56 protein-coding genes (2 of these 56 only partly in view) are annotated in these 56,545 nt (G+C 71.1%); 24 read left to right on the forward strand and 32 right to left on the reverse strand.

The genetic code is table 11. The features are described 5' to 3' along the window. A protein-coding gene (locus ABZS69_RS17340; protein WP_355372813.1) for a DegV family protein crosses the window boundary here: on the forward strand, positions 1–11 show its 3' portion. Its footprint begins 802 nt before the window's first position; 11 of the gene's 813 nt are visible here — the last part of the coding sequence; its start codon lies off the left edge, out of view; its stop codon occupies positions 9–11. Between the two features lie 86 nt (positions 12–97). Here ABZS69_RS17340 and ABZS69_RS17345 read toward each other — a convergent pair whose 3' ends face one another. Further along, on the reverse strand, positions 98–3,085 hold the full coding sequence (locus ABZS69_RS17345; protein ID WP_355372816.1) for a ComEC/Rec2 family competence protein: 2,988 nt from the start codon (positions 3,083–3,085) through the stop codon (positions 98–100). Position 3,086: 1 nt separating this feature from the next. Further along, positions 3,087–3,629, reverse strand: a complete 543-nt coding sequence (locus ABZS69_RS17350) for a ComEA family DNA-binding protein (RefSeq protein WP_355372818.1) — start codon at positions 3,627–3,629, stop codon at positions 3,087–3,089. A gap of 1,680 nt (positions 3,630–5,309) precedes the next feature. Here ABZS69_RS17350 and holA point away from each other — a divergent pair. Beyond that, entirely contained in the window at positions 5,310–6,281 is a 972-nt protein-coding gene (gene holA, locus ABZS69_RS17355; RefSeq protein ID WP_355372821.1) for a DNA polymerase III subunit delta, read from the forward strand. Between the two features lie 348 nt (positions 6,282–6,629). Here the strand turns inward: holA and ABZS69_RS17360 are convergent, their stop codons facing one another. From ABZS69_RS17360 to ABZS69_RS17390, 7 genes are all read right to left on the reverse strand, one after another. Continuing rightward, positions 6,630–7,763: an epoxide hydrolase family protein gene (locus ABZS69_RS17360; RefSeq protein ID WP_355372823.1), complete on the reverse strand. Its 1,134-nt coding sequence runs from the start codon at positions 7,761–7,763 to the stop codon at positions 6,630–6,632. Positions 7,764–7,786: 23 nt separating this feature from the next. Next, complete coding sequence (locus ABZS69_RS17365; protein WP_355372826.1) at positions 7,787–8,479, reverse strand: ABC transporter ATP-binding protein; 693 nt, start codon at positions 8,477–8,479, stop codon at positions 7,787–7,789. Then, positions 8,472–9,389 (reverse strand): ABC transporter ATP-binding protein, encoded by a 918-nt coding sequence (locus ABZS69_RS17370; RefSeq protein ID WP_355372829.1) that lies wholly within the window; start codon positions 9,387–9,389, stop codon positions 8,472–8,474. Before ABZS69_RS17370 ends, ABZS69_RS17365 begins: the two co-directional genes overlap by 8 nt. Continuing rightward, positions 9,386–11,950, reverse strand: coding sequence for an FtsX-like permease family protein (locus ABZS69_RS17375; RefSeq protein ID WP_355372832.1), 2,565 nt, complete (start codon positions 11,948–11,950; stop codon positions 9,386–9,388). Before ABZS69_RS17375 ends, ABZS69_RS17370 begins: the two co-directional genes overlap by 4 nt. Next, a complete protein-coding gene (locus tag ABZS69_RS17380) occupies positions 11,947–15,000 on the reverse strand; it encodes an ABC transporter permease (RefSeq protein WP_355372834.1) in 3,054 nt (1,017 codons plus the stop codon). Before ABZS69_RS17380 ends, ABZS69_RS17375 begins: the two co-directional genes overlap by 4 nt. A 180-nt stretch (positions 15,001–15,180) precedes the next feature. Continuing rightward, entirely contained in the window at positions 15,181–15,450 is a 270-nt protein-coding gene (rpsT, locus tag ABZS69_RS17385; RefSeq protein WP_355372837.1) for a 30S ribosomal protein S20, read from the reverse strand. Between the two features lie 163 nt (positions 15,451–15,613). After that, the gene (locus ABZS69_RS17390) at positions 15,614–16,606 is read right to left on the reverse strand and encodes a glycosyl hydrolase family 18 protein (protein ID WP_355372839.1); all 993 of its coding nucleotides are present in this window, start codon (positions 16,604–16,606) and stop codon (positions 15,614–15,616) included. A gap of 56 nt (positions 16,607–16,662) precedes the next feature. Between ABZS69_RS17390 and lepA the strand changes: the two genes are divergently transcribed. Together lepA and ABZS69_RS17400 are read left to right on the forward strand one after the other, a co-directional pair. Next, positions 16,663–18,489, forward strand: a complete 1,827-nt coding sequence (lepA, locus tag ABZS69_RS17395; protein ID WP_355372842.1) for a translation elongation factor 4 — start codon at positions 16,663–16,665, stop codon at positions 18,487–18,489. 30 nt (positions 18,490–18,519) lie between these two features. Then, positions 18,520–19,011, forward strand: a complete 492-nt coding sequence (locus ABZS69_RS17400; RefSeq protein ID WP_355372845.1) for a GNAT family N-acetyltransferase — start codon at positions 18,520–18,522, stop codon at positions 19,009–19,011. A gap of 4 nt (positions 19,012–19,015) precedes the next feature. Here the strand turns inward: ABZS69_RS17400 and ABZS69_RS17405 are convergent, their stop codons facing one another. Both ABZS69_RS17405 and ccmA read right to left on the reverse strand, forming a co-directional pair. Then, positions 19,016–20,494, reverse strand: coding sequence for a DUF6297 family protein (locus ABZS69_RS17405; RefSeq protein ID WP_355372847.1), 1,479 nt, complete (start codon positions 20,492–20,494; stop codon positions 19,016–19,018). Positions 20,495–20,621: 127 nt separating this feature from the next. Then, positions 20,622–21,245: a heme ABC exporter ATP-binding protein CcmA gene (gene ccmA / locus ABZS69_RS17410; protein WP_355372850.1), complete on the reverse strand. Its 624-nt coding sequence runs from the start codon at positions 21,243–21,245 to the stop codon at positions 20,622–20,624. A 150-nt stretch (positions 21,246–21,395) separates the two neighbouring features. Between ccmA and ABZS69_RS17415 the strand changes: the two genes are divergently transcribed. Next, positions 21,396–21,638, forward strand: coding sequence for a hypothetical protein (locus tag ABZS69_RS17415; protein WP_355372852.1), 243 nt, complete (start codon positions 21,396–21,398; stop codon positions 21,636–21,638). Positions 21,639–21,646: 8 nt separating this feature from the next. Here the strand turns inward: ABZS69_RS17415 and ABZS69_RS17420 are convergent, their stop codons facing one another. Beyond that, complete coding sequence (locus tag ABZS69_RS17420; protein WP_355372855.1) at positions 21,647–22,351, reverse strand: response regulator transcription factor; 705 nt, start codon at positions 22,349–22,351, stop codon at positions 21,647–21,649. Then, the gene (locus ABZS69_RS17425) at positions 22,348–23,241 is read right to left on the reverse strand and encodes a histidine kinase (RefSeq protein WP_355372857.1); all 894 of its coding nucleotides are present in this window, start codon (positions 23,239–23,241) and stop codon (positions 22,348–22,350) included. Before ABZS69_RS17425 ends, ABZS69_RS17420 begins: the two co-directional genes overlap by 4 nt. A gap of 366 nt (positions 23,242–23,607) precedes the next feature. Between ABZS69_RS17425 and ABZS69_RS17430 the strand changes: the two genes are divergently transcribed. Continuing rightward, positions 23,608–23,751 carry a hypothetical protein gene (locus tag ABZS69_RS17430; protein ID WP_355372860.1) on the forward strand — a complete coding sequence of 48 codons (144 nt, stop codon included), beginning with the start codon at positions 23,608–23,610 and terminating at the stop codon, positions 23,749–23,751. A gap of 170 nt (positions 23,752–23,921) precedes the next feature. On the opposite strand, the gene ABZS69_RS17435 is transcribed toward ABZS69_RS17430, so the two are convergent. The 3 genes from ABZS69_RS17435 to ABZS69_RS17445 form a co-directional block, all read right to left on the reverse strand. Then, on the reverse strand, positions 23,922–24,410 hold the full coding sequence (locus tag ABZS69_RS17435; protein ID WP_355372863.1) for a hypothetical protein: 489 nt from the start codon (positions 24,408–24,410) through the stop codon (positions 23,922–23,924). Between the two features lie 429 nt (positions 24,411–24,839). Further along, positions 24,840–26,087: a glycoside hydrolase family 18 protein gene (locus ABZS69_RS17440; RefSeq protein WP_355372866.1), complete on the reverse strand. Its 1,248-nt coding sequence runs from the start codon at positions 26,085–26,087 to the stop codon at positions 24,840–24,842. 48 nt (positions 26,088–26,135) lie between these two features. After that, on the reverse strand, positions 26,136–27,347 hold the full coding sequence (locus ABZS69_RS17445; RefSeq protein ID WP_355372868.1) for a styrene monooxygenase/indole monooxygenase family protein: 1,212 nt from the start codon (positions 27,345–27,347) through the stop codon (positions 26,136–26,138). Positions 27,348–27,435: 88 nt separating this feature from the next. Between ABZS69_RS17445 and hemW the strand changes: the two genes are divergently transcribed. Continuing rightward, positions 27,436–28,656 (forward strand): radical SAM family heme chaperone HemW, encoded by a 1,221-nt coding sequence (gene hemW, locus ABZS69_RS17450; protein ID WP_355372871.1) that lies wholly within the window; start codon positions 27,436–27,438, stop codon positions 28,654–28,656. On the opposite strand, the gene ABZS69_RS17455 is transcribed toward hemW, so the two are convergent. Genes ABZS69_RS17455 through ABZS69_RS17465 form a run of 3 tightly spaced genes read right to left on the reverse strand, consistent with a single transcriptional unit; the run spans position 28,653 to position 30,642 of the window. Then, a complete protein-coding gene (locus ABZS69_RS17455; protein ID WP_355372874.1) occupies positions 28,653–29,330 on the reverse strand; it encodes a DUF4870 domain-containing protein in 678 nt (225 codons plus the stop codon). The two genes, hemW and ABZS69_RS17455, sit on opposite strands and share 4 nt — an antisense overlap. Next, positions 29,327–30,133, reverse strand: coding sequence for a DUF3097 domain-containing protein (locus tag ABZS69_RS17460; protein ID WP_355372876.1), 807 nt, complete (start codon positions 30,131–30,133; stop codon positions 29,327–29,329). The genes ABZS69_RS17455 and ABZS69_RS17460 overlap by 4 nt, the downstream gene beginning before the upstream one ends. Positions 30,134–30,150: 17 nt before the next feature. After that, positions 30,151–30,642 (reverse strand): hypothetical protein, encoded by a 492-nt coding sequence (locus ABZS69_RS17465; RefSeq protein ID WP_355372878.1) that lies wholly within the window; start codon positions 30,640–30,642, stop codon positions 30,151–30,153. Between the two features lie 524 nt (positions 30,643–31,166). On the opposite strand from ABZS69_RS17465, the gene hrcA reads away from it, so the two are divergent. From hrcA to ABZS69_RS17480, 3 genes are read left to right on the forward strand one after another with little or no spacing between them, the layout of a single operon-like run. Next, on the forward strand, positions 31,167–32,180 hold the full coding sequence (gene hrcA / locus ABZS69_RS17470) for a heat-inducible transcriptional repressor HrcA (protein WP_355373404.1): 1,014 nt from the start codon (positions 31,167–31,169) through the stop codon (positions 32,178–32,180). A gap of 11 nt (positions 32,181–32,191) precedes the next feature. Further along, positions 32,192–33,331 carry a molecular chaperone DnaJ gene (gene dnaJ / locus ABZS69_RS17475; protein ID WP_355372881.1) on the forward strand — a complete coding sequence of 380 codons (1,140 nt, stop codon included), beginning with the start codon at positions 32,192–32,194 and terminating at the stop codon, positions 33,329–33,331. 1 nt (position 33,332) lies between these two features. Further along, positions 33,333–34,058 carry a 16S rRNA (uracil(1498)-N(3))-methyltransferase gene (locus ABZS69_RS17480; RefSeq protein ID WP_355372883.1) on the forward strand — a complete coding sequence of 242 codons (726 nt, stop codon included), beginning with the start codon at positions 33,333–33,335 and terminating at the stop codon, positions 34,056–34,058. 7 nt (positions 34,059–34,065) lie between these two features. On the opposite strand, the gene ABZS69_RS17485 is transcribed toward ABZS69_RS17480, so the two are convergent. After that, positions 34,066–34,716, reverse strand: a complete 651-nt coding sequence (locus ABZS69_RS17485; protein WP_355372886.1) for a hypothetical protein — start codon at positions 34,714–34,716, stop codon at positions 34,066–34,068. Continuing rightward, positions 34,713–35,225 (reverse strand): SigE family RNA polymerase sigma factor, encoded by a 513-nt coding sequence (locus tag ABZS69_RS17490; RefSeq protein ID WP_138671480.1) that lies wholly within the window; start codon positions 35,223–35,225, stop codon positions 34,713–34,715. Before ABZS69_RS17490 ends, ABZS69_RS17485 begins: the two co-directional genes overlap by 4 nt. Positions 35,226–35,505: 280 nt before the next feature. Here ABZS69_RS17490 and ABZS69_RS17495 point away from each other — a divergent pair, with 280 nt between their 5' ends. From ABZS69_RS17495 to era, 8 genes are all read left to right on the forward strand, one after another. Further along, the gene (locus ABZS69_RS17495) at positions 35,506–35,850 is read left to right on the forward strand and encodes a histidine triad nucleotide-binding protein (RefSeq protein ID WP_355372889.1); all 345 of its coding nucleotides are present in this window, start codon (positions 35,506–35,508) and stop codon (positions 35,848–35,850) included. A 105-nt stretch (positions 35,851–35,955) separates the two neighbouring features. Continuing rightward, positions 35,956–36,996, forward strand: a complete 1,041-nt coding sequence (locus ABZS69_RS17500) for a PhoH family protein (RefSeq protein WP_355372892.1) — start codon at positions 35,956–35,958, stop codon at positions 36,994–36,996. Further along, a complete protein-coding gene (ybeY, locus tag ABZS69_RS17505) occupies positions 36,993–37,469 on the forward strand; it encodes an rRNA maturation RNase YbeY (RefSeq protein WP_355372894.1) in 477 nt (158 codons plus the stop codon). Before ABZS69_RS17500 ends, ybeY begins: the two co-directional genes overlap by 4 nt. Continuing rightward, positions 37,466–38,761 (forward strand): hemolysin family protein, encoded by a 1,296-nt coding sequence (locus ABZS69_RS17510; protein WP_355372896.1) that lies wholly within the window; start codon positions 37,466–37,468, stop codon positions 38,759–38,761. The genes ybeY and ABZS69_RS17510 overlap by 4 nt, the downstream gene beginning before the upstream one ends. 320 nt (positions 38,762–39,081) lie before the next feature. Further along, positions 39,082–39,708: a hypothetical protein gene (locus tag ABZS69_RS17515; RefSeq protein ID WP_355372899.1), complete on the forward strand. Its 627-nt coding sequence runs from the start codon at positions 39,082–39,084 to the stop codon at positions 39,706–39,708. 10 nt (positions 39,709–39,718) lie between these two features. Then, complete coding sequence (locus tag ABZS69_RS17520; RefSeq protein WP_355372901.1) at positions 39,719–40,036, forward strand: cytidine deaminase; 318 nt, start codon at positions 39,719–39,721, stop codon at positions 40,034–40,036. 28 nt (positions 40,037–40,064) lie between these two features. After that, on the forward strand, positions 40,065–40,520 hold the full coding sequence (locus tag ABZS69_RS17525; protein ID WP_355372903.1) for an NUDIX domain-containing protein: 456 nt from the start codon (positions 40,065–40,067) through the stop codon (positions 40,518–40,520). Positions 40,521–40,529: 9 nt separating this feature from the next. Continuing rightward, complete coding sequence (gene era / locus ABZS69_RS17530; RefSeq protein WP_355372906.1) at positions 40,530–41,447, forward strand: GTPase Era; 918 nt, start codon at positions 40,530–40,532, stop codon at positions 41,445–41,447. A gap of 53 nt (positions 41,448–41,500) precedes the next feature. On the opposite strand, the gene ABZS69_RS17535 is transcribed toward era, so the two are convergent. From ABZS69_RS17535 to ABZS69_RS17565, 7 genes are all read right to left on the reverse strand, one after another. After that, complete coding sequence (locus tag ABZS69_RS17535) at positions 41,501–41,971, reverse strand: hypothetical protein (protein ID WP_355372909.1); 471 nt, start codon at positions 41,969–41,971, stop codon at positions 41,501–41,503. 72 nt (positions 41,972–42,043) lie between these two features. Continuing rightward, entirely contained in the window at positions 42,044–42,757 is a 714-nt protein-coding gene (locus tag ABZS69_RS17540; RefSeq protein ID WP_355372911.1) for an urease accessory protein UreD, read from the reverse strand. Between the two features lie 176 nt (positions 42,758–42,933). Beyond that, the gene (gene ureG / locus ABZS69_RS17545) at positions 42,934–43,608 is read right to left on the reverse strand and encodes an urease accessory protein UreG (RefSeq protein WP_355372913.1); all 675 of its coding nucleotides are present in this window, start codon (positions 43,606–43,608) and stop codon (positions 42,934–42,936) included. 15 nt (positions 43,609–43,623) lie between these two features. Then, a complete protein-coding gene (locus ABZS69_RS17550) occupies positions 43,624–44,586 on the reverse strand; it encodes an urease accessory UreF family protein (protein WP_355372916.1) in 963 nt (320 codons plus the stop codon). 5 nt (positions 44,587–44,591) lie between these two features. After that, on the reverse strand, positions 44,592–46,298 hold the full coding sequence (locus ABZS69_RS17555) for an urease subunit alpha (protein ID WP_355372919.1): 1,707 nt from the start codon (positions 46,296–46,298) through the stop codon (positions 44,592–44,594). Continuing rightward, a complete protein-coding gene (locus ABZS69_RS17560; protein ID WP_355372922.1) occupies positions 46,291–46,602 on the reverse strand; it encodes an urease subunit beta in 312 nt (103 codons plus the stop codon). The genes ABZS69_RS17555 and ABZS69_RS17560 overlap by 8 nt, the downstream gene beginning before the upstream one ends. Beyond that, positions 46,599–46,901, reverse strand: a complete 303-nt coding sequence (locus ABZS69_RS17565) for an urease subunit gamma (protein ID WP_355372925.1) — start codon at positions 46,899–46,901, stop codon at positions 46,599–46,601. Before ABZS69_RS17565 ends, ABZS69_RS17560 begins: the two co-directional genes overlap by 4 nt. A gap of 199 nt (positions 46,902–47,100) precedes the next feature. Between ABZS69_RS17565 and urtA the strand changes: the two genes are divergently transcribed. Genes urtA through urtE form a run of 5 tightly spaced genes read left to right on the forward strand, consistent with a single transcriptional unit; the run spans position 47,101 to position 51,573 of the window. Further along, complete coding sequence (gene urtA, locus ABZS69_RS17570) at positions 47,101–48,309, forward strand: urea ABC transporter substrate-binding protein (protein WP_355372928.1); 1,209 nt, start codon at positions 47,101–47,103, stop codon at positions 48,307–48,309. Next, positions 48,309–49,157 (forward strand): urea ABC transporter permease subunit UrtB, encoded by an 849-nt coding sequence (gene urtB, locus ABZS69_RS17575; RefSeq protein ID WP_355372931.1) that lies wholly within the window; start codon positions 48,309–48,311, stop codon positions 49,155–49,157. Before urtA ends, urtB begins: the two co-directional genes overlap by 1 nt. Continuing rightward, the gene (urtC, locus tag ABZS69_RS17580) at positions 49,154–50,173 is read left to right on the forward strand and encodes an urea ABC transporter permease subunit UrtC (RefSeq protein WP_355372933.1); all 1,020 of its coding nucleotides are present in this window, start codon (positions 49,154–49,156) and stop codon (positions 50,171–50,173) included. Before urtB ends, urtC begins: the two co-directional genes overlap by 4 nt. Continuing rightward, entirely contained in the window at positions 50,157–50,906 is a 750-nt protein-coding gene (urtD, locus tag ABZS69_RS17585; protein WP_355372936.1) for an urea ABC transporter ATP-binding protein UrtD, read from the forward strand. Before urtC ends, urtD begins: the two co-directional genes overlap by 17 nt. Further along, complete coding sequence (gene urtE / locus ABZS69_RS17590) at positions 50,884–51,573, forward strand: urea ABC transporter ATP-binding subunit UrtE (RefSeq protein ID WP_355372938.1); 690 nt, start codon at positions 50,884–50,886, stop codon at positions 51,571–51,573. Before urtD ends, urtE begins: the two co-directional genes overlap by 23 nt. Here urtE and ABZS69_RS17595 read toward each other — a convergent pair. Genes ABZS69_RS17595 through ABZS69_RS17605 form a run of 3 tightly spaced genes read right to left on the reverse strand, consistent with a single transcriptional unit; the run spans position 51,570 to position 55,347 of the window. Next, the gene (locus ABZS69_RS17595) at positions 51,570–54,140 is read right to left on the reverse strand and encodes a BTAD domain-containing putative transcriptional regulator (protein WP_355372940.1); all 2,571 of its coding nucleotides are present in this window, start codon (positions 54,138–54,140) and stop codon (positions 51,570–51,572) included. The two genes, urtE and ABZS69_RS17595, sit on opposite strands and share 4 nt — an antisense overlap. 42 nt (positions 54,141–54,182) lie before the next feature. Further along, the gene (locus tag ABZS69_RS17600; protein WP_355372942.1) at positions 54,183–54,569 is read right to left on the reverse strand and encodes a lytic transglycosylase domain-containing protein; all 387 of its coding nucleotides are present in this window, start codon (positions 54,567–54,569) and stop codon (positions 54,183–54,185) included. A gap of 52 nt (positions 54,570–54,621) precedes the next feature. Beyond that, positions 54,622–55,347, reverse strand: coding sequence for a Mut7-C RNAse domain-containing protein (locus ABZS69_RS17605; protein ID WP_355372944.1), 726 nt, complete (start codon positions 55,345–55,347; stop codon positions 54,622–54,624). A gap of 34 nt (positions 55,348–55,381) precedes the next feature. Between ABZS69_RS17605 and ABZS69_RS17610 the strand changes: the two genes are divergently transcribed. Continuing rightward, positions 55,382–56,287 (forward strand): TAXI family TRAP transporter solute-binding subunit, encoded by a 906-nt coding sequence (locus ABZS69_RS17610; protein WP_355372947.1) that lies wholly within the window; start codon positions 55,382–55,384, stop codon positions 56,285–56,287. Here ABZS69_RS17610 and ABZS69_RS17615 read toward each other — a convergent pair. Beyond that, on the reverse strand, positions 56,278–56,545 hold the final stretch of the coding sequence (locus tag ABZS69_RS17615; protein WP_355372949.1) for a HAMP domain-containing sensor histidine kinase. It continues 1,061 nt past the right edge of the window; only the last 268 of its 1,329 coding nucleotides appear in the window; the start codon falls outside the window, past its right edge — the gene reads right to left on this strand; the stop codon is at positions 56,278–56,280. The two genes, ABZS69_RS17610 and ABZS69_RS17615, sit on opposite strands and share 10 nt — an antisense overlap.

The following is a 56,545-nucleotide window of genomic DNA, read 5'->3' on the forward strand; positions in this document are numbered from 1 at the left end:
ACAAGCCCTGACCAAGCTGACCTCCCCGCCGCCGGCGAGGGCCTGCGGGCTAACGCGGAACCCGGACGCTCCGGGCTTGATGTCGCGCGATGAGGGGCTACGGGCCGCGCGGGACCACTGCCATCCGTCCTTCCCTCTCCACGACGGCCAGGTCGCCGGACTGGTCGGTCCGGTAGACGCCGGCACCCAGCCGACGCAGGGCGGCAAGCGTGGACGTGGCGGGATGGCCGTAGTCGTTGTCGGCGCCCACGCTGATCAAGGCCGCCCGTGCCCCGACCGCCGACAAGAAGGCCGGGGACTGCCGGTTGGATCCGTGGTGCGGAGTCTTGAGGATGTCGGCTCGCACCACCGTCCGGCGCAGCAGCTCTTCCTGCGCCTCCGTCTCCAGATCGCCGCTGAGCAGGATGGATCCGGAGCGCCAGCGTACGTGGACGACCACGCTGGAGTTGTTGATCGCGCTACCCTCCCCCTGCCCGTTCATCGCGCCCAGGGTGGGGTCGGGACCGAGCACCGTCAGCTCCGACGGGCCGAAGCGCCACCGAGTTCCGGGTGCGGCAGTCCATTCCGGTATGCCGTGGCGGGCCAGCGTGGCCGAGATGTGGGAGACGGCTCGCGCGCTCGTCCGCTGCGGGCTGACGACCACGGCACCAACGCGCCGGTTCCGGAGGACGCCGGGGAGGCCGTCCACGTGGTCGGCGTGAGGGTGGGTGAGGATCAGGAGAGGTACGTCGTCGACGCCGATCCTGCGCAGGCACCGATCCATGACGACCGGATCGGGCCCGGTGTCGACCACGATCCCTCTCCGCGGTCCCGCCGCCACGACGAGCCCGTCCCCCTGCCCAACGTCGCACATCACCATCAACCACCCCTTGGGCGGCCAGGAGCCGACGATGGGCCGGATCGCCAGTACGGCGACCAGGGCCGCACCGACCACGGTCACCGCCATCGCCCGCCACATCCTGCGCCGCAGGATCGGCACGGCGATCACCACCGCGAGCAGCAGCAACCCCAATCCAGGAAGCCCGCCGGGCCACGGCACGGTGGCGAACGGCAGGTTCACCGCCCAGCGGGCCACGATGATGATCCACCCGACCGCGTAACCGGCCGGGACGACCAGAAGCTCCGCACCTCCGGGCCATATGGGCGCCACCAGAGCGGCACCGAAGCCGAGCAACGTCGCAGGGGCTACCGCCGGGGCCACGAGCAGGTTGGCGATCACGGCGACGGGAGTCAGCTGTCCTGACATCAACACCAGGATGGGCGTCACCGCCACCTGCGCGGCCACCGGCACAGCAACGCTCTCAGCCATCCAACGCGGCAACCGAAACGACCCTCCGGAGCGTCCGCCAAGGGTCGAGTGGGGGCTACGGTCGCCTTGTTGGATGTCTTGTCCCTGTGGGCCTGCTTCCTCGTGTGGGCCTGTCTCCCCGTGTGGGCCTGTCTCCCCGTGCGGGTCTGCCTCCCCGTGCGGACCTGCCTCCCCCTGTGGGCCAGGGTCGCCATGTTTGCCGTGTCTCGGGTTGTTCTGATCGTCGATGTCGCTCTCGGCGTTTGGGGATGACAGGCGGTCACGCCAGCGTGGGGCGAGGATGAGGATGCCGGCGGTGGCTGCGACCGAGAGGGCGAAGCCGTACGAACGGGCCAGGTCTGGGGCGAACAGCACCAAGAGGAGGACCGTTGCCGACAGGGCTGCGAGGCCGTCCTTCGCTCGGCCTGTGCCCAGCGCTATGGCGGCGGCAAGACCCATGAGGAGTGCGCGTAGAACGCTTGGGGAGGGGCGGGCGACCACGGCGAACGCGAGCATCGCGATGGCGGCGAAGACGGCTCTCACTGGGAGGGAGAGCCCGATGAGACGGGAGAGTGCGAGGGCAGCGCCTGCCACGATTGCGAGGTTTGCTCCGCTTACGGCGTTCAGGTGGCTCAGGCCGGCCTCCTTGAGGTCGGACGACACCTGGGGGTCCATGCGTGAGACGTCGCCGACGACCAGGCCCGGCAGGAGGCCTTGCTGGTCGGCGGGGAGAGTGGCCGCGGCGGCCCGTAGGCCCGATCTGAGGCTGCCCGCTGCTGTTTGGAGCAAGGACGGGGGTGTCAGGACTCGTGGTGGACCTTGCACCAGGAGGATGGCTGCGACGAGGTCCCCCGGGGCCGGCGTGGCCAGGCGGCCGGTCACTTCGAGGTGCTGGCTGGGGAGCAGGGTGCTCCAGTCGTGCCCGTTGGCGAAGACGGTGATGGGGACGTTGACGGTCTGCCGGTTGCCGGCTGTTTGGATGACTTCCAGGGTGGCTGGGGTTACGTAGCTTTCTTGGTTGAAGTGGCCGCTTCTGTTTTGTCTGCGTCTGGGGTCGTCCGTTAGGGCGATCTGGGCCTTGATAGAGGTGTTCTTCTTGGCCAGGTCCGCTGCTGGGCCGGTGGTCAGGGCGTGAACCCGCAGGGCGATCGACGCCGAGGCCGCGGCTGCGCAGATGAGGGTGGCAATGATGATGTTGCGCCATGGGGTAGAGAGGGGCGGTCGCCGAACGCCCGGGTCCTCATGTTGAGTGGCCCAACCCTCGTGGTGGGCGCCCGGGTCCCCATGTTGGGTCGCCCGACCCTCGCGCGGGGAGCCCGGGTCCCCATGTTGGGTCGCCCAACCCCCGTGCTGGGCACCCAGGTGCCCACGTTGGGTCGCCCAACCTTCGCGCGGGGCGCCGCCTGGGTCCCCGGGTTGGGTTGGCCGACCCTCGTGCTGAGGGTCTGGGTCCCCGGGTTGGGTGGGGCAGGCGTCGGAGGGTGATTGCTGGGTTATGAAGCGGGTGCGCCACGCTGCGGGGCAGGCTGCGGCTGAGGCGGCCAGGGTTGTGGCGATGGCGACGATCAGGCCTGTGCGGGCGGAGCAGCCCAGCAGGACCAAGGCACATGCCCAGGTGGCCAACGCGGGGAGGATGAGGGGCCAGGCGTGTTCGCGGTGGACACTGTCCTGGTCGGGGTGGGGGACTTCCGTGTTCGCGTCGGCCCCGTCGTCGGGTCGGCCGCTGTCGGGCGGGGGGCTGGCGTTGGCCTGGCTTGGACGGGTTGGGCCGAGGTGTTCGGTGCGCGGGGTGGGCATGTCAGACACGGACCTTTGCCTTGAGCTCGTCGTACTTTCGTGGGCCTATGCCGGTCACCTCGCGTAGTTGTTCGACGGTGGTGAAGCCGCCGTGGGTGTCTCGGAATTCGGCGATTCGAGCTGCCAGGACCTCGCCCACGCCTGGGAGTTGTTCGAGTTGGTCGGTTGTGGCGGAGTTGAGGTCGAGCACGGCGGTGGCCGGGTCCGCGATGGGCGAGCCTTGGGGTGCCTGGGCGGTGGTGGCGCCCACGACTATCTGCTCGCCGTCGATCAGGCGTCTGGCGAGGTTGAGTGCGCCTGTGGAAGCGCCGCGGGTTACCCCTCCTGCCGCTGCCACCGCGTCCGTGACTCGGGAGCCCGCGGGGAGCAGGTAGACGCCTGGTTTGCGGATCTTGCCGGTGACGTGGACGGTCACCTTGGCGACGGCGGTCGGAGAAGGTGTCCTTGGCGGCTGTGAGACCGGGGTGGGAGGGGGCAGCGGCTCCGGTGAGGGCTGGGAACGCCAGACGAAGAACGCGGCTACGGCGGCGGCGAGAGCGCCCAAGGCCAGCAGGATTCGGAGGCCGGGCTTGCCTGGGTCGAGGGTTGAGGCTTGGGAGGCGACGGCTGCGCGGAACGCTTGGAAGGTGGGTGGCACGGGGGCAGGTCCGCGCTTTTGGTCAGGTGATGGTGATGACGATGCGGTTGAACGTTGGTTGCGGCTTTTGTGAAGAGCGTGGGAGGGGGCGGCATCTTGGTCATTTCGCCCAGGAGATGTTCTTGAGAGGGTGTCGTGCTGGTGGCGCTCCTCTCGTGGCGTGGTGAGGTCGGTGTCGTCGTCCCAGCGGGTCTTCTGTTGTGGTGGGGTGGAGTCGGTGTCGTGCCGGCGGGTTTCTCCGCGCGGTGTGGCGAAGTGGGTGTCGTGCCGGAGGTCTCTCTCCCCTGGCATGGCAGGGGCTGTGGTGTCCCAGCGGTCTCTCTCCCTTGATGCAGCAGGGTCCGTGGCGTCCCAGGAGCTTGTCTCGCCTGGTGCTGCGCGCGTGATGTCCTCCCAGCGGCTTCCCTGGCGCAAGGGGGTGAGGGCGGCGTCGTCCCGGCTTTCTCCCTCACGAGGGTCGGTTGAAGGCTGTCGGGCCTGGTGTGCTCTGTCCCGGGGGCTGGGTGGGGAGGCTTGCCTCTGTGGCTGGGACCCGACCGGCTCGGTCACGGCGACGGTAAGCCAGCCGAGAGAGCGGCGGGAGCGGCGGGAGGGCGCGGTGATCGACCGTAGCCGGGACTCGGCTATGGTCCGCTCTGCCGTGGGGTCGGGGGTTCGCACGGCTGAGAACGTAGATCGTCAGCAGTCGTCGTCGAGGTCCCGAACCCCGTTCTGGGGATGAGGAGGGAGACGAGCGAAGGGCTGTGGACAACGAGGCCGATTATGACCAAGGTCAGCGTGCACGCTGGTTGAGGATCGTGCGTGGGGGCGCGGGCAGGGCTACGCGGAGGGAGGGCTGAAGGTCCGCATAGGGAGAGGCTGAGGGCCGCGTGGGAGACCCGGAGGGCGGAGAGCGGGAGGGTTTAGCGGGCGTCGCAGGATTGGTGCTGGGCATTGCGGGGTTGGTGCTGGGCATCACGGGGGCTGGTGCGGGCGTCACGAGACCGGTGTTGGGCATCGCGCGGGCTGGTACGGGCGTCGCGGAGTTGGTGCTGGACGTGGCGGGACTGGTGCCAGGCGCCACGGGGCTGAGGGCGGGCGTTGCGGGGAACTGGGGGCGGGTGCTGCAGGGCTGGGGCGGGCGCTGCGGACCTGGGGCCTTGCGGTGGCACCTGGCTCCTTGGCGGCATGCCGTCAGTGCGTGGTTCGGTGCCTGGGCGCCTGCCTCGTCTGGTCGCTATCGGGAGGCGTGCCGTCGATCGCGTGGCTTGGTGTCTGAGGGCTGGCGTCGTTTGGTGGTTGGCGGGTGGGGTGTCAGTTGCGAGGTTCGGTGTCTGGGTGCCTGCCTCGTCTGGTGGTCAGCGGGTTGGGTGTCGTCAGTTGCGTGGCTTGGTATTTGGGGTGCCTGCCTCGTCCAGCGGTTATCGAGTGGCACGCCCTTAGCCGTGCGGCTCGGTGTCTGGGCCTCGGCTGGGGATTGGCGATGTGCGGGGAACAAGGCTGGCGAGAGTGGTTAGCCAGCTGGGTGGAGTTGGTGACCTGGGCCCGGTGGGTACGGGGTGCGTTCCGAGTACCGGGTTGTCGGCGGCGCATGGCATGCTGCCTGACATGGCGGGAACCGATCCAGCACCTGTGTCCCTGGTCCTCGGCGATGAGGAGCTGCTGGCCGAGCGGGCGGTGAGTAGTGTCGTCGCCGCCGCGCGGGCCGCGGACTCGGGTGCCGAGGTGCATGACCTCTTGGGTGGGAAGGTCGCGGTGGGCGAGCTGACGCAGCTGACCTCGCCGTCGCTCTTCGGCGATCGTTCCGTGGTGGTGATCCGGTCGGCCCAGGATCTCTCCAAGGACGTCATCACCGAGATCCTCACCTATGCCAAGCAGCCCTCCGACGACACCGTGCTCGTGCTGTCGCATCCGGGTGGGGTGAAGGGGAAGGCGCTGGTCGACGGGGTGAAGAAGGCCGGGGCCAAGGTGGTCACGGTCAACAAGGTCACCAAGGCGGGGGAGCGGCTGGACTTCATCAAGGAGGAGTTCAAGCGGGCTGGGCGGGGCGTCTCCGGGGACGCGGCCCAGGCGTTGCTCGATGCCGTGGGCAATGACCTGCGGGAGCTTGCGGCAGCGTGCAGCCAGCTGGCGTTCGACACGGAGGACAAGACGATCAGCGTGGCCGCGGTGGCTCGCTATCACAAGGGGCGGGCCGAGGTCACCGGGTTCAACGTGGCCGATTCCGCTGTCGAGGGGCGGTTGGCCGACGCGCTGGAGCAACTGCGGTGGGCTCTGGGCACCGGGGTCGCTCCCGTGCTGCTGGTAAGTGCGCTGGCCGGTGGACTGCGGTCGCTGGCCAAGGTCGGCAGCGCGCCGCGCAACCTTCGGGGCGGGCAACTGGCCAGCCATGTCGGCATGCCGCCGTGGAAGGTCGACCGGGTCAAGCGGCAGCTCAACGGGTGGGGGCCCGAGGGGCTGTCCAGGGCGATCCAGGCTGTGGCGAGTGCGGATGAGCAGGTCAAGGGTGGGGGAGCGGACCCGGCCTATGCGCTGGAACACACGGTGCAGGTGATCGTGGCCAGCCGCACCGGGCGATAGTCGGCGGTCGATTTCCTATGCCGGCTGAATAACCGGTCGGCCACAGGACCGTCCACACCTTTCGGCCGGCCCTTCGTACGCCATGGGCGTCAGTCAGCCAACGGGAGTTGTAGGGCACGGCTGGGGCCATTGGGGTGGCTGGGAGCAGGGTTTGGCTCTAGCGGTCGGGCGGTGGGTTGGTAGGGCGTTGGCTCGGAGGCTGGTTGGCTGCAGTCACAGGGGATGGGGTAGTTGGGGCGCTGGCAGCCGGGTGGGGTGGGTTGGTTGTGGCGGCCCGGAGGCGGGTTGGGTGCGGTGGTCCTGAGGCGGTGGTGCGGAGGCGGTGGCCAGAGTGGTTTGGAGGTGGGGTTAGCTGGGGGGTTGGCGGAGGGGGCGGAAGAAGGTGGTCAGCTCCTGGTGCATCAGCGCAGGCTCCTCCAGGGCCAGGAAATGGCCGCCGCGGCCGGGTTCGTTCCAGTGGCGGAGGTCGGTGCAGGCGCGTTCGGCGATCGAGCGGGGGATGCCGGACAAGGAGGGTTCGTGGCTGAGTGTGACGGCCGTCGGCACCGTGATGCGCGGGCGAGGGGTGTTGTGCTCCCAGTCGTAGTACTGCCTGAACGACGTGCCGATCGAGCCGGTCGCCCAGTACAGCGTCAGGATCGTGAGCAGGGTGTCGCGGTCGAAGCGGGACTCCAGGTCGCCGTGGCAGTCGCTCCAATCCCGATATTTGTCGACTATCCAGGCGGCGAGTCCGGCCGGTGAGTCGATCAGGGCGGCGGCGATGGTGTCGGGCCGCGTCCCCATGATGGCGCTGTAGCCGCCGTCCAGCTCGTCGTACGCCTCCTCGGCCACCACGAACGCCTGCTCGTCCGCCGACATCGGCGGGTCGTCGAACGACGCGGGGAACGGGGGATGGATCAGGTGGATGCCGGCCACCTCCTCCGGGTGAAGCGCGGCCAGCCATTGGACGGCCGCGCCGCCGATGTCGCCGCCGAAGGCCGCGTACCGGTCGTACCCCAGGGTGTCGGTCATCAGCGTGTGCAGCATGCGCGCCATCGCGGCCCGCGTGAGCGGCTCCGGCGGCAGGTCGGAGTAGAGGAACCCCGGCATGGACGGGATGACGACGTCGAACGCGTCGGCCGGGTCGCCGCCGTGGCGGGCGGGGTCGGCGAGGCGGGACGCCAGGGGGAGCATCTCCAGGAAGCTGCTCGGCCATCCGTGGCAGAGGAGAACGGGCATGGGCGCGGGACCGACTCCGGCGATCCGGACGAAATGCAGGCCCCGCTCGCGGTAGTGCGGCAGCGCGTTGAGCTCGGCCTCCCGGGCGCGGTAATCGAACCCATCCGCCCAGTACGTCACCAGCTCCCGCAGGTACGTGGGGTCGGCCCCGGCCTGCCACGCCTTCGCCCCGGTCCGCCCGGTGAACCTGGTCGCGCGCAGCCGGGCTCGAAGGTCGTCCAGCACGTCGCCGGGCACCTCGATACGGAAGGTGGAAGGGGTCACGTATTGCCTCCGACAGGCCGATTTCAGGCGAGGGCGGGTTCGTGGACGATGCCGTCGCCGATCTCCAGGACCCGGTCGGCCAGCGTGATCAGGCTGGGGTCGTGGGTGGCGACGAGCGCCGTGACCCCCTCGCTCCGTACGAGTGCCCGCAGCAGCTCCATGATCTGCCGCCCGGTCTGCGAGTCCAGCTGCCCCGTGGGTTCGTCGGTCACCAGCAGCCGGGGCCGGTTCGCCAGCGACCTGGCGATGGCCACCCGCTGCCGCTGCCCCCCGGACAGCTCGTACGGCCGCTGGTTCGCGTGCTGCTCCAACCCCACCAGGGCCAGCAGCAGGCGTACGCGAGCCTCCCGCTCCTCCACCGGCGTCCGCAGCAGCCGCATCGGGACCCCCACGTTCTCCGCCGCGGACAGCACCGGGATCAGCCCGAACGACTGGAACACGAACCCCACCACGTCGCGGCGCAGCGCCAGCAAGTCGTCCTCGGACATGGCGGTGACCTCGTGCCCGGCGACGACCACCCGTCCGGCGTCCGGTTTGTCCAGGCCGCCGATCTGGTTGAGCAGGGTCGTCTTCCCGGACCCGGACCGCCCGCGGACCGCGACGAGCTCTCCCGGGAACACCGAGAACGACACGTCCCGCAGCGCCACGACCTCCTTGGGCCCGGTCCGGTAGACCTTGCGCAGCCCTTCCACCACGACCAGGGGCGAATCAGTCATCAGAGGGCTCCTCCCGGGCGGGCCACACGCCGATGTGGTCGGATTCGAGCTCGAGGCGCACCCGCCGCTCCATCTCGAGCGCGTTCATGAAGTCGCGCGGGAGCTGCAGCCGCCCGACCCGGTCCAGCACGGCGTACTCCTCGGCGACGATCTGCCCCTCGGCGCCCTCGCGCCGCAGCGTCTCGCTGCTGGTACGCCCGTCGCGAATGCCCACCGTACGGTCCACCTGCTCCGACACCAGCGGGTCGTGCGTCACGACGACCACCGTCACCCCCAGCTCCCTGTTGACCTTCCGCAGCGCGTCGAACACCTGCTCCGACGTCTCACTGTCCAGCTCGCCGGTGGGTTCGTCGGCGAGGATGAGCTGCGGGGAGTTGGCGAGCGCGACGGCGATGGCCACCCGTTGCTGCTCGCCGCCCGACATTTCGGGAATCTTGCGATCTGCGCGGTCGCCGACCCCCAGCAGTTCCAGCAGCTCCAGCGCGTGACCCCCGCGGCGACCGGCCAGCTTCATCGGCAGCTCGACGTTCTCCCGGGCGGAGAGGTACGGCAGCAGGTTCCGCGCCGTCTGCTGCCAGATGAAGCCCACCACGGACCGCCGGTACCGCAGCCGGTCGCGGGCGTTCATCGACAGCAGATCCATCCCCGCCACCCTGGCCACCCCGGCCGTCGGCACGTCCAGCCCGGACAGCACGTTGAGCAGCGTCGACTTCCCCGACCCCGAGGCGCCCACGATGGCCACCAGCTCGCCCTTGTCGATCACCAGGTCGAGGCCCTGCAGCGCGACGACCTCGACGCCCTCGGTCTTGTAGATGCGTACGAGGTTGTCGCACACGATGTGCGCGTCGCCGCCGAACGCGGCCTTCTCCCGCGTGGCCCTGGCTTCCAGCTCGGACAGGGTCGGGTTCATGCGAGATCCCCTACTCGAAGGACGGCGCCGAGGTTGCGGCGGCGGCTGATGGCGGTGTGCGCGTACGCCCCGAGCACGGCCACGGCGGTGAGGCCGCCCGCCAGCAGGACGGGCACGAACAGGTCGAGCGAGTAGTCGCCGACCGGCAGGTCGCCGGCGTACGACGACAGGTCCACGCCGGCCCCGAGCGCGAACGGCAGGCCGAGGCCCAGGCCGAGCCCGACCAGGGCGGTGACGAGGATCATGGGCAGGATCTCCAGGACGGTCAGCCGTTCCGCCTGCCGGTCCGACAGCCCGAGCGTGCGCAGGAACGACACCGCGCTGGCACGTTCGGCGGCGCCGATCACCAGCGCCAGCACGACGGCGACCAGGGCGTACGCCCCGAGCGCCACCGTCACCACGACCAGCGTCGAGCGCACGGTGCTGGTGAGCGGGTCGTCCTGGATGGCGCTCAGCGCGCCCTCCTGCGACTCCACGGTCGCGGACGGGACCAGCCGCGCCAGCACGTCAGGGGACACGTCGCCCTTGATCAGCAGGGTGTTCGGGGCGGGCCGGGTCAGGATGCCCAGCGGCACGATCATGAATTTCCCCTGGGTGTAGAAGCCGGGCATCGAGTCGACCACGCCCCGCGTGGCGAGCTTCGACCGCGCCTGCCACCCGATCTCCAACGTCCCCCGCCCCCGCAACTCCGTGGAGACCAGCGCGCCGTCGGACAGCGCGGGCACGCTGATCGGGGCGCCGTCCAGGATCCGGTTCCACTGCGTCAGGTCCACCGCGAGCGCCTCGGCCCGCTCCGCGCCGTACCCGACCTGCACCCGCCCGGCCTGCGCGATCACCACCTGCTCGACCCCGGCCGTCGCCCGCACCCGGTCGATCGCGTCGGCGGGGATCTCGATGTTCGACGTGATCTTGATCGGCGCGCCCACCTGCTGCCAGGACGCCAGCCGCTGCGTGTCCGCGATCCCGCCCGAGATCACCGCGGCGAACACCGACACGCCCAGCGCGGGCAGCAGGATCAGCACGGGCAGCACACTGGCGGAGCGCGCCCGGGCCGCCCTGGTCAGCCCCAGGAACGGCACGGCCGCCCGCCCGCGCGCGGCCAGCCGTACGAACAGCCGCAAGGGGTACGGGTAGCAGCGCAAGGTGATCAACGCCGCCGCCACCGTCAGCGCGACGGGCACCACGAGCAGGAACGGATCCTGCGAGGCGCCACGGGCCCGCAGCAGGTACGCCCCGACCAGCGCGAGCACCACCACCGTCACCTCCAGCGTGATCCGCCGGGCCGAAGGCCGGGTGGCGGCCACGTCGCCGCGGCGCTCGTGCAGCGGCGTCCGGTGGACCAGGGCCAGCCGCCCCCCGGCGAACCCGACGGCCGCCACGACCACGACCAGGGGCCCAAGGTGCACGATCGGCAGCACGGGACCCGGCACCAGGAACGACAGTCCGTACCCGGCCAGCGCGGCGGGCGCCACCGCGACGCCGGTCAGCAGCGCCCCGGCCCCGGCCACCTGCCGCAGGGACCCGCCCCGCGCCCGCGCCAGGGACAGCGGGTGATCGAGGCGGTCGCTCAGCAGCAGCACGACGAGTGCGATCACGCCGACCGCCACGGCCAGCAGCCCGCCGAGCACCAGGTACATCACGGTCTGCGCGGTGGCCACGGCGGCCAGGAAGTCGTCGAACAGCTTGGAGAGCCCGGTGTCCAGACGGTACGTGCTGCTCGTCGACTGGAGCGCGACCACCCGCTCGAACTCGGCGATCGCCGCCTGGAGGTCGGGCGCGGCCAGCGCGCTCGCGCCACGGGCGTCGATCGGCAGGACCCAGTGGTAGGACAGGTTGCGCCCCTCGCCGCTGAGCGCGGTCAGCCCCTCGTCGGAGATCAGCGTCGTGACGTGCTTCTCTAGCTCGTCGCTGCCCGGCGTCTGCGCCTTGACGACCTGCAGGAGGTCGACGTTGTGGGACCAGTAGCGGTCACGGGGGTCCTTGGCCTTGAAGGCGCCGACGATCTTCAGGGCGGCGTAGTCGTTCTCGCCGACCATCTTCGTCTCGCCCACCTTGTAACCCAGCTCGGGCAGGGCGTCCGCGACGAGCCCCACCTCGAAGACCGGGATCGTCGCGCCCTCGTACCGCATGGTCGAGGGACTGCCGGGCGCGCGGCCCTCGACCCAGTCCACGCGCCGGTCCGCGTCGGAGAGCCAGCCCAGGTTCATGTGGGTATGGCCGCGGGTCCCGGTCACGGGTGTGTTGATGGTCTTGGCGCTCATGTGGCCCGCGCCGACCGCCATCGGGCGCAGCGCCGTCGGCAGGATCTTGCGCCAGCGGCGGTCGCGGGCGTCGAACTGGCCGCGTTCGTGCAGGTCCTCCTCGGACGAGCGCGACTCCACGGACACCGTCAGGTCGGCCTGCACCGCGGGGGCGGCGACCAGCGAGCGGCGCAGCGCCTCGTCGAACGACGCCTGCATCGCCCTGGGCAGCCCCGCGACCAGCAGGCAGGCGCTCAGCGCCAGCACGAAGAGCACGGCCATCGTGCCCAGGTGCGCGCGAGCGAGCAGGGCGATCCTCACCGTTCCTCCACGAGTTGCCCGTTTTGCCCGCGCAGGCGGCGGGCCAGCCCGGCCACGATGGCGAGCAGCACCGCGGCCACCAGCGCCAGCATCGCCGCGGTGGCCGCCCACGGGATGTCGAGCACAACCCCGGGGGTGACGGCCGCGGCCTGCCCGGTCAGCACGATGTGCGGCACGACCAGCACGCCGACGACCATGGCGAGCGCGGTGCCCGCGACGAGCGACAGCCCGATGACGAACGCCTGCTCGACCGCCAGCACGCCGAACACCTGCCTGGAGCTCACCCCGAGCGCCCGCAGGATCGCGAACTCGCCCATGCGCTCTCGCGCCGAGACGGTCGCGTTCACCAGGAATCCGAGCGCCGCGAACACCAGCGCCGCCGCGAACCCGAGCATCAGCGCCCCCTGCAGCCCGCTGGCCAGGGGGTCGTCCCGCAGCTCGGCCGCCAGCCTGCGCTGGTCCAGCGCCGTCACGTCCCACTCGGGCCGGGCCTGGAGCGCCTTCACCGCGGGCGCGGTGTCGCCGGCCGCGAGCCACCATTCGGTGGCGGGCCTGGGCAGCTGCGCCGCGGCCAGCTCGTACGTCTGCAGCGTCCCCCAGTCGGCGAGCACGGCCTTCTGCCCCGCCGGGGTGGTCGGCATGCTGTCCACGATGCCCACCACCTGGACCTGGAGCACCTTGCGGTCGATGCTGGCCGGCCCGACCTGCCCGGCGGCCAGCTTGAGCGAGGCGGCCAGGTCGGCGGTGAGCACCACCGGCAGCGGTCCGGGCTTCGGCAGCGGCGCGAGGCCGGCGACCATGGGCCGCGTCACCTTCATGGACACCGGAGGCGTCGCGACCTCGCGGCCGTCGGCGCTGAGACCGGTCAGGGTCAGGTTCGCGGGGGCCTGGGGGGCGCCCGTGACGAGGCCGCGCAGCGACAGCGGGTACGTGATCTTCCCGGTACGCCCGGCCAGCGCCCGGAGGTCGACGTCGATCCGGTTCTCGCCCTTCCGCAGCACGCCGAGCGACACGTCACGCCACACGCCGAGCGCGTCGGAGAGCACCAGCCGCAGCGGCAGGTCGCCGTCCGCCTCCGCCCGCAGCGTGAGCGCCGACGGCTGCCCCGGAAGATCCAGCTTGCCCGCCTGGTCGCCCGCCAGCGCCCGGGACATCTCCGCGACCGGCTGCGCGGACAGGTCCGCGCGCAGGTGGAACAGTTCGCCGAGCCTGCCCGCGTCCAGGCCCAGCAGCAGCGCGCTCTCGCCGCTCACCTCGGTCTGCCCGCGAAAGCCCGGCGAGTACGCCGTGACCCCGGGCAGCGCGGTGAACGCGGTCCCGCGCCCGAGCGCGCCCAGCTCCGGCCCGTCGGGCGGGCCGGACAGCCGCAGGTCGGCCCCGGCCTGGTGGCGGGCCTGGTCGAGCTGCGAGGCCCGCCAGGTGGACGCGGTGGCCATGGACACGATGCCGATCGCGATGGCCATGGTCAGCAGCAGCGCCGGGCCCGCGTACTTGAGCGGCCGCCTGCTCACCTGCCAGGCCCCCAGGGCGGGGGCGAGCGCCGGCCGCCGGGAGGTCACCCGCTCGGCCAGCTTCGACACGCGCGGCACCAGCCGCAGCCCGAGCATGCCGCCCGTGAGCAGGGCCAGGGCCGGCCCGGAGATGATCAATGGGTCGATGCCGAGCCCGCCCGCGGCCGTCGCGGTCACGGGCGCGCCGTAGCGCTGGAGCTGCCAGATCGCCAGCCCGGCCACGACCAGCAGCGCCAGGTCGGCGCCGGCCCGCTCGATCAGCCCGCGCCCGCCGCCGCGCCCGCGCGCCGCCTGCTCCTCCACGTACGTGCGCCGCGCGCCCGCCAGCGCCGGCAGCACCAGCAGCACGGCCGCGGCCAGGGCCACCCCGAACGACACGAGGAACGTGCCCAGATCGGCCGAAGGCGCCAGCCGTACCCCGGAGGCCCTGATCCAGGGCAGCAGGTTGACCAGCGCGAGCAGCGGCGGGCCCAGGAACGGCGCGACCACCGCGCAAGGCACCGCCACCAGCAGCGCTTCGCCGCCCGCCAGCGCGGCCAGCCGCACCGTGCCCGCGCCGCGCGAGCGCAGCAGCGCCACCTCCATGCGGCGGTGGTCGGCGAGCAGGCGGGCGGTGAGCATCAGCGCGTACGCGGCCAGCAACAGCAGCTGCAGCACCGGGATCAGCATCGTGGAGCGCGCGACCAGGGACGCGGTGTCGAGCTGGGTCAGGATCTCGGGCAGGCGGCTGGTGGCCACGCAACTGCCGCAGCCGTCCGCCTTCAACCGCGCGCCCAGCTGGTCGATCGCCCCGGCCAGCGGGCGCAGCTGGGCGGGCGTGAGCGCGCGCAGGTCGGGCTCGGCGGACCAGGTGGCGTTCACGTTCGTGGCGAAACGGGCGATGAACGTCTCGCGCGGCACCATCAGCGGCCCGTACGTGCTGAACTCGCCGCGCTCCATACCCCGGCTGAGCAGTTGCTCGCCCGCCCACCGCTCGCCGAACGGGTCGTTGAGCTGGAACACGCCCGTGATGCGGACCGTGACCGGGCGCGGGTCGAGGCGGCCCTTCGTGGTGAACTCCTGCCCCGCCTTGAACCCGGTCGCCGAGGCCGCCGACAGCGAGATCGCGGCCTCCACCCGGTCTCCGCCGGCGCGCGGCCAGGAGCCGGAGACGAGCCTGGCGTGCCGGTCGAGGCCGTCGTAACCGCCGAACCTGAGCAGCTCGGGCCGGTCCTGGGCGTCCTGGCCCGGCATGACGTAGGAGTCGGAGCGGAAGCTGGTGGTGACGGTGGGCGGCCGCGCGTAGGCCCTGGCGAACTCGGCGCGTACCGACCGGTCGAACGCCAAGAACGTCTCGCCTGTCACGGGGGCGCTGACGGTGGCGGCGGTCTGGCGGTAGGAGGCCGTCTCCATCGTCCGGCGGACACCGGCGTCCGCGATGGAGGAGGCGTACATGGTCAGCGCGACCAGCGTGGTCGTGGCCAGAAGGATCGAGCCGAAGGCGGCCAGGAGAAGCAGCGGCTCGCTGAGCGCCCTTTTGACGACCAACGGCCCCCGCATGTGTCCCCCTTCGCCCGTTTTAGTGCACCTTCGGGCAGGTATGGACGCGGGGGCAAGGTGATCTCAGGAACGGTGACGCACCCGATACGGCCGCGTGATATCGAAACTGTGACAAAAGGATTCGAAAATGAGAACGCCGCACCCCCTTGAGGGAGTGCGGCGCTTCCTGTGCCAGGCGGTTTACTTGGCGACCAGCGCCGCGGACTGCTTGGCGATCGCGGACTTGCGGTTGGCGGCCTGGTTCTTGTGGATGACGCCCTTGCTGACGGCCTTGTCGAGCTGGCGGGCGGCGGCCCGCTGCAGCACGGCGGCCTTCTCGGTGTCGCCCTGCTCGGCGGCCTCGCGGAACTTGCGGACGGCCGTCTTCAGAGAGGACTTGACCGCCTTGTTGCGCAGGCGGGCCTTCTCGTTCTGCTTGTTGCGCTTGATCTGGGACTTGATGTTCGCCACGAAGAAGCCTCGGTGAAAGTCTTGGTGATGGATGGGGCGCGCGGGCTCGAGAGAGGGCGCGCCACACGCAGTTGAACAGGATACCAATAACCCAGGTGGGCTCTCAAATCAACGCGTACTTGAGCATCGGCGTTTCCGATGCTCGGCGCTGGAAAGCCCCAGTTCAGCCGATCATCCAGCGGGTGGCGTACTCGTGCCAGTCCTCCTCCGTGGCGGCGAAGTCCACGTAGAGGGCCAGGCCGAAGCGGTCGCGCCGGCCGTGCTCCGACAGCGCGAGCCGGGCGCCCTCGGCGGCCATGGCGACGCTCTCGGCGTTGTCCAGCCAGGGTACTCCGTGGTCGTGGTAGGCCGGGGCGCCGATGTAGAGGGCCTTGGCGGCGGGCACCAGGTCCAGGGCCAGCTCGGCCTGGCGGGCCACGTAGCCGCCATAGAGGGACTGCAGGGGGGTGAAGGAGTCGTACGTCATGACGGCGACCTGGTCCACGCGGTCCACGACCTGCTTGAAGTAGCCCTGGGACCAGTACTTGTCATGGGACAGCAAGGCCCTGGCGGTCAGGCGCAGGCCCGGGTATGGCTCGATCTGCGGGGTGGAGGTGGACAGCAGGCTCGTGTACCGGCGGGTGCGCTCCAGCAGGTCGAGGAACTCGGTGTCGTCGTCGCCGATCGGCTCGAAGTTGTAGTGGATGCCGTCGTAGCCCTGCTTCATGATGGCGGCGACCCCGGTCAGGACGTTCTCGCGGGACTTGGGGTCGTCGAGGTCGAGGCCGTTCTTGACGGCCTGGCCGAGCCAGGCGGAGATGCGGACCGTGGGGAGGTGCTCCCGCATCCATTTCACGAAATTTCCGGCGTTGGGGTATTTGCTGGGACTTAGGGTGCCGTCCCAGTTGAACGGGCCCGAGTGGACGTACACGTCCTTGACGCCCGTGGCGCGCAGCCGTACCGCCAACTGCTCGACGTCGCGCTCCGTACGGCGGCCGTCCACCCACGCGTGGCCCAGCCAGAGCGCGTCGTTCCCCGTGCTCTTCGCCCAGGCCGCCGGTACACCGGTAAACTGGAGCCGGAGCGCGGCGGCGAGGAGGCCGACCAGCGCGAGCACGATGGCCAAGGCAAGCGTGAGCAGGCGCAGGCCGCGGCGGATGACGGTTCGGGCATTCACCCGGGCATGTCACCATGAAAGACTGCTCGACCTCAACCCTGTCGAAACGGACTTCGGTGCGCACTCAGCCTGGCCAGACCGACCCCGCGTTGATCCGCAACTTCTGCATCATCGCGCACATCGACCATGGCAAGTCAACCCTTGCCGACCGGATGCTGCAGATCACCGGCGTGGTCGACGATCGTTCCATGCGTGCCCAATACCTCGACAGGATGGACATCGAGCGCGAACGGGGCATCACGATCAAGTCGCAGGCCGTGCGGCTGCCGTGGGACGGCCACGTGCTCAACATGATCGACACGCCCGGCCACGTCGACTTCACCTATGAGGTGTCCAGGTCGCTGCAGGCGTGCGAGGGCGCGATCCTGCTGGTCGACGCGGCCCAGGGCATCGAGGCGCAGACGCTGGCCAACCTCTACCTGGCCATGAACGCCGACCTGCACATCATCCCCGTCCTCAACAAGATCGACCTGCCGGCGGCGCAGCCGGAGAAGTTCGCCGAGGAGCTGGCGGGGCTGATCGGCTGCGACCCGTCCGACGTGCTCCGGGTCTCGGGCAAGACCGGCGAGGGCGTGCGCGAGCTGCTCGACCACGTGGTCCGGGAGATCCCCGCCCCCGTGGGCCAGGCCGACGCGGCGGCCCGGGCGCTGATCTTCGACTCCGTCTACGACACCTACCGCGGCGTCGTCACGTACGTGCGCGTCGTGGACGGCCACCTGGGCAAGCGCGAGCGCATCCTCATGATGTCCACCGCCGCCACCCACGAGACGCTCGAGATCGGCGTCATCTCGCCCGAGCCCAAGGTCTCCGAGCTGGGGCTGGGCGTCGGCGAGGTGGGCTACCTGATCACCGGCGTCAAGGACGTCCGTCAGTCGCGCGTGGGTGACACGGTCACCACGGCGGCCAAGTCGGCCCAGCAGATGCTGGCGGGCTACGAGCATCCGAAGCCGATGGTGTTCTCGGGCCTCTATCCGATCGACGGCGACGAATACCCCGAGCTGCGCGAGGCCCTCGACAAGCTGCAGCTCAACGACGCGGCGCTGGTCTACGAGCCGGAGACGTCGGCGGCGCTCGGGTTCGGGTTCCGGGTCGGGTTCCTGGGGCTGCTGCACATGGAGATCGTGCGGGAGCGGCTGGAGCGTGAGTTCGGCCTGTCGCTGATCTCCACTGCGCCCAACGTGGTCTACCGCGTGGTCATGGAGGACGGCAAGGAGCTCACCGTCACCAACCCGTCGGAGTTCCCCACGGGCGGGAAGATCGCGCAGGTCTTCGAGCCGGTCACCAAGTCGACGATCCTGGCGCCGTCCGAGTTCATCGGGGCGATCATGGAGATCTGCCAGGGGCGGCGCGGCCAGCTCCTCGGCATGGACTACCTGTCGGAGGACCGCGTCGAGATCCGCTACACGCTGCCGCTGGGCGAGATCATCTTCGACTTCTTCGACCAGCTCAAGTCGCGCACCCGCGGCTACGCCTCGCTCGACTACGAGCCGGCGGGCGAGCAGGAGGCCGACCTGGTCAAGGTGGACATCCTGCTGCAGGGCGAGGCGGTCGACGCGTTCAGCGCCATCGTTCACAAGGACAAGGCCTACACCTACGGCGTCGACATGGCGAAGAAGCTGCGCGAGCTGATCCCCAGGCAGCAGTTCGAGGTGCCGATCCAGGCCGCCATCGGGGCCCGGGTCATCGCCCGCGAGAACATCCGCGCCATCCGCAAGGACGTCCTGGCCAAGTGCTACGGCGGTGACATCTCCCGCAAGCGGAAGCTGCTGGAGAAGCAGAAGGAAGGCAAGAAGCGGATGAAGATGGTCGGGCGCGTGGAGGTCCCCCAGGAGGCCTTCGTCGCCGCGCTGTCCACGGAGTCGTCCACCGACAAGAAGAAGTAGCGCTTTCGGGGTTGCGACTACCCTGAAAGCATGGAAGTGGTGCAAACCGCGCGCATGGTCCTTTCTCGGGTCACGCTCGACGATCTGACCGCTGTCCATGAGCTTCACTCCGACCCCCTGACCAACGTGTACAACCCCGGCGGCCCCTCGGTCGACCTGGTGTCCAGCCGCGCCATGCTGGACCTGTGGCTCGCCGACTGGGCCGAGCGCGGCATCGGCTACTGGGCCGCGCGGGCGATCGGCGGGCTGGAGGTGCTCGGGTTCGGGGGGCTGCGCCGGGCGATCGTCGGCGGGGACGAGGTGCTGAACCTCTACTACCGGTTCCGGCCGTCCGCCTGGGGCCACGGGTACGCGGGCGAGCTCGTGGAGGCGGCGCTGCTGGTCGGCAAGCGGCTCGGGACGGTCGTCGCGGTCATCCAGCCCGGCAACCTGGCGTCGCTGAAGGTGGCGGAGCGGGCGGGCATGCGCAAGGACCGGACGATCCCGTACGGGGGCGTCCCGAGCATCGTGTACGTGGCCTGAGGCCCTACTCGCGGCTGCGGACCACGTATCCCACCAGCACCAGGGCACTCACGGCGGCCTGAGCAGCCAGGAATCCGCCCAGCGGGCCAGGCGGGGACAGCAGCGCGGCCACGGCGGGCAGGCATCCGAGCACGGCCAGGTCCACCCCGGTGAACGCCCAGCGCAGCGGCCCGGTCGGGATCGCGCCGCCCGGGGTGTCGATGATCGGCATGGAGTGGTCGACCGGACTCCTCCTGGCCATCCGCAGCGCGGCGGCGGCCAGCGCGGGGGCCATCAGCGGCCCGAACAGCCAGGCTCCCGGCAGCGCGCCGCTCACGCTCAGACCGGCCAGCGCCAGGGTCGCCCACGCGCCGCTCAGCAACATGGGCAGCATCGCGCGGGCCGCGAGCGCGTGACGGCGTCTTATGCCGATCAGCCGGGACAGGGCGGGATTGTCGCTGTCCCTGCGCGCCCCCGACACGCTCACCACCGCCACGGCCAGCGAACCCGCCAGCACCGCCGCCCCGAGCGTCACCGGAGCACCGCCCGCCTGCGCCAGCACGGCAGGCAACGCCGACATCGCGAACATGACAGCCAGCCGCCCTGGCCTGCGGCCCACCCGGCGCCAGTCGTGCCACGCCAGCGCGAAGGGCGCGGGCAGCGACGGCCACGGCCGCGAGCGGAGCTTCCTGGCCCGCCAGTGGTTGTCCTCCGCTATCCAGGTGAGCGCGTCGGGGTCGAGGCCGACGGCCGCGTTCGCGACGTGACCCGCCCGGGTCGAGGCCGTGACGAGCGTACGGGTGGGGATCCGGTCGAGTGACGCCCACGCCTGGCGTACCAGCAGGGCGGAGAGCGCCGTCGCCGCGGCGGCGGCGACGGCCACCGCGGGCAGGGGAGCGCTCGCGGCGACGGCGAGCACCGTACGCAACTGGCCGCTGACGGTCACGACGGCCACCACCAGCAGCGCGACCATCGCGGACGTGAGCCAGACCTGCCACGACTGGGACGCCTGGCCCAGCACCGCCAGCGCCATCCCGCCCGCGGTCGCCGAGACGCCCAGCGCCAGCGCGCCGAGCAGGCGCCACACGAGCTGGTCGGGCGCGCCCAGCACGGCGATCAGCCCCAGCCCGAGCAGCAGCCCGGCCGCGACCGCCACCACGGCCAGCACCCGAGCGGTGCGTCCGAGCAGGTGGCGGCGGTTCAGGGGCGAGGGCAGCAGCCAGGAGGCGTCGGCGGCCGGCAACATCACGGGTCCGGCGGCGCGGGCCGCGGCCAGGAACCCGGCCAGCGCCAAGGCGAGCAGGGCCGTGCCGGCGCTCATGCGGGCGGGGCCGGCCGCTCCGGCCAGCCCCTGGAACAGGGTGGAGAGCGGCTGGCCGAGCACGGCGGCGAGCATCGCCAGCCCGAACCCGGCGACGTACCGATCGAGCAGGCCGGCGCGGGTCCGGCCGCGCGATCGGAGATACCCCCGCACCGCCCGTACACTGCCCACGGTCCCGCTCATGCGCTCACCTCCGACCGCGAGACCCGGCGGAGGCGCGCCCGCCCCCTGTCCCAGGCCTCGTCCATGCGCGCCCTTCCGACGGGCAGGCGCCCGGCGGTGAAGCCTGGCGGGGGTGCACCGGCTCCACTCATGCGTCCACCCCCGACGGCGAGATCTGGCGGGCGTGGGTGGCCAGGCCGGGGTCGTGCGTGGCCATGACCACGGTGCCCCCTTCGTCCGCGTACTCGTCGAGCAGGTCGGCCAGCCGGGTGCGGAAGCCGGCGTCCAGGCCGCGCTCCGGCTCGTCGAGTAGTAGCAACGTGCTCGGCCTGAGCAGCGCGGAGGCCAGGGAGAGGCGCTGGCGCTGCCCGGTGGACAGGTTCAGCGGGGACGCGTCGCCCCGCTCCACCAGTGCGAACACCTCCAGCGCCGCCTCGACCGTCATCCGGGCCTCGGCGTGGACGGCTCCCATGAGCTCCAGGTGCTCGCGGGCGGTGAGCCCCGGATACCAGGCGGGCTCGTCGCCGAGCATAGCCACCCGGCGCCAGAAGGCGGCGTCGTCGGCCGGCGCCTCCCCGAACACCCTGACCTGGCCGGACGTCGCGGGCTGGAGCCCGGCGAGGCAGCGCAGGAGGGTCGACTTGCCGCTCCCGTTCGGGCCGACGACCGCCACGATCTCGCCCGGTGCCACGGTCAGCTCCATGTCCCGGAGCACGGGGTTGCCGCCGAGTTCGACCGTGAGTGCGTGAACGTTGATGATCGAGTCGTACACGGTTCGAGCCTAGCCAGTCGAGTGGCCGGATGATCGCGACGGTTTTCTGTCGGTGCCATCGCCTACCTTCTATTCCGAACACCAGTGCGACTGGAGGGTGACGTGATTGCTTCTGAGCGATTCGAGCGTGCCGCCGTGTTGGGGGTCGCTGTGGCTGAGGAGACTCGCCGGCTGCTGAGGCTCCACCTGGTTTCGGAGGAGGAGGGAGGCGACGGCAAGGTGCTCGTCGATGTGCCCTATCCCGACGCGGTCGTGGTGGCGGCGCTGCTCGACGTGGCGGCGGAGTGTTTCGGCGAACGGGGTGACTCCGTCGAGGAGACCAGGCAGGCGGCGCTGGAGACGTTGTTACAGCTGGCCGGGTTCGACAGCGAGTCCCAGCTCAGGCAGCCCTGATCGCCGGCTCACTGTGGGCGTGCCACTCCGTGCCGGAAGGCGTAGGAGACCGCCTGGGCGCGGTCGCGCAGTCCCGCCTTGGCGAAGAGGTTGTTGATGTGGGTCTTGACGGTGGCCTCCGAGATGTAGAGGCGGGTGGCGATCTCGGTGTTCGAGAGGCCGTCGGCGATGAGAGCCAGCACCTCGCCCTCGCGCGGGGTCAGTCCGGCGGGGAGCCCGTCACGCACGGTTCCAGGAGGAGGGGTGTTTCCGGTTGTGGCCTGGGTCTGCCTCGTGGGCGCCGACATGGTGTCCAGGAGGCGGCGTTGGACGGTGGGGTCGAGTTGGGCGTCGCCGCGCTGCACCGTGGCGACGGCCCTGGCGATGTCGTCGGCGTCCGCGTCCTTGGTGAGGAAGCCGCGCGCGCCCGCTCTCAGCGCGGCGAAGACGGACTCGTCGTCCGAGTACGTGGTGAGCACCACGACCTGCGTGTCCGGAAACTCGGCGCGGATGCGGCCGGTGGCCTCCACGCCGTCCATGCGGGGCATGCGCAGGTCCATGAGCACCACGTCCGGCCGCTGCTCCCCGACCAGCCGCAGCGCCGCCTCGCCGTCGCCGGCCGAGCCGACCACCTCGATGTCCGGCAGCAGCCCGAGCAGCAGCACCAGGCCCTCACGCACCACGGCCTGGTCGTCCACCACGATGACCCTGGTCATCCGGGCGCCTCCGCTCATGCCGGCACCTTCAGGTGCACCTGGAAGCCGCCGCCGTGTTCGCCCGCCGACAGCGTCCCGCCGATCAGCTCGGCGCGTTCGCGCATGCCCACGAGGCCGTAGCCGCCCCCGGGCGAGCCCTTCTCGGCGGAGGCCGGATTGGTGATGCGCAGATCGCACCACAGCCGGTCAAACTCGAGCTCCACCGTGGCCGGGCTGCCGGGGGCGTGGCGGCGTACGTTCGTGAGGGCTTCCTGGGCGGTGCGGACCAGGGCGAGCTCCGTCTCCGGCGACAGGCGGTGCTCGTGGCCGGAGACGCGCAGCGTGCAGACCTGGTGGGTGGTGCTCTCGAAGTCCTCCGCCAGCGTGCGCAGGGCCACGGGGAGCGGGGGCGGGTCCTCGCGCAGCGCCTGCACCGCGCGCCTGGCCTCGTCGAGCCCCGACTTGGCCAGGTCGCGGGCCCGGGTGACCCGGTCGAGCGCTTCGGCCGTGCGCTCGGCGCGAAGCAGCAGCTTGGCGCCCTCCAGGTGGACGAGCTGGGCCGAGAGGGAGTGGGCGAGGATGTCGTGGATCTCCCTGGCGATCCTGGCCCGCTCCGCGAGCACGGCCTCCCGCGCCTCGGCGGCTCTGGTGGCCCTGCGCTGTTTGGCCGCATATGAGACCAGGAAGATCAGGCAGGTGCTGAGGATGAGAGGGAGGTCCTGGGCGGGGTTGCCGGCGATCTCACCTGCCACGACCAGGCCCCCGACGGCCAGCAGGCCGATGGGCAGCGCCTGGCGCAGGGGGAAGCGGGTCACGGCCAGACTGACGCAGACGAGCAGAGCCCCGATCGCGGCACCGCCGTCGGTCAGGGTGCCGAGGGCGATGGAGAGCACCACGGCCAGGGCGAGCGCGATCAACGCGACAGGCACCCCAAAGACCTGAACGGACCGCGCAGCCCCCAGCACCGTCCGGCCACCGCCCGACTCCTCCGAGGCACTGCCCGACGCCGCTCGGCCACTGCCCGACACTGCCAGGCCGCCACCTGATACCGCTTGGCCGCCGTGCGGCACTGCCTGGCCACTGTCCGGCACCGTCGGGCCATTACCCGGTATCGGTGGTTGCGGCTGTGTTGGGCCGGATGGCGCCGACCGATGAGGTGAGTTGGCCGGTGCCGACGGCTGCGTCAGCGGGCTGCCTGCCCGCTGGGCCTCCCGCTCGACTTCCGGCTGGCTCAGCATTCGGGCCTGGGGCTGGGCCTCGGGCTGGGGCCCGCTTCGGGCCTCCAGTTGGGTCTCGTGCCGGGCATCCGGCTGGACCTCGCGTGGGGTCTCGTGCCGGGCATCTGGCTGGATCTCGTGCTGGGCACCTGGTTGGACCTTGCGTGGGGTTTCGCGCCGGGCCTCACGCTGGGCCTCGTGACGGGCGCGTCGGTCGCGTAGTGACAGGAACAGGGTGGTGAGCAGGGTGAGGCCCAGGCCGGCGGTCAGGAGGGTGACCGCCAGCGGGGTGCCGGTCAGGCCTGGCGCGGGGGTTGCTCCCATCTGGGCCACGATCAGCAGCACGATCGCCCCGAGCTGCAACGCGAGGGCGATTCCGTACGGCGCACGCATCACCCCACGACGGTATCCGGTCGCCTGACCGTGCTCGAAAGCGCACGTCCCCTGCGGGCGGCGACGTAGGACTGGGCGCCGATGGTGAGGCCGACGAACAGCAGGACTCCGCTGGTGGAGAGTTCGAGACCGAGGGCGGCTCCGGCGAAGTACAGGCCGACGCGGACGGCGACCGAGACCAGCCACACCAGCATGGTCCAGCCCGTGGCCCTCGACCAGGAGACGCCGGAGTCGTCCAGCCACACCCGTACGGTCGTCGCGCGCCACACGCCCAGCGCGACGGCGATGACGGCCTCCACCAGGGCCAGGCAGAGGCTGAGTACGAGGTGCCGGGAGTCGACGACCCCGCCTGAGGCGATGCCGATGACGATCATGGCGGCGGCGGTGTAGAGGATGCCTCGCCTTTCCGTGGGGCGGGTCTGCATCTGGCGATAGACGACGAACACCACGGCGAGGGGGATGAGGAAGGAGATCAGTATGGGTTCCACGGGTTTGACCGTAGGGATCGGCGGGGCGTACCGGATCGGCCCGAGGGTTGAGTGGGCGGATCTCCACCCTGGGGTGGAGATCGAGGTGGGCGGCCCCGCGACTGCCCGCCGCCGTCCGGTGGTGCGGCGGTCCGGTGGTGCGGTGGTGTGGTGCGGTGGTGCGGTGGTCCGGTGCGCGGCGGTCCGCCGTGTGGCAGTCCGCCATGCGACGGTCCGGAGTGTGATCGTCCGCCGTGTGGCCGTCCGCCGTGTGGCCGTCCGCCGTGTGGCCGTCCGCCGTGTGGCCGTCCGCCGTGTGGCCGTCCAGCGTGTGGCCGTCCAGCGTGTGGCCGTCTGGCGTGTGGCTGTCCAGGCGGGTGGTGAGTGGTGGTGGGTTGGCGGATGGGGTTGGAGGTGGGGCCGGGGTGGGGGTGTGCCCGGCCCCTTGGGTCAGTGGAGGATCGAGTACAGGGCTGAGGTGAGGGAGGCGCGGGCGTCGTCCTGGTCGATGGACCACATCATCGAGCCGCCCAAGCCCTTGAGCCGGATGTACGCCGCCTTCTGCACCAGCACCGCCGGATCGTCGTACGACCAGAACTCGTTCCCGTCGTACAGCCACACAGCCCCGGTGCGCAGGTCCCGGTAGCGCTTGCCGGGCTTGGTGATCAGGTCCTTGTAGTCCTCCGTCCCGGGCCCCCACTTTCCGGCGGCGGGTCCGGTGGCGGGCTTGTAGAGGCCGTCGCCGCCGCCGGTGACGCCGGTCCAGCCCTGGCCGTACGCGGGGACGCCGACCACGAGCTTGCGGCCGGGCGCTCCGCGGGACAGGTAGTCGCGTACGGTCTGGTCCACGCTGTAGCGGACGGGGTTCGGGTCGCGCCGATCGGTGAAGAGGTTGCCGTTGTGCCCGGTCTGCGCCTCCCACGTCCCGTGCAGGTCGTACCCCTGGACGGTGGCGAAGTCGAGGGCCTTGAACACCCGCCGCACCTCGAACCCGGCGTCGATCTTGGCCGCCGCGGCCGGGAGGAAGGCCGAGAGTTGCGCGCCCGAGGAGAAGGCGGACAGCTGCGCCCGCAGTTCCTCGGCGAACAGCGTGAAGTTCCGCCGGTCCTCCGGCCGGATGACGTTGCCCTCGGCGCCGGACGAGCCCGGCCACTCCCAGTCCAGGTCGATCCCGTCGAACACGCCGGCTCCCGCTCCCGCGGGGAGGTCCGGCAGGTTGCCGCGCAGCCACAGGTCGATGCACGAGCGGGCCAGCGCGGAGCGGGACTCGGGGGTGAGGACCGCGTCGGAGAAGTATTTGGACCCGGTCCAGCCGCCCAGCGAGATCAGCACCTTGAGCCCCGGGTGCTTGGCCTTGAGCTTGCGTAGTTGGTTGAGGTTGCCGTTCAGGGCCTGGCCGGGCGCGTCGGCCACGCCGTCCACGCTCTGTTCGGCGGGTACGGGCCGCTGCCAGTCCGCCCACGGGTCGGCCGAGTAGCAGGCGCCCTCGGCGTTCACGAACCCGAACGCGTAGTTCAGGTGCGTGAGCTTGGCCGCGGCACCCGTGGTGTCCACGTCCTTGACGTGGTAATTGCGCCCGTAGACGCCCCACTGGATGAAGTACGCGACCCGCTTGAAGCCGGTGCGGGCCTCGGCGGGCGCGGAGATGGCCGTGCAGCCGAGTAAGAGCGAGAGTGCGAGGAGGATCGTCTTCTTCACGGGGCGACTCCCGGGGGAACTCTATCTTATAAGAAACTTTCCTATAAGTTAGAGCGACGACCCGCCGTCGTCAACGATCCGCGCCACCTCCTCGGGGCTCGACAGCACCGCCCACGCGTACGCCGGGTTCGAGAACAGGTCGAGGATCAGGTCCGCCAGGTCCTGCCTGGTCGTGGCGGCCAGCAGCAGGGCCATGACGTGCGCGGCCGGCGGCCGCAGGAACGCGTTGGTCCAGTCGGTGACCGGCGCCGCCGCCTCCCACATCCGCTCCGCCGTGGCGCGGCCGAAGGCGGCGTCGTACGGGCCGCCCGCCGCGATGGCGTCGGCCGCGATCCAGGCGCAGGCCGAGCCCAGGTTCGCGCCCTGGCCGGTCAGCGGGTCGTTGGTGATCCAGGCGTCCCCGACGGCCAGCGCGATCCGCCCGCTGGGCAGCTCGGCCACCGCCTCGCGGACGACCGGTGTGATCGCGCCCTGCAGCAGGTCGTCCTCGCCAAGCAGCTCGAAGTCCTCGCCCATCCGCTCGGCCAGCCGCGGGGCGTGCTCGGCGAGCAGCCCGGCCAGCTCGCCGGCGACCTCGGCCGCGGGCAGGCGGGAGATCGGCTCCAGCGGCCCGCCGGGGACCGCCTCGACCAGCACGCTGGAGACCACGCCGTGCCTGGTCATGATCGGCATGCGGAAGATCTCCCCGCAGCCGGGGGAGATGTTGTAGCTGAACATGGGGCCGAGGTCGAGACCGCCGTACAACCCGGCCGTCAGGACGCGCTGCGGCCGGTCGAACGGCGAGCGCGCTGGGTCGCGCGGGAACAGCTCCGCCACCGAGCGCCGCCCGGCCGTCACCACCATCAGCTCGTGCTCCCGGGACCAGCGGTCCACCTGCGCCGCGTCCGGGGTCGCGCCGGTGACCACGACCTCGCCGCCCCGGCCGGTGAGATCGTCCAGGTACGCGGGCAGCAGCAGCCGGAAGTCGACCGCGTGGAACGGCTCGGAGACCCTGGCCAGGAACTCCAGCGGCGGATCCCCCTTGATCGAGAGCCCGGCGGATGCCATCAGGCAGCCGGGATCCCGGTAGTGCTCGCTGCCCAGCTCCCGCTCCCGCGCCTGGGTGTGCCCCATCCTGCCCACCGTGCTGGGCAGCCGTCCCGAGCGCATGGAGCCGGCGTCGTGCTCGCTGTAGAGCGTGGCCTCGACGCCGAGTTGCTGCAGGCGCAGGGCGAGGGTCAGCCCCGAGATCCCCGCGCCCACGATGCCGATGCTTGCCATATAAACCCCTTCGGGCCGGTATGGCGACAGTGAACCTCTCGGGGATTGCGGTTCGATAGCACCCCCGTGCACCCGGCAAACTGAAGGGGTGCCATCCACCCTGCCTGACGGCGACCCCGTGCCCACCTCGGGCGAGCTGCCCGACAGCGCCCTGAGGGGCCTCGGCGAGCGTCCGTTCGGCTTCTACGTGCACGTGCCGTTCTGCGTGACCCGCTGCGGCTACTGCGACTTCAACACCTACACCGCCGCCGAGCTGGGCCCCGGCGCCTCGCACCGGGACTACGCGGACACGGTCGTCGAGGAGATCCGCCTCGCGCGCCGCGTCCTGGGCCCGGCCGAGCTGCCGGTGGAGACGGTGTTCTTCGGCGGTGGTACGCCCACGCTGCTTCCGCCGGAAGACCTGGCCAGGATCCTGGCCGCGATCGACTCGGAGTTCGGGCTGAGGCCGGGGGCCGAGGTGACCACGGAGGCCAACCCCGAGTCCGTCGACCCGGCCTACCTCGACAAGCTCCGCCAGGGCGGCTTCAACCGGGTCAGCTTCGGCATGCAGAGCGCACGCGAGCACGTGCTCCAGGTGCTCGACCGCCGCCACACCCCCGGCAGGGCGGCGGCGGCCGTCGAGGAGGCGAGGCGGGCGGGGTTCGAGCACGTCAACCTCGACCTCATCTACAGCACGCCCGGCGAGTCCGACGACGACTGGCGGGCCTCGCTGACCGCCGCGATCGAGGCCCGGCCCGACCACGTGTCGGCGTACTCGCTGATCGTCGAGGACGGCACCCGGCTGGCGGCCAGGATCAGGCGCGGCGAGCTGCCCATGCCCGACGACGACGTGGCCGCCGACCGCTACAAGATCGCCGACGAGCTGCTGTCGCAGGCCGGGTTCGACTGGTACGAGGTGTCCAACTGGGCCACCTCCGAGCAGGCCCGCTGCCGCCACAATCTGCTCTACTGGACCGGCGGCGACTGGTGGGCCGCCGGCCCCGGCGCCCACAGTCACGTCGGCGGCACCCGCTGGTGGAACGTCAAACATCCGGCCGCCTACGCCCAGCGGCTGGCCGCCGGCACCTCACCCGCCCACGCGCGCGAGGTGCTCGGCGACGACGACCGGGCGGCCGAGCGGCTCATGCTGGAGCTGCGGCTGTCGTCCGGCTACCCGCTGGCCGAGGTGGCTCCGGACGCGCGCCCGGCCGTGGCGAGCGCCCTGGCGCGCGGCCTGCTGGAGCCCGGGTCGTTCAGGTCGGGCCTCATGGTGCTCACGCTCCAGGGGCGGCTGCTGGCCGACGCCCTGATCAGGGATCTGCTGGTCTAGGTGATCAGGCGGACGGCGAACGGGTAGCGGTACGGCTCGCCCTTGTTGGTGGCTATGGCGGCCTGGATGTGGAAGATCAGGGACAGGATCCAGACGACCGGCAGCAGGAGCACGCCGATGAAGACGATCACCAGGATGCCCGAGATCACATACCCGATGAACATCGTGATCTGGAAGTTGAGCGCCTCCGCCGCCTGGTCCCTGACGTAGGGGGACTCGTCCTTCTTCATCAGGTAGATGATCAGCGGGCCGACCCAGGAGACCAGCAGGCCGAGCAGGTGGGCGAGCATCGCCATGGTGGTGTCGTCGGTGCCGGGGCGGGGGCCGAACCTGCCGGGGACGTACGGCTCGCCCGGAGGGACGCCGTACCCGTAGCCGGGCTGCTGCTGCGGCGCGGGGCCGTAACCGGGCTGGCCGTAACCAGGTTGCCCATAGCCGGGTTGGCCGTAGCCGGGTTGCCCATAGCCGGGTTGGCCGTAGCCGGGCTGGGATCCTGGCTGCTGCCCGTACCCCGGCTGGGACCACTGCTGCTGACCGTAACCGGGCTCGGAGCCGGGCTGCTGCCCGTATCCCGGCTGCTGGGGGCCGGAGCCCTGGCCGGGCGGGATGCTCGACGGGGGGACGAAGCGGGTGGCGTCGTCGTCGGGCGCCGGTTGCGGCGGGTCCTGGCTCATGGTGCCTCCGTAACGAAGTCGATCAGTTCTTCGACCCGGCCGAGCAGTTCGGGCTCCAGGTCTGTGTACGTGGAGACGGCGCCGAGAATCCGCCGCCACGCCTCCGCGGGCTCCATCCGCCAGCCCAGGGCCGCGATGACGCCCTCTTTCCACGGCACCCCGCGCGGCACCGAGGGCCAGGCGGGGATGCGCAGCACGGACGGCTTGACCGCCTGCCAGATGTCGATGTACGGATGCCCCACGACGAGCACGTCCGGCGAGGTGATCTCGGCGGCGATCCTGCTCTCCTTGGAGCCGGGCACGAGGTGGTCCACCAGCACCCCCAGCCGGCGCCCCGGCTCGGGGCCGAACTCCGCCACGATGTCAGGCAGATGGTCCACGCCCTCCAGATATTCGACCACGACCCCCTCGACCCGCAGGTCATGGCCCCAGATCTTCTCCACCAGGGCGGCGTCGTGCACGCCCTCCACATAGATGCGACTCTCCCGGGCGACTCTCGCCCGCAACCCCTCCACGGCGATCGAGCCCGACGCGCTGCGCCTGGGCCCGGCGGGGGCCGCCGTCGGGCGTACCAGCGTCACGGGCCTGCCCTCCAGCAGGAACGCGGCGGGCGCGAGCGGGAACAGCCGGCGCTTGCCGAACCGGTCTTCGAGCGTGACGGCCTCCTTGTCACAGGCCACCACCGCGCCGCAGAAGCCGCTGTCCGCGTCCTCCACGACGAGGTCCGTCTCGGCCGGCACCTTCGGGATCTTGCCCTTGCCCGGCCGCCGCCAATTCCCCGCCAGCACATCGCCCTCGTACACACGGGGACCGTAGCAAATCACCCGCTGACCGCAAGGCGCTTGCGCGCGCCGCTGCGGCGGACCAGGACGACGACGGTGCCGACGATGGCGACGAGCAGCCCCGCCCCGGGGATCAGGAGGAGCGCCAGCACCCCGCCGGCGATGCCGCCCGCGGCCGAGGTCAGCTCGCGGCCCACGCCGTAGCGGACGTCGGCCTGCTCCTGGGTGGTGCAGGACAGCTGGTAGTCGCCCTTGGTGGGCGCGTTGATCACGAGGATCTGCTCCCAGGTGACGGATCCGGAGGTGACCGTCTGCGTGCCCGTCGACCTGGCGAGCCTGGCGCCGTTCGAGATCTGGCACTCGTAGTGGACGGCGGTGTCGCTGGAGAGGTAGACGGCGGGCTTGTTCGCCGGGTCGATCGGCACCGTCACGCTTTCGCCGGACGCGAACGTCCTGCTGGGGGCGATGTTGCTCACGCTGCTCACGATGCCGGTGGTGAACAGGACGACGCCCACGATCGTGCAGACCACGGCGATGCCCCAGACGAGCCCGATCCACCAAAGTCGCGGTTTGATGGCTTTCGAGTCGATTCGTGCGGGGAATTGGGGTTGTTGGCCGTACTGTCCGTACTGAGGAGGTGGGCCGTATTGGGGCGGAGGCCCGTACTGCGGCGGCGGACCGTACTGCGGCGGTTGCCCATAGCCGGGCGGAGGACCGTAGCCGGGCTGGGACCCGGGCTGAGGGCCGTAGCCAGGCTGCGAGCCGGGCGCAGGCCCGTGACCCGGCCCATAACCCGGCGCGTTACCGGGCCCGTTACCCGGCTGGGACCCGGGTTGGGGGCCGGGTTGCGAGCCGGGTTGGGGCCCGTACGGCGGAGGCGGGGAGTTGTCGCTCATGTCGGCAAGTCTGGTACTTGCCGCTTGTAAGAAGCTAGGAGCCTGGTTGCGACCTTGTGTTATCGCACCTTGTGGGCGAGAGCCGTACACTTGGCACTCAGGAACTCAGAGTGCTAGATGGTTGCGTTCCTAAGATGTCAGAGGCAGGAGGTGAGCACGTGCTCGACGATCGGAAACTGGCGGTGCTCCGCGCCATTGTCGAAGACTACGTGTCCACCAACGAACCGGTGGGCTCCAAAGCGCTCGCCGAGCGCCACAACCTGAAGGTCTCCCCGGCGACGGTCAGGAACGACATGGCCGCACTGGAGGAGGAGGGCTACATCACCCAGCCGCACACCAGCGCGGGCCGCGTGCCGACCGACAAGGGCTATCGCCTCTTCGTCGATCGGCTCTCGCAGGTCAAGCCCCTGTCGGGGGCCGAGCGCAGGGCCATCGAGACCTTCCTGGCCGGCGCGGTCGACCTCGACGACGTGGTCACCCGCACGGTCCGGCTGCTCGCGCAGCTGACCAGGCAGGTGGCGGTCGTGCAGTACCCGACGCTGACGCGTTCGACGGTCCGGCACGTCGAGCTGGTGCCGCTGAACGACCGGCGGGTCATGCTCGTGCTGATCACCAACACCGGCCGCGTCGAGCAGCGCGTCATCGAGCTGCCCGAGGTGGTGGAGGACACCCGCATCGCCCACCTGCGCGCGGTCCTCAACGCCTGCCTCGACGGCTGCGGCCTGAGCAACGTGCCCGAGCTGGTCGCCGACCTGCCCGAGCGGCTCCCTCTCGAAGACCGGCCCGTCGTGGCGACGATCCTTTCTGTGCTGCTCGAGACACTGGTCGAGCGGCACGACGAGAAGATCGTGTTCGCCGGCGCGGCCAACCTCGCGGGCGCCGACTTCTCGATCGGCCTGCGCGACGTGCTGGAGGCCCTGGAGGAGCAGGTCGTCCTCATGAGGCTGCTCGGCGAGACATCCGCAGACACACCGTCCGCGCTCACCGTGCGCATCGGCTCCGAAAACCCCTATCTGCGTGGGACATCCGTGGTCGCGACCGGATACGGTTCAGGCGACAACCAACTGGCCCGGCTCGGGGTGTTGGGGCCCACAAGGATGGACTACCCAGTGACGATGGGCGCCGTACGCGCGGTGGCACGCTACGTCAGCCAGATCCTGGCTGCATCATAAGAGGTCGATAAGTGGCAAACAGCGACTATTACGCCACCCTCGGGGTGCGCCGTGACGCCAGTCAGGACGAGATCAAGAAGGCCTACCGCCGACTTGCCCGCGAGCTGCACCCCGACGTGAACCCCGATCCTGAGACCCAGGAGCGGTTCAAGGAGATCACGCAGGCCTACGAGGTGCTGTCCGACCCGAACAAGCGCCAGATGTACGACCTGGGTGGCGACCCCTTCGGCGGCGCCGGGGCAGGCGCGGGCGCCGGCGGCTTCGGAGCGGGCTTCCCCTTCAGCGACATCATGGACGCCTTCTTCGGCACCGCGGCCGGCGCCAGGGGGCCGCGCTCGCGTGCCCGCAGGGGACGCAACGCCACCATCCGGGTCGAGCTCGACCTGCGCGAGACGGCGTTCGGCACCACGCGCGAGCTGGTCGTCGACACGGCCGTGCTCTGCGAGGTCTGCCACGGGGCCGGGGCGGCGTCGGGCACGCACCCCGACACCTGTGACATGTGCAACGGGCGCGGCGAGATCTCCCAGGTCACCCGCTCGTTCCTGGGCCAGGTCATGACCTCGCGGCCGTGCCCGCAGTGCGGCGGCTTCGGCACCATCATCCGCCACCCCTGCCAGGAGTGCTCCGGCGACGGCCGGGTGCGCACCCGCCGTACGATCAAGGTCCGCATCCCCGCGGGCGTCGAGGATGGCACCCACATCCAGCTCGCCGGCGAGGGCGAGGTCGGCCCCGGCGGCGGCCCGCCCGGAGACCTGTTCCTCGAGATCGTCGAGCGCCCCCACGAGATCTTCGAGCGGCGCGGCGACGACCTCCACTGCACCGTGCAGATCCCGATGACGGCGGCCGCGCTCGGCACCATCCTGGCGGTCGAGACGCTCGACGGCTCCGAGGAGGTCGACGTCCGCCCCGGCACGCAGTCGGGCCAGGTCATCACCATGTACGGGCGGGGCGTGCAGCGGCTCAACGAGTCCGGCCGCGGCGACCTGCTGATCCACGTCAACGTCGAGACCCCGACCCGCCTCGAGCCCGCGCAGGAGGAGCTGCTGCGCGAGCTGGCCAAGCAGCGGGGCGAGGAGCGGCCGCCGGGCAAGTTCGCCCCCGGCCAGCAGGGGTTCTTCTCGCGGCTGCGCGACGCCTTCAACGGCAGGTGACGTGACCGTCCCGGTGTTCCTCGCGCCGGACCTGGACGGGCCCGAGCTCACGCTCGGCGGCCCGGAGGGGCGCCACGCGGCCTCCGTGCGGCGCCTGCGGGCCGGCGAGCGGATCGATCTGACGGACGGCGCCGGCGGGGTCGCCGAGTGCGTCGTCCGCGAGGTGCTGAAGGACGCGCTGCGGCTCGACGTGCTGCGCCGCTACGACGTCGAGGCGCCGCGGCCGCGGCTGGTGGTCGTCCAGGGGCTGCCCAAGGGCGACCGGGGCGAGCTGGCGGTCGAGATGATGACCGAGGCGGGCGTGGACGTGATCGTGCCCTGGGCCGCCTCGCGCAGCATCACCCAGTGGAAGGGCGACAAGGTCGCCAAGGGGCTGCACAAATGGCGCTCGACGGCTCGGGAGGCGGGCAAGCAGGCCCGCAGGTTCCACCTGCCCGAGGTCGCGGAGCCCGCCACCACCGCTCAGGTCGGGAAACTGCTGGCGGGCGCGGCGCTGGGGCTGGTGCTGCACGAGGAGGCGGCCGAGCCGCTGTCCGGCGTGGCGCTGCCCGCGTCCGGCGACATCGTTGTCGTCGTGGGGCCCGAGGGGGGCGTCTCGGAGGACGAGCTGGCCGGGTTCCGGGCGGCCGGGGCGGTGTCCGTGCTGCTGGGGCCCACGGTGCTCCGTACGTCCACGGCGGGGGTGGCGGCGGCGTCCGTGCTGCTCACGCGTACCGGACGCTGGTAGAGCCCTCTCAGGGCGTCGTGTGGGACGCGTCCACCAACGGGCTGGCCAGGTCGGTCGGGGCGTCGGTGATGTCGTCGGGCGGGCACTCGTCGGCCGGGCACGTCGTGGGCTGCAGCGTCTCCTCGACCGACGGCGACGGCGACGGGGTCGGCGAGATCGTGGGGCAGTCGGACGGCGGCTCGGCCGGCTCGTCCAGGGGCGGCGTCGGGCACTCGGTGACCGTGGGGGTGGGCGTCTGCGACGGCCTGCTCGTCGACTCCGCCCTCTTCGTGGGCCGGGGCGTCGGGCTCTTGGCGGGGGTCTCGGGGACCCACACCGGGTTCTGGTCGTGGGTCGGCTCCCTGGGCGGCGGCTCCTGGGAGCGGGTGGTGGAGGAGTTGGACGGGACCTTCGAGGTCGTCTCGCTGTCCACCCACTTGGCGGGCTGGTCGATGATGTGCGAGCGCAGGCTGGGAACAGCCATCACGATCGTCCCCGCCACCAGGACGGCGCTGGCGGCGGCCGCGCCGGCGCGCCACCAGAACAGATTGCGGACCCCGCGCCGCTCGATGCGGGTGCGGATGATCTCCAGTCCGTCCGGCGAGGGCACGACCGCGTCCGCCTCCGCGCGGAGCGCACGGCGCAGGAGATCTCCGTGCTCGTCGGGGGGCTGGATCATGACATTTTCTCCAGGACGGATCGCAAGGCGGCCATGCCACGTGCGGTGTGGCTCTTGACCGCGCCCTTGCTGATGCCCATCGCGTGGGCTATCTCAGCTTCGGACAGATCACCGTAGTACCGCAGAACCAGTGCTTCTCTCTGTCGGGTCGGCAGGGCCCGTAATGCCTCGATGACGGCGGAGCGTTCCAGCTCGCCGATCGCGCCGTTCTCGGCGCTCGGGGCGTCGGGCAGGCCCTTGGGTGCGTACTTCTCGACGACCGCGCGGTGACGCAGCACGGAACGGGACCGGTTGACGACGGATTGACGGAGGTAGGCGAGTGCCTTGTCGGGGTCACGCAGCCTGCGCCAGGCGCCGTGGATGGCGACGAACGCATCCTGCACGACTTCCTCAGCTGTTGCTGTGTCTCGCACCAGCAACACGGCAAGACGCACCAACGACCGAAAATGCGCGCTGTAGAGCGCGGTCACGGCCATGTCGGCATCCCACCCGACCGGCACCGCCCCCATCGACCTGTCGGCCAGAAGGGTTTCGGTGGTCACATCAGTGGGACGCGCGGCCTTCCCAGAGGGTTTACGCTCTTCCGGTTCTTGAGGTTTCCCCGGTTCCTTAGGGTGCATTACCCAGTCGTGTCCTCGCCAGGTGGCGCTCGCCCGACCCTGAATCGTCTCTTTTTTTGCTGAAGTGTCGCACACTTACCCTAACCGTGTGGATCTTCCTGCGCACGACACAGCGGATTACCGATTCGCAACGGGTTCCCTACGTCGGGGGTCTCGATAGGGTGGCCGGGTGAGCGAATGCCTCTTCTGCCAAATCGTCGCCAAGGAGATTCCCGCCGAGATCGTTTATGAAACCGGCAGGACGCTGGCGTTCCGCGACGTCAACCCGCAGGCCCCGACCCATGTGCTGGTCATCCCGAAGCAGCACCACCGCAACGCGGCGGAGCTCGCCCAGGCCGACGACGGGCTGGCCGACGACGTGCTCAAGACCGCCCATGTCGTGGCCGTGCAGGAGGGCGTGGCCGAGGAGGGCTACCGCGTGGTGTTCAACACCGGGCCCGGCGCCGGGCAGACCGTCTTCCACGTGCACGCCCACGTCCTGGGCGGGCGTGGCCTCAACTGGCCGCCCGGATGACATCGGCCGGGTGATATTGGGGAGAGCAATCGGGCTGGTCCCGGATACGATGGGCTCAGACGAACACCGCAAGAGACCTGGAGGCATCAGGCCGCGGGCCTGCCCATGTCCGAACTACACGAATCCCGACGTACGGCACCTCCCTCGCGCACTCAAGCCAAGGTGCTGATTCCGGACGAATACCCGATGGTCAGCCTCCTGGGCTCCCGCGACGAGCTGCTACGCGTCATCGAGGGTGCCTTCAGGGCCGACATCCACGTACGGGGCAACGAGATCACCGTCACCGGCAGCCCTGACGAGAGCGGCACCGTGGTGCGGCTCTTCGAGGAGCTGGTCGAGGTCCTGCGCAGCGGCGGCGAGCTCACCCCCGACGCGGTCGAGCGGAGCATCGCCATGCTCCGGATGACCTCCGACCGCCCCGCCGAGGTGCTCTCGCTCGACATCCTCTCCTCGCGCGGGCGCACGATCAGGCCGAAGACCGTCAACCAGAAGCGCTATGTGGACGCGATCGACCAGCACACGGTCGTGTTCGGCATCGGCCCCGCGGGCACCGGCAAGACCTATCTCGCGATGGCCAAGGCCGTGCGGGCGCTGCAGGAGAAGCGGGTCAACCGGATCATCCTCACCCGCCCGGCCGTCGAGGCGGGCGAGCGGCTGGGCTTCCTGCCCGGCACGCTGTACGAGAAGATCGACCCCTACCTGCGGCCGCTCTACGACGCCCTGCACGACATGGTCGACCCCGACTCCATCCCCAAGCTGATGGCCGCCGGCACGATCGAGGTCGCGCCGCTGGCGTACATGCGCGGTCGCACGCTCAACGACGCGTTCATCATCCTCGACGAGGCGCAAAACTCCTCGGCCGAGCAGATGAAGATGTTCCTCACCCGGCTCGGGTTCAACTCCAAGATCGTGGTGACCGGCGACGTGACGCAGGTCGACCTGCCCTCCGGCACGGTGAGCGGGCTGCGGGTCGTCCAGGAGATCCTCGACGGCATCCCCGACATCCACTTCGCGCGCCTGTCCAGCGCCGACGTGGTCCGCCACAAGCTGGTGAGCGAGATCGTGGACGCCTACGGGCGCTACGATGCCACGCAGGCCGCCCAGGAGCCCAAGAGCATCCAGCACCGGGGGAAGCGCCGACCTTGAGTATCGAGATCAACAACGAGTCCGGCGTGGCGGTCGACGAGGAGAACCTCGCCGCCCTGGCCGCTCACGTGCTCGGCGAGATGGGCATCAACCCGCTCGCCGAGCTGTCCATTGTGGTGGTCGACGAGGACGCCATGGCCGAGCTGCACGAGAAGTGGATGGGCGAGCCCGGTCCGACGGACGTGCTGGCGTTCCCGATGGACGAGCTGCGTCCCGGCGGCGGGGCACGCGGCGACTCGGAGAGCCCCGCCGACCCGGCGCTGCTCGGCGACGTCGTGCTCTGCCCGCACGTGGCCGCCAGGCAGGCGGAGGAGGCGGGCCACAGCGCGGCCGACGAGCTGGAGCTGCTGTGCACCCACGGCATCCTCCACCTGCTCGGCTACGACCACGCCGAGCCTGAGGAGCACAAGGAGATGTTCGGCCTGCAGGCCCGGCTCCTGGAGTCGTGGCAGGAGGTGCGCAACTCGAGGTGAACGCCTGGTTGCTGTCGGCCATCGCGCTCGTGATCATCGGTGGCCTGATCGCCAGCGCGGAGACCGCACTGACGCGTATCTCCAGGGTGCGCGCCGAGGAGTACGTCCGTGAGGGCCGGCGGGGCGCGGTGCGCCTGCAAGCCATCGTCAACGACCCACCCCGCTACCTCAACCTGCTCCTGCTGCTCAGGCTGAGCTGCGAGCTGGTCGCCACGGTCATCGCCACATTGCTGTTCATCGATCTCATGCACGACCAGGGCTGGGCGTACGTCTGGGCCGCCGTCGTGATGATCGTGGTCAGCTACGTCGTGGTCGGCGTCATGCCGCGTACGCTGGGCCGCCAGCACGCCGAGCCGGTCGCGCTGGCCAGTGCCCCCGTCGTCTACGGCCTGACCCGCATCTTCGGCCCGCTGCCCAAGCTGCTCATCCTGCTCGGCAACGCCCTGACCCCCGGAAAGGGGTTCCGCGACGGGCCGTTCACCTCGGAGGCAGAGCTGCGCGACCTGGTCGATCTGGCCGAGGAGCGCCGGGTGATCGAGCCGGACGAGCGCGAGATGATCCACTCGGTCTTCGAGCTGGGCGACACGCTGGTGCGCGAGGTCATGGTGCCCCGCACGGACATGGTCTACATCGAACGCGGCAAGACGATCAGCCAGGCGCTGTCGCTGGCGCTGCGCAGCGGGTTCTCCCGCATCCCCGTCGTGGGCGAGAACGAGGACGACGTCATCGGCATCGCCTACCTCAAGGACATCGCCCGCAAGATCCACGAGACCGGCGAGGGCGGGGGCAAGGAGACGGTCGAGTCGACCATGCGGTCGGCCGCGTACGTGCCCGAGAGCAAGCCCATCGACCAGCTCATGCGGGAGATGCAGGCGCGCCAGATCCACATGGCCATCGTCATCGACGAGTACGGCGGCACCGCCGGACTGGTCACGATCGAGGACGTGCTGGAGGAGATCGTCGGCGAGATCACCGACGAGTATGACCAGGAGGCGCCCCGGGTCGAGGCCATGCCCGACGGCGGGATGCGGGTGACGGCCCGGATGCCGGTCGACGAGCTGGGCGAGCTGTTCGACACCGAGATCGAGGTCGACGACGTGGAGACCGTGGGCGGGCTGCTCGCCCACGCTCTGGGCCGGGTGCCCATCGCCGGGTCGCAGGCCGAGGTGGCCGGGCTCATGCTCACCGCCGAGAGCCTGGCGGGCCGCCGCAACCGCATCAGCACGGTGGTGGTCCGCCGCGCCAAACCCGCGGAGGACGAGGCCGAACCGGCCGACGCCGAGCACGGCTGACCGGCCCATGCGGACGAAGCCGGACGAAGGTCGCAAGCGTTCTACAAGTCTTCTGCAAGCCGGTCCGGGCACTCTCTAACCACGGCATCCAGTGCGGTGGGTGTCGGAGGGGAAAGCATCCGAACGCCGGGTGGGGTTCGCGGCGGGAGGATGCTGGGGGGACGACAGTGTCCCGGCTGCCTAGCCGGTTGGGACGCAGGTCGGCGTAAAGGGTGTTCTCGTCCGGAAAACCGGATGAGGGCACCCTTTTTGCGCATTGGTGGAAGCTCCGGTGGATTGCCACATTCGTCACTTGGGGAGATTGCAATCCAGGGGGGATCATGAAACGCGAGATCATCGGCTGTGCCCTGCTGGCCGGCGTTCTGGGGGGTTGCGTTGGCGGGCAGTCGGGGAGCGCCCTCGACGCGCAAGCGACCGCGCGGCTGCGCGAGGTGCTGAGCAAGGAGCCGCCGTTGCCCGACGGGTTCACGGCCAGGCCCGAGCAGGCGTGGCAGATGCCGTTCGCGCATGCCGACAGGAACTGCAGGACCGTGCTCGAAACCGCCGGCGGGCTGGCGCCGCAGCAGGCGCTGACGGCCCAGGCGGCGGCCAGCTACCGCGGCGACGAGTTGGGGGAGCAGGCCGGGGTGGGGCTGGCCCAGTACGCGGACGGGGAGGCCGAGGAGCACCTCGACGAGCTGGCCGAGGCCCTGGAGTCGTGCCGGGAGGTGCGTACGTCCTCCGGCACCGACCTGCGCTCGCAGGAGCTCCCGGTCGAGAACGCGGCCGACGAGACCGTGGGCGCGCGGCTGAGCGGGCGCCTGAACGGCTACCCGTACGCGATGGACGTCGTGTTGTCGCGGGTGGGCGACACGCTGGTGTCGGTGGTGCACACGGGCATGAACGACGTGGACGCCGCCCGCACCAGCGAGGTGGTCGACGCGATGATCACCATGGCCAACGCATAGCCTTGTTCTCGTGACACTCGACCCTGAAGACAGCAAGATCATCACTCTGGCGCGGGCCGCGAGGGCGCGTAACGAGTCGGCCGAAGGGGCCGCCGTACGCGACGAGACCGGCCGTACGTACTCGGCGACCGACGTGGCGCTGGACGCGCTCACGCTGTCGGCGGTGCAGGTGGCCGTGGCCATGGCGGTCTCCGGCGGCGCGCGGTCCCTGGAGGCCGTGGCGCTCGTGAGCGAGGGTGCGCCGAGCGCCGCCGACGAGGCGGTGGCCGCGGAGCTGGGCGTCAAGGCGCTGCTCGTGGCCGGTCCCGACGGAAAGCTGCGGGGCTGACATGCCGATGTCGCCATTTTTGGCGAAATTGCGGGAGAAGGTTGGCTCTGACCTGCTCATGCTGCCGTCGGCGGCGGGCTTCGTGTTCGACGACGCCGGGAGGCTCCTGGTCGCCTGCCACGGCGACGTGAAGCTCTGGGCGGCGCCCGGCGGCGGCATCGACCCCGACGAGCGGCCCGAGGACGCCACCGTCAGGGAGCTGCGCGAGGAGCTCGGCATCGACATCGAGGTACGCGGCCTGATCGGCGTGTTCGGCGGCCCCGAGTTCCGCACCCACTACCCGAACGGTCACGAGGTCGGCTACGTCATCGCCGCCTACGCCTGCGCGATCTCCCCCGGTTCTGCCGCGCCGCAGCCGGACGGCGTCGAGATCAACGACTACCGGTGGGTGAGCGAGCAGGAGCTCGCGGAGCTGCCGACGACGCGCTGGACCCCGATCGCCGCGCCCCAGGCGTTCGCCTGGTGGCGTGCCCATGCCCGCTGATAGGCCACAATGCAGAATGTGACTTCGCCAGACAATCATCGCGCCGGATTCGCCTGTTTCGTGGGGAGGCCGAACGTCGGCAAGTCCACGCTCATGAACGCCCTGGTCGGCAGCAAGGTGGCGATCACCTCGTCCAAGCCGCAGACGACCAGGCGCACCATCAGGGGCATCGTGCACCGGCCCGACGCCCAGCTCGTCATCGTCGACACGCCTGGCCTGCACCGGCCGCGCACGCTGCTCGGCGAGCGGCTCGACAGCCTGGTGCTGTCCACGCTGACCGAGGTCGACACGATCGGCTTCTGCGTGCCCGCCAACGAACCGATCGGCAAGGGTGACCGCTTCATCGCCGACAAGCTCGCGGCGGTGAAGAAGACGCCGGTCGTGGCGGTCGTGACCAAGTGCGACCTGGCGACCAAGGAGCAGATCGCGGAGCAGCTGCTGGCGGTGTCGCAGGTGGGAGAGTTCGCCGCGATCGTGCCGGTGTCGGCGCAGTCGGGCGAGCAGCTCGACGTCCTCGCCGACGTGCTGATCGAGCACCTGCCCGAGTCGCCGCCGCTCTACGAGGACGGCCAGCTCACCGACGAGCCCGAGCAGGTGCTGGTGGGCGAGCTGATCAGGGAGGCGGCGCTGGAGGGCGTACGCGACGAGCTGCCCCACTCGATCGCCGTGGTCGTGGACGAGATGATGCCCCGGGAGGGGCGCGACGACCTGCTGGACATCTACGCGCACCTGTTCGTGGAGCGGCCCTCGCAGAAGGCGATCGTCATCGGGCACAAGGGCGAGCGGCTGCGCGAGGTGGGCACCAAGGCCCGCAAGCACATCGAGGCCCTGCTCGGCACCCGCGTCTACCTCGACCTGCGGATCAGCGTGGCCAAGGACTGGCAGCGCGACCCCAAGCAGCTGCGGCGGCTGGGCTTCTACGACTGATCGGATCCGCCCCGGGGGCGGCGGATCAGCGTCAGGACGGACGGTACGGCGGCTCAGGAGCGGCGGACCAACGCCAGGACGGACAGCACGACGACCGCCACCGCGCACCCCATGGCCGCGAACCAGCCGAACTGGACCGTCGGCCCGATCGACAGCACCTGGCCCAGGTCGAAGGAGAGCCGGTCGCGGACGCCGCTCCCGTCGGTCATGAAGAGCACCAGCACCGCCACCGCCACCGTTCCCGGGAGGGCGGCCAGAGCGGCGAGCCTGGGGCGGGTGAGCAGGCCGGCGACGCCGCAACCCAGCGCCACCAGGCCCGACACCAGCGTGTAGACGCCGTACGTGTCGTCGATGCCCCGGATGTCGTTGGCCAGCCCGCCGCCGATCAGCTCGCTCCGCACCTCGAGCCCGGCCCACGGCAGGACGGCACAGAACACCAGCAGCGCTCCGGCCACCACCACGGCCAGGGCGTAGCCACGGCGGGCGGTGGGCTTGGCGGGGGCGGACTGGAGGTAATCGGCCACACGATCACTGTAAGCCTGGCACGCGCCTCCCACCACCGTACGCAACGGGGTCGTCACCATTGCCGCGTCTCCTTAGGACTCGGGGGTGAGGGTGGTGTGTTCGCCCCATTCGAGGCGGGAGCGGAGTTGGACGGCGTCCGTGGCCAGGGCGGAGACGAGCGTGCCCCCACCGGCCAGGGGCAGGACGGCGACGCCTTCGGCCACGATCGGCTGCTTGGCGGACGTCGTGAGGAACGTGGTGCCGACGCAACGGGCGGAGCCGTAGACGGCCGGGGAGGTGTCCACGGCCGGGTCTCCGACAGTGAACTCCTGCCGGATCACCGGGCGTCCGTCGCACGTCGCGTCGAAGCGGGCGTAGCACCGCCCTGAGACCTCGCCGTGGCGGCCGAAGACGATCTCCTCGCGCCACAGCACCTCGGCGTCCGGCGCCAGTTCGAGACGTACCAGGAGTCGGTGATCGCACCCGGCGGCGAGCACCGTGGGCTCCGGGGTGAAGCGGAGTGTGGCGCCTGCCGCCACCCGGGCCGTGATCAGCATCTCGGACGTGCCGTCGCCCGGCAGGACCAGAGTGCTGGCGACCGAGCCCAGCTCCAGGGTGGTGCGCGGGGCGATGTCCAGGTCCAGGGACAGGCGGTCGCCGCCGAGCGGGCCCGCCGCCGTGGAGATGAGGTGCACGGTGTACGGGCCCGTCTGGCGCAGGGTCAGCGGAGGTGCCGAGGCCAGGCGGGGGATGAGGGTCCGGCCGTCGGGGGAGGAGGCCGTCGCGACGGCGGCGCTCGCCCTCATCCCCCGGCGGCCGGACCGGGCGCCTGCAGGCGTCGGGAGAGGTGCGTTGGGTCGGGTGTCGGCGGATGCCAGGAGGTGCGGGTCTGGTCGGGCGTTGGTGGGTGTCGGGACGTGTGGGTCGGGGCGGGCGTCTGTCGGCGTCAGGAGGTGGGGGTCGGGCCGGGTGATGGGGGGCATCAGGAGACGGGGGTCGCGTGGGTATGGGACCAGGCCGTCACCTGGTCGGAGACCCAGGAGGCGACCGTGGCGGCGGTGGGGTCCTGCCTGATCGAGGTGAACAGCACCGGCCTGTCCCCGCGTACGGCCGCCGCGTCGCGGTCCATCACGCCCAGGTCGGCGCCCACCATCGGGGCCAGGTCCGTCTTGTTGACGACCAGCAGGTCCGCCGTCGTCACCCCCGGACCGCCCTTGCGCGGCACCTTGTCGCCGCCCGACACGTCCAGGACGAAGATCTGCCTGTCCGCCAGCCCCCGGCTGAACGTGGCCGTCAGGTTGTCGCCGCCGCTCTCCACGATCACCAGGTCCAGCGGGCCGAAGCGGTGCTCCAGGGTCTCCACGGCGTCGAGGTTCGCGGCGATGTCGTCGCGGATGGCGGTGTGGGGGCAGCAGCCGGTCTCGACGGCGAGGATGCGTTCGGGGTCGAGCACGCCCGCCCGGCGCAGGAAGTCGGCGTCCTCGGTGGTGTAGATGTCGTTCGTCACCACCCCCAGGGACAGCGACGGGCCCAGCGTCCGGCACAGCGCGGCCACCAGGGCCGTCTTGCCGCTGCCTACCGGGCCGCCGACGCCCAGCCGCAGCGCCCGTCCGCGGCCGTCCGGGGCGTGGTGGTGGTCGTCGTGATTGGCACCCATGTGGTGATCCCTTCCTTATGAGACGAACATCCTGACCTCGGCCCGCGCGTGCTGCTCGGCCAGGAGGTCAAGGGCTGGGGACGAGTGCGCGGGCAGCGCCTCCCAGGGGGAGCGGCCCGCGTCCGCGGCGGCGCGGGAGGCCACCGCGGCGAGGTCGGGGGCGAGATCGGCCAGGAGCCCGTGCACGGCCACCGGGTCGAGGCCCAGGAGCCGCACCGCCGCCGTGGCCGGGCCGCTGATCGCGTGGTACGCCGCCGCCATGGCCGCCTCCCCGGCCGTGGCGCCCGCCGCGTGGGCCACCGCCCCGAGGGCGATGGGGTGATGGGGGCTTGGTACGGCTCGCGCCAGCTCCTCCAGCACCGGTGACGGCCACATGCGGCGGGCGACCCTGAGGAGGAGCCGCCCCTGGGTCCTGGACGCGTCCCGCTGGGCGGGGGCGGCGGTCCTGGCATCGGCCTCGGCGTCGAGCAGCACCCACGGCGACTCGGGAGCTTCCTGCGCGGTTCCGGCCTCGGCCCGCCGCCCGGCTGGAGTCTCGGCTCGCGGCTCGGACGACGGCTCGGCACTCGGTTCGGATGGCGGTTCGGCGCTGCCTTCCGTTCCCGAGGGTGCGGTGTCGAGCGTCGACTCCGTAGAGGTGCCGCTGGTGGCGCCGGCGGTGGTGCTCGGGTTGTGGGCCGGTCGAGGTGCCATGGGTGAGGTCAGCGGGGTGGATGGGGTGGCTGGGGTTGCGGGCGGGGTGGTGGTGAGGGCTGGAGGTGCGCTGGTGGTTGGGGAGGTGGCGGCCTGGGTGCAGGCCGCGGCTGTCAGGGTGGCGGCGACTGCGCCGGCCGTGTGGAGGCGGCCCCTCAGGAAGTGGGCCAGTGAGGGCACGTCGTGGACCGCTCCCGCCGTGATGGCCCGTTCGGTGCCGCCCGAGTGGGCGTGGCCGCCGGCCGGTAGGCGGGAGTCGGTGAGGAGGAGCAGCGCGGGGTTCATCGGGATCAGAAGAGGAAGTAGCGCTGGGCCATCGGGAGGCTCGCGGCGGGGGCCGGTTCGACGAGGTCGCCGTCGATGCGGACCTCGAACGTGTCGGGCGCCACCTCGATCCGGGGCATGGCGTCGTTGAGCGGCATCGAGGACTTGTCGCGCCGCCGTACGTCCGCCACCGGAGCCAGGCGCCGCCGTACGGACAGCCGGTCCGCGAGGCCGGAGTCCAGGGCCAGCGGGGCGACGAAGTGGAGCGAGGTGGCGGCGGCGGTCACCGGTGAGGCGCCGAACATGGGACGGGGCAGCACCGGCTGCGGCGTCGGGATGGAGGCGTTGGCGTCGCCCATCTGCGCCCAGGCCACCACGCCGCCCTTGAGCACGAGGTCCGGCTTGACGCCGAAGAACGCCGGGTCCCAGAGGACGAGGTCGGCGAGCTTGCCGCGTTCGACGGAGCCGATCTCGCCGTCCAGCCCGTGGGCGATAGCCGGACAAATCGTGTATTTCGCGATGTAGCGGCGGGCTCGGAGGTTGTCCGCAGGACCGCCCAGCGACCCCCGGCGGCCCTTCATGACGTGCGCCGTCTGCCACGTACGGATGATCGTCTCCCCGATCCGCCCCATCGCCTGCGCGTCCGAGCCGATCATCGAGATCGCCCCCATGTCGTGCAGCACGTCCTCGGCGGCCATCGTGGTCGGCCGGATGCGCGACTCGGCGAACGCCAGGTCCTCCGGGATCGACGGGTTGAGGTGGTGGCACACCATGAGCATGTCGAGGTGCTCGTCGAGCGTGTTGACGGTGTGCGGCCGGGTGGGGTTGGTGGAGGAGGGCAGGATGTGGGGGTAGGAGGCGACGCGGATGATGTCTGGCGCGTGCCCGCCCCCGGCCCCCTCGGTGTGGTACGCGTGGATCATCCGATCCCCGACGGCCTTCAGCGTCGACTCCACGAACCCCGCCTCGTTCAGCGTGTCTGTGTGCAGCGTCACCTGCACCCCCGACGCGTCCGCCACGCTCAGGCAGGCGTCGATGGCGGCCGGGGTCGAGCCCCAGTCCTCGTGCAGCTTGAAGCCGGAGGCCCCGGCCTCGAGCTGCTCCATCAGGCCGTCCGTGGAGACCGTGTTGCCCTTGCCGAGCAGCGCGAAGTTCAGCGGGTACGCGTCCAGCGACTCCAGCATCCGGCCCAGGTACCAGGCCCCGGTGACGGTCGTCGCCTTGGTGCCCTCGACGGGGCCGGTGCCGCCTCCGACGATCGTGGTGACGCCGGACGCGATCGCCTCGTCGAGGACCTGCGGGCAGATCAGGTGGACGTGCGAGTCGACGCCCCCGGCGGTGAGGATCTTGCCGTTGCCCGCTAGCACCTCCGTGGACGGCCCGATGACCAGGTCGACGCCGTCCATCGTGTCGGGGTTTCCGGCCTTGCCGATGGCGTAGATGCGGCCGTCGCGGATGCCGACGTCGGCCTTGATCACGCCCCAGTGGTCGAGGATCACCGCGCCCGTGATGACCAGGTCGGCCGCGCCCTGCGCCCGGGTGGTCCGCGCCTGCCCCATGGACTCGCGGATGACCTTGCCCCCGCCGAACACCGCCTCGTCGCCCGGCCCGGCGGGCCCGATCGACAGGTCCTCGGTGACCTCGATGAACAGGTCGGTGTCGGCCAGCCGGATCTGGTCGCCGACCGTGGGGCCGTAGAGCGCCGCGTAACGGGCGCGCGAGATCTCAGCCATCGAGCGGCCCCGCCCACTCCGGCCGCAGGCCGGGGACGATCCGGTTGCCCGCCAGCGGCACGAGCGTCACGTCGCGCTCGACGCCCGGCTCGAACCTGATCGCTGTGCCCGCCGGCACGTCCAGTCGCATGCCCCAGGCCGCCTTCCTGTCGAACTCCAGCCCCGGGTTGGCGGCCGCGAAGTGGTAGTGCGAGCCCACCTGCACCGGCCGGTCGGCCGTGTTCACCACGCGCAGCGTGCGGCGCTCGCGCCCGGGGTTGAGCAGGTGAGTGCCCTCGGGGTGCACGTACTCGCCCGGGATCATGGGATCGGCCTGTGTACGGTGACCAGCTTCGTGCCGTCGGGGAACGTGGCCTCGATCTGCACGCTCTCCAGCATCTCCGGCACGCCCTCCATGACGTCGGTCCGATTGAGCACCGATCGTCCGGACTCCATCAGGTCGGCCACGGAGCGCCCGTCCCTGGCACCCTCCATGAGGAACGACGCGATGATGGCGGTAGCCTCGGGGTGGTTCAGGCGCAGGCCCCTGGCCTGCCGCTCGCGCGCCACCCCGGCGGCGACGTGGATGAGCAGCCGTTCCTGCTCGTGTGAGGTAAGCCGCATGGCCGGACCATAGGAACCGGCGGTTTCGTGGCTGTTGCCGGCGCATGTCGTGTTGGTTTCGCGCTGTTAGTCAATCCCCGTATGTCGGATTAAGTGCATTTGTGAACTCTTGGCAATTACCTATTAACAAACGGGATCTTCGCGAGAAATGTCTCGGAGTCACCTTTCTGGCAGTACCGGTCGGCAGGAAGGAACGGCTGTGCGCATCTCCCGTCCGATTGTCTCCGCCACCTTGGTGTTAGCCCTCGCGGCCTGCGGTTCCGACGCCAAGCCGGCCGCCGAGTCGAAGGAGATCAAGGTGGGCCTCCTCCACTCCCTCAGCGGCACGATGGCGATCAGTGAGGTCACCGTCCGCGACGCCGAACTGCTGGCCATCGAAGAGATCAACAAGGCCGGCGGCGTGCTCGGCAAGCAGCTCGTCCCCGTGGCGGAGGACGGCGCGTCCGACTGGCCCACGTTCGCGGAGAAGGCCACCAAGCTGATCAGGCAGGACAAGGTCGCCACCGTCTTCGGCGGCTGGACCTCGGCCAGCAGGAAGGCCATGCTGCCGGTCTTCGAGCGTTACAAGGCCCTGCTCTGGTATCCGGTGCAGTACGAGGGGCTGGAGAGCTCCCCGTACATCTTCTACACGGGCGCCACCACCAACCAGCAGATCATCCCCGGCCTCGACTATCTGAGGGAACAGGGCAAGAAGAAGCTGTTCCTGGTGGGCAGCGACTACGTCTTCCCGCGGACCGCGAACAAGATCATCAAGGCGTACGCGGCGGCGAACGGGATGGAGATCCTCGGCGAGGAGTACACGCCGCTCGGCCACACCGAATACTCCACCCTGGTCAACAAGGTCATGCAGGCCAAGCCGGACGCCGTCTTCAACACCCTGAACGGCGACAGCAACGTGGCCTTCTTCAAGCAGCTCAAGAGCGCGGGCGCCGCCGCCGACAGCATGCCGGTGCTCTCGGTGAGCGTCGCCGAGGAGGAGGTCACCGGCATCGGCGTGGACAACATCGTGGGCCAGCCGGTCGCCTGGAACTACTACCAGACCACCGAGACGCCGGCCAACGAGGCGTTCGTCAAGGCGTACAAGGCCAAGTACGGGCAGAACAAGGTCACCTCCGACCCCATGGAGGCCGGCTACAACGCGGTCTACCTGTGGGCCGAGGCGGTCAAGAAGGCGGGCACGACCGAGGTCGAGGCGGTCAAGAAGGCCGCGCCCGGCATCTCGCTCGAACGCCCCGAGGGCCTGGTCACCATCGACGGCGAGAACCAGCACATGTACAAGACCGCCCGCATCGGCGTCATCCAGCCCGACGGCCTGATCAAGCAGGTGTGGGACTCGGGCAAGCCGATCAAGCCGGACCCGTACCTCAAGGGCTACTCCTGGGCCTCCGGCCTGGCGGCGGGACAGTGATGACGGCCTTCGTCAACCAGCTCCCCATCGGCCTGTCCATCGGGGCGGTGCTGCTGCTCATCGCGCTCGGGCTGACGTTCACGTTCGGGCAGATGGGCGTGATCAACATGGCGCACGGCGAGTTCATCATGGCGGGCGCGTACACCGCGTTCCTGCTGCAGGACATCGTGCTCGCGCTGCCCGCGGCGTTCCTGGTGGCCGGTGTCATGGGGCTGATCCTGGAGCGGGCCGCCATCCGGCACTTCTACGGCCGCCCGCTGGACACCCTGCTGCTCACCTGGGGCGTGAGCCTGGTGCTGCAGCAGCTCGCGCGCGACCTGTTCGGCGCGCCGAACGTGCAGGTGCCCGCCCCCTCCTGGCTCGCGGGAGGGGTGGGCATCCTGCCCTACAACCGGCTGTTCATCATGGGGCTCGCGATCGCGGGCGTGGTGGCGGTCTGGCTGTACCTCAACCGCACCGGGCTCGGCCGCCGGACCCAGGCCGTCGTGCAGAACCGGCAGCTCGCCGCGACCAGCGGCATCGACACCGGCCGGGTGGACATGCTGACGTTCTTCATCGGCTCCGGGCTGGCGGGCGTGGCCGGGGTGGCGCTGACGCTCATCGGGCCCGTCGGGCCGGCGCTCGGCACGTACTACATCGTGGACGCGTTCCTGGTCGTCGTGGCGGGCGGGCTCGGGCAGCTGCGCGGGGCCGTGCTGGCCGCGATCGGGCTGGGGCTGCTGAACTCCTACGCCGAGTTCTGGTCGGACGCCTCGCTGGCGAAGGTGATCGTGTTCGCCGTGATCATCGCGTTCCTGCAGGTGCGCCCGCAGGGCATGTTCGTGCTGCGGTCGAGGGTGCTCACATGAGCAAGAGAAATCTGCCCTTCGCGACCGTGGCGGTGATCGCCCTGGTGGCGGCCCCGCTGCTGCTGGAGCCGTTCCGCCTGGGGCTGCTGGCCAAATACCTCTGCTACGCGATCGTCGCGCTCGGGATCGGGCTGGCCTGGGGGCAGGGCGGCATGCTCACCCTCGGCCAGGGCGTCTTCTTCGGGCTCGGCGGCTACTCCATGGCGATGTACCTCAAGCTCACCGAGGCCGGCGGCGGGCTGCCCGACTTCATGGTGTGGAGCGGGGTGGAGAAGCTGCCCGCGCTGTGGGCGCCGTTCGCCAACCCGGTCTTCGCCCTCGCCATGGCCGTGCTGGGACCTGTGGCGATCGCGGTGATCCTGGGCACGCTGGTGTTCAGGCAGCGGGTACGGGGCGCGTACTTCGCGATCCTCACCCAGGCGCTGGCCGCTGCCATGGTCATCCTGCTCGTCGGCCAGCAGGGACTGACCGGCGGCACCAACGGCATGACGAACTTCTTCGAGCTGTTCGGCCAGGACCTGGCCGAGGACTCCACGCAGCGGGTGCTCTACATCGTGGTGGCGGTCGTCCTCGGGCTCCTCTACCTCGCCACCCGGCAGCTCGTGAACAGCCGCTATGGCCGGCTCCTCGTCGCGGTCAGGGACGGCGAGGATCGCGTGCGCTTCCTCGGCTACGACCCGGCCCTGGTCAAGACCGTCACCTTCGCCGCCTCGGCGGGCATGGCGGGGCTGGCGGGGGCGCTGTTCGTACCGGTGGTCGGCATCATCTCGCCCGCGCTGCTCGGCGTCGTGCCCTCGCTGGAACTGGTCGTCGCGGTGGCGGTCGGCGGGAGGCACGCGCTGGCCGGCGCGGTGCTCGGCGCTGTCGTCATGGGCTACGCGAAGACGGCGTTCAGCGAGCAGTTCGCCGACGGCTGGCTCTACCTGCAGGGAGCCCTGTTCATCCTGGTCATGACGCTCGCCCCGAAGGGGATCGTGGGCCTGGTGGGGAGGTGGCGGCGTGCTCGAACTACGTGACGTCCAGGTCGTGTTCGACGGGTTCCGGGCGCTCGACGGCGTGGACCTGACCGTGCCCGAGGGCGAGCTGCGCTTCCTCATCGGGCCCAACGGCGCGGGCAAGACCACGCTGATCGACGTGATCACCGGGCTCACCAGGCCGGCGGCGGGCAGCGTGCGGTTCGGCGAGCACGACCTGGTCGGCAGGAAGGAGCACCAGATCGTCCGGCTGGGCGTCGGCCGCACGTTCCAGACGTCGGTCGTGTTCGAGGAGCTGACCGTGGTCGAGAACCTCGACCTCGCGGCCAGCTTCCGCAAGCCGCTCTGGTCGCTGGCCAGGCGGCGCAAGGGCGTGTCGGAGGCCGTCGAAGAGGCGCTGGCCAGGACGGGACTCGAAGATCTCGCCGAACGTTCGGCGGGTGTTCTCTCGCACGGCCAGCGCCAGTGGCTGGAGATCGGGATGCTGCTCGCGCAGCGACCCCGGCTGCTGCTCCTGGACGAGCCGGTGGCGGGCATGTCCAGCGACGAACGGGAGCGCACGGGGGAGCTGCTCACCCAGATCGCCGACGACCACACGGTGATCGTGGTGGAGCACGACATGGAGTTCCTGCGGCGGCACGCTTCGGCGGTGACCGTGCTGCACGAGGGCAAGGTGCTCGTGGAGGGATCGGTGGACGAGGTCAGCGCCGATCCCCGCGTCCAGGAGGTCTACCTGGGGAGGAGGGCCAGCGATGCTGTCGGTGACCGGCCTTGAGTCGGGGTACGGGAGGGCACGCGTACTGTTCGGGGTCTCTCTGGAGGTCGGGCCCGGACAGCTCGTGTGCGTCATGGGGCGCAACGGAGTCGGCAAGACCACGCTGCTCAACACCGTCATGGGCGTGCTCCCGGCGACCGCCGGGACGGTCACGTTCGACGGCCGCGACGTCACCAGGCTGAAACCGCACGAGCGGGTCAGGCTCGGCATGGGGTACGTCCCCCAGGGCCACCAGTGCTTCCCCCAGCTCTCGGTCCAGGGCAACCTGCTGGTCACGATGGAGGCCGCCAAGGTGGGCAGGGAGGCCATGGACGAGGCCCTCGACGTGTTCCCCGCGCTCAAGCCGCTGCTCAAGCGGAGCGCCGGCCACCTGTCGGGCGGCCAGCAGCAGCAGCTCGCCATGGCCCGCGCCCTGGTCACCCGGCCCAGGATGCTCATACTCGACGAGCCGACGGAGGGCATCCAGCCGTCGATCATCCTGGAGATCGAGGCGGCCATCGAGCGGCTGCACGCCTCGGGGCTGGCCGTGCTGCTCGTGGAGCAGTACCTGGACATCGCGCTGCGGCTGGCCGACACGTTCGTCATCCTCGACGGCGGGCACGTCGTGCGCACCGGAGCCGCCGAGGAGCTGCACCGGGAGGACGTCCGCCGCCTGCTGGCGGTCTAACCCTGGGCCAGGAGGGCGCGGGCGTTGGCGGCGCCCTGGCGGTCGCCGGTCTGCTCGAACACCTCCAGCGCCGCCCCGGCCAGCTCGCGCGCCCGCCCGGCCGCGCCCTCGGCCCGGTTCACCCTGGCCAGGGCCAGCAGGGCGTGCGCGTCCAGCAGCCGGTCGCCGAGGCGTACGGCGATGCTCCGCGCCTGCTCGGCGGCCGTCCTGGCGTCCGCCTTGGCGGCCTGAGCCAGGCGGGCCGCGGACAGGTCGAGCAGAGTGTCGGCCCGCCGGTGCCGGTCGCCCAGCTCCTCCAGGTGCTTGACGGCGGACTGCAGGTGCTCGGCGGCCTCGTCGAGCCGCCCCGCGCGGCGCAGCACGGCGCCGAGCACGCGCTCGGCGTCGGCGGCGTCGCGCTGGTTGTCCGCACCTTCCAGGCAGGTGCGCAAGGCCCGCTCGGCGTCCTCCAGCCGGCCCTGCTCCAGGTGGACGCGGCCGAGCCGGCGCCTGGTGTGGTTCACCTCGCGGGTGCGCCCTTGCCGCAGGAACATGCCCAGCGCCAGCCGCAGCCGCTCGTGCGCGCGATCCCACTCCCGCTCGGCCAGGAGCAGGTCGCCCTGGTCGAGCAGGGTCAGCGCCTCGCCCCGGTCGTCGCCCGAGCGGCGCGCCGACTCCTGCGCCCGCGCGGACACCGCCCGCCAGTCGTCCAGGAACCGGTGGCGCTCCAGGTACGGCGCCAGCAGGTGCGCCAGCCGCCAGCACCCGTCGTCGAGCCCCGCCGCGTGCAGGTCGGCGACCAGGCTCACCAGGAACGCCCGCTCGGCCGCCAGCCACTCGACCGACTCCCTGATGTCCCGGGTGGCCACGGCCGTGGCCGGATCGCCCGACACCAGCGAGAACCGCGAGGCCCGCACCCTGGCCAGCACGATCTCCGACAGCCGCGCCAGCACGCCCGGCACGGGTTGCTCGCGGGCGAAGAGCCTGGTCAGGTCGTGCAGCCGGTAGCGGACCTGGCCCGCCACGTCCACGCCGTGCGTCTCCAGCAGGCCCGCGTCCACCAGCGCCTCGGCCTGCCCGCCGAGCTGCTCGGTCACCCAGTCGGCGAAGTCGGGGGCCGACAGCGCGCCGAGCCCCCGCAGCGTCAGCCGCGCGGACTCGGGCAGCCCGTCGAAGCCGATCGCGAACACGCTGCGCACCGCCTGGTCGCCCGCGTGCAACCGGTCGAGCCGCTCGTGCTCGTCCTCCAGCAGGCCGACCAGGTAGTCGACGGTCCACTCCGGCCGGGCGGCCAGCCGGGAGCCGGCGACGCGCAGCGCGATCGGCAGGCCGCCGCAGAAGCGGGCCAGCCGGGTCATGGCGTCGTCGGCCGGCCGGCCGGAGCCGCTCACCAGCAGGTCGATCGCCTCGCCGGCGCCGAGCACGCCCACCGACAGCCGCCGCGCGCCCGTCAGGCCGCCGAGCGAGGAGCGGCTGGTCACGATCGTCGGGCACGACGTCAGCAGCGGCCGCACCTGCGCCTCGCCCGAGGCGTTGTCGAGCAGCACCAGCAGCCTGCGGTTGGCCGTGTAGGCGCGGAACAGCTTCTCCCGCTGCTCCGGCGAGGCGGGAATCGCCTGGGCCGGGCAGCCCAGCCAGCGCAGGAAGTCCTCCAGCACGGCCGACGGCGCCGTCGTCTCGCGCAGGTCGGCGTACAGGATGCCGTCGTGGAAGCTCTCCCGCTCCCGCCAGGCGGCGTGCACGGCCAGCGCCGACTTGCCCGCGCCCGCCTGCCCGTGCACCACGACGTGGCCGCCCACCACCTCGTCGAGCAGCTCCGCCCGGCCGGTGAAGCCGGTCACGTCGGGCGGCAGCAGCACCGGCGGCCCGGCCGAGACGTGCAGCGACACGTCGTCGTGCAGCATGCGGTGGTAGAGCAGCTGCAGCTCGGAGTCGGGCTCGATCGCGTGCCCGCCGTCGAGCTGGTCACGCAGCACCGCGTACGCGGCCAGCGCGTCCACCCGGCGGCCGCTGCGGTAGAGGGCCAGCATGTACTGGCCGCGGAAGCGCTGCCACATCGGATGCTGCCTGGTCAGCCGGCGCAGCTCGGCGAGCAGCTCGCGGTGCCTGCCGGCGTCGAGGTCGGCCTGCACCCTGCGCTCCAGCGCCAGTAATCGCAGCTCCTCCAGCTCCTCGCGCAGCCGGCGCGTCTCGACCCACCGCTCGCCCTCGGGGTCGACGTCCTCCAGGACCTCGCCCCGCCACAGGCCCAGGGCCTCCTCGTACGCGCCCTTGTCCACCAGCAGCCTGAACCGGTCGACGTCGAGCTGCCCGTCGCCCAGCGCCAGCACGTACGAGCCGGCCACGGTCGTGATCACGTCTTTCCCGACGAGCTGGCGGAGCTGGCCGACGTAGCCGCGCACCAGCGAGTCGGAGCGGTCACCGTCCTCGCGCGGCCACAGCAGCCTGCGCAGCCGCTCGACCTTGAGCGGGCGCCCGGCGTTGAGCAGGAACATCGCCAGCAGGTCGCGGTGCTTCGGCACGGTGGGAGTGCGGTCCTGCCCGTCGCCGTCGAGCACCTCGAGCGGCCCCATGATGCGAAATTCCACGCGACCTTCCTTGAAGGAGGAGATGTCGATCAGAATGGCACATCAGTATGAGCCGGCGGCCTGGTAGTGGGTCCATGCGGCGCACGGCGTGCCGTATTTACCCTTGATGTAGCCGAGTCCCCATTTAATCTGTGTCCTGGCGTTGTTCTTCCAGTCCGAGCCGGCGGACGCCATGAGCTTCCCGGGGTTCGCCATGGGTATTCCGTATGCTCTCGACGGCTTGCCCGCCGTGTCCCGCCAGCCGCTGACGTGGTCCCATAGCTTGACCAGACAGCCGAACTGCGCCGAAGAGCTCCAGCCGTAGCCGGGCATCAGGCTCTTGGCTATCCGCTGGCTTTCTCCCGGTGGAGTGGTCGCGTACGACGGCGTGGACAGGACGAACAGTGTGGCCAGCGCCGAAATACCGATGGCGGTGAACCGCTTTCGCATCACTCTTGGCCCTCCTGTATGCGCATGACAACAAGCAGCGGCCGTACGCGCGCTAATGCGCGTTGTCGGTCCACGCACGTGCCGACTGCACGATCTCCTCCAGGTGGTCGCTGTGCGCGCCGCGCCAGTAGACCTGGCCGCACTCGCCGCACCGCCCGTAGGCGTCGTAGTTGCGCTCCGTGCCCGCCTCCAGCAGCGGGGCGATCTCCTGCTTGGCGACCGGCTCCAGCTCGCCGTTGCACGTCGTGCAGCGCGTCCACGGGCGCAGCGGCGGGGTGAAGCGTTCGAGCAGGTCGCGCAGCTGGTCGGCGGGGCGGGAGCCGCGCACGTACGCGCCCAGCCACAGCGCGCGGCGGCGCAGCAGGCCGCGGTCCTGCGTGAGCAGCACCCGGCGCTCCTCGTTGGCCTGCACCACCAGCGAGGGGTCGTCCATGTCGTTGTGGTAGGCCGCGTCGATGCCGAGCAGCCGCAGGCGCCGCGCCAGCGTGCCCAGGTGCACGTCCAGCAGGAAGCGCGGCTCCTCCGGCAGCGGCTGCGGGCGGGGCACCGGGTGGACCTCCACCACGTCACCGGCCACGAGCTGGTACGACGGAGGCACCCCGCGGCCGTCGGCGACCATCGGCCCCACCTCGGTCAGCGGGATGCCGAGCGACTCGACGTGGTGGCCCAGCGTCGAGGTGCCGTCCGGCGTCACCTGCTGCCACTCCTGCCGCCGGCTCACCGGCAGGAACATCGTCAGCTCTGAGGCGATGAGTAGGCGTGCGTCCAGTTCGCTCACATGTCCATTCTGGAGGACCGGATACCGTGAATTCATGCCGATATCCCGCCGCGCCTTCCTGGGGCTCGCCGCGCTGGCCGCCGGGTGCTCGGCGTCCGACGGCGGGCGGCCTGAGCTGCGGCTGGCGACCGGCGTGACGGGCGGGATCTACGAGCAGCTCGGCGACGGGCTCGCGCGGGAGCTGCGGCAGGACGGGCTCACGGTGCGAGTGATGAAGACGGCGGCCAGCGTGCAGAACCTGACGATGATGACCGACGGGCGGGCCGACGTGGCGTTCGCGCTGGCCGACAGCGCCGACGACGCCGTCAGGGTGCGGCACCAGCCGGTGTGCGCGCTGGCCAGGGTCTACATGAACTACGTCCACCTGGTGGTGCGGCGGGGCGCCGGCATCGCGGCGGTCAAGGACCTGGCGGGGCGGGCGGTCTCCATAGGGCTGGAGGGCTCGGGCACCGCCGTGACCGCCACCCGCGTGCTGGCGGTGGCCGGGCTGGCCGAGCCCGCCGAGGTCAGCAGGCTGGGCCTGGACGAGTCGGTCAAGGCGCTGCGCGACGGCGAGATCGAGGCGTTCTTCTGGTCGGGCGGGGTGCCCACACCGGTCCTGACCTCGCTGGGGGGCATCGAGCTCGTGCCGCTGGAGCCGCTGGTGACGGCCCTGCGCCGCCGGTTCGGCCCGCTCTACGAGCACGGGCTGGTGCCCGCCGGCGTGTACGGCAGCGGCCGGCCGGTGCCGACCATCGGCACCCCCAGCTACCTGATGTGCCGGGCCACGCTCCCTGACGATCTGGCGTACTCGATCACCGAGACCCTCTTCAGCGCCCGCGACCGCCTCCAGGCCCCGTCGGCGCCGGGCGGGCGGCTCGACATGCGTTACGCCATCGGCACCGGCGTCGTCCCGCTCCACCCGGGCGCCGCCCGCTATTACCGCTCCGCCTACGGCTGAGCCTTCAGGCGCAGCTCCACCACCAGGCCGCGCGGCACGGCGGGCAGCAGCGCCAGCGTGGCCCCGCACGCCCTGGCCAGCTCGGAGGCGATGGCCAGGCCCAGACCGCTGCCCGGCACGTTCGCGTGGGCCCCGGACCGCCAGAACCGCCCCGGCGCCTCCGCGCGCTCCTCCTCGCCCAGCCCGGGCCCGTCGTCCGCGATCCGCAGCACGCCGTCCGCCAGGGTGACCGTGACCGTGCCGCCCTCGGGCACGAAC

The sequence above is a fragment of the Nonomuraea sp. NPDC005650 genome, from assembly GCF_040605375.1.
GTDB lineage: Bacteria > Actinomycetota > Actinomycetes > Streptosporangiales > Streptosporangiaceae > Nonomuraea.

What these genes read in the sequence shown, in the direction of transcription:
- ABZS69_RS17500 (WP_355372892.1), top strand. Translation starts at nt 35,956, where the DNA reads ATGTCCGAACTACACGAATCCCGACGTACGGCACCTCCCTCGCGCACT.
- ABZS69_RS17365 (WP_355372826.1), bottom strand. Translation starts at nt 8,479, where the DNA reads ATGACTGATTCGCCCCTGGTCGTGGTGGAAGGGCTGCGCAAGGTCTAC.
- ABZS69_RS17515 (WP_355372899.1), top strand. Translation starts at nt 39,082, where the DNA reads ATGAAACGCGAGATCATCGGCTGTGCCCTGCTGGCCGGCGTTCTGGGG.
- ABZS69_RS17405 (WP_355372847.1), bottom strand. Translation starts at nt 20,494, where the DNA reads ATGAGCGGGACCGTGGGCAGTGTACGGGCGGTGCGGGGGTATCTCCGA.
- urtE (WP_355372938.1), top strand. Translation starts at nt 50,884, where the DNA reads ATGCTGTCGGTGACCGGCCTTGAGTCGGGGTACGGGAGGGCACGCGTA.
- ABZS69_RS17550 (WP_355372916.1), bottom strand. Translation starts at nt 44,586, where the DNA reads ATGAACCCCGCGCTGCTCCTCCTCACCGACTCCCGCCTACCGGCCGGC.
- ABZS69_RS17400 (WP_355372845.1), top strand. Translation starts at nt 18,520, where the DNA reads ATGGAAGTGGTGCAAACCGCGCGCATGGTCCTTTCTCGGGTCACGCTC.
- ABZS69_RS17600 (WP_355372942.1), bottom strand. Translation starts at nt 54,569, where the DNA reads ATGCGAAAGCGGTTCACCGCCATCGGTATTTCGGCGCTGGCCACACTG.
- ABZS69_RS17560 (WP_355372922.1), bottom strand. Translation starts at nt 46,602, where the DNA reads ATGATCCCGGGCGAGTACGTGCACCCCGAGGGCACTCACCTGCTCAAC.
- ABZS69_RS17455 (WP_355372874.1), bottom strand. Translation starts at nt 29,330, where the DNA reads ATGAGCCAGGACCCGCCGCAACCGGCGCCCGACGACGACGCCACCCGC.
- ABZS69_RS17345 (WP_355372816.1), bottom strand. Translation starts at nt 3,085, where the DNA reads ATGCCCACCCCGCGCACCGAACACCTCGGCCCAACCCGTCCAAGCCAG.
- holA (WP_355372821.1), top strand. Translation starts at nt 5,310, where the DNA reads ATGGCGGGAACCGATCCAGCACCTGTGTCCCTGGTCCTCGGCGATGAG.
- ABZS69_RS17380 (WP_355372834.1), bottom strand. Translation starts at nt 15,000, where the DNA reads ATGCGGGGGCCGTTGGTCGTCAAAAGGGCGCTCAGCGAGCCGCTGCTT.
- ABZS69_RS17610 (WP_355372947.1), top strand. Translation starts at nt 55,382, where the DNA reads ATGCCGATATCCCGCCGCGCCTTCCTGGGGCTCGCCGCGCTGGCCGCC.
- ABZS69_RS17565 (WP_355372925.1), bottom strand. Translation starts at nt 46,901, where the DNA reads ATGCGGCTTACCTCACACGAGCAGGAACGGCTGCTCATCCACGTCGCC.
- ABZS69_RS17485 (WP_355372886.1), bottom strand. Translation starts at nt 34,716, where the DNA reads ATGATCCAGCCCCCCGACGAGCACGGAGATCTCCTGCGCCGTGCGCTC.
- ABZS69_RS17490 (WP_138671480.1), bottom strand. Translation starts at nt 35,225, where the DNA reads ATGGGGGCGGTGCCGGTCGGGTGGGATGCCGACATGGCCGTGACCGCG.
- era (WP_355372906.1), top strand. Translation starts at nt 40,530, where the DNA reads ATGCAGAATGTGACTTCGCCAGACAATCATCGCGCCGGATTCGCCTGT.
- ABZS69_RS17370 (WP_355372829.1), bottom strand. Translation starts at nt 9,389, where the DNA reads ATGAACCCGACCCTGTCCGAGCTGGAAGCCAGGGCCACGCGGGAGAAG.
- ureG (WP_355372913.1), bottom strand. Translation starts at nt 43,608, where the DNA reads ATGGGTGCCAATCACGACGACCACCACCACGCCCCGGACGGCCGCGGA.
- urtB (WP_355372931.1), top strand. Translation starts at nt 48,309, where the DNA reads ATGACGGCCTTCGTCAACCAGCTCCCCATCGGCCTGTCCATCGGGGCG.
- ABZS69_RS17555 (WP_355372919.1), bottom strand. Translation starts at nt 46,298, where the DNA reads ATGGCTGAGATCTCGCGCGCCCGTTACGCGGCGCTCTACGGCCCCACG.
- urtC (WP_355372933.1), top strand. Translation starts at nt 49,154, where the DNA reads ATGAGCAAGAGAAATCTGCCCTTCGCGACCGTGGCGGTGATCGCCCTG.
- ABZS69_RS17420 (WP_355372855.1), bottom strand. Translation starts at nt 22,351, where the DNA reads ATGAGCGGAGGCGCCCGGATGACCAGGGTCATCGTGGTGGACGACCAG.
- ABZS69_RS17445 (WP_355372868.1), bottom strand. Translation starts at nt 27,347, where the DNA reads ATGGCAAGCATCGGCATCGTGGGCGCGGGGATCTCGGGGCTGACCCTC.
- ABZS69_RS17540 (WP_355372911.1), bottom strand. Translation starts at nt 42,757, where the DNA reads ATGAGGGCGAGCGCCGCCGTCGCGACGGCCTCCTCCCCCGACGGCCGG.